Origin of the sequence: Pseudomonas fluorescens (assembly GCF_005938625.1) — a bacterium.
GTDB lineage: Bacteria > Pseudomonadota > Gammaproteobacteria > Pseudomonadales > Pseudomonadaceae > Aquipseudomonas > Aquipseudomonas fluorescens_BD.
Genome location: NZ_VCNJ01000019.1, coordinates 57,484 through 108,169, shown reverse-complemented (window position 1 = coordinate 108,169; position 50,686 = coordinate 57,484). Strand labels below are relative to the sequence as shown.

Genomic DNA, 50,686 nt, shown 5'->3' with positions numbered 1-50,686 from the left:
GTCAACACCTCTTTTTCAACTCCCTTTCGGCTTCGATGAACTGAAGCAACCTACTGTCGAAACCTACATAACTCATTGAATCTCAAGGAGTTTTCCGTTTCGACTGCGCCGGAAGTGGGGCGAATTATAGACATCTGAAATCTGCCGTCAACCGTTAATTTAGCTTTTCTATCGATCAGTTGAAAAAGGCCTCTTCTATATAGACGTAACTCGATCGAGTGCGCAGTATATTGCCCAACACCAACAATAAAGCTTTGCTCTCACTTTGGACGATGCCACGTAATGAATGACCAGCCACGCTCTCTTGCCTCAATGCTGTTCCCGGTTGGCCTGCTATTAATAGCCATGGCGTCGATCCAGTCCGGCGCCTCACTGGCCAAAAGCATGTTCCCTATCGTTGGCGCTCAGGGAACCACCACCCTGCGCCTGATCTTCGCCAGCGTTATCATGCTGTTGATACTGCGTCCATGGCGCGCCAGGTTAACCGCCAAGTCACTGCGCACGGTTATCGTCTATGGGATGGCACTGGGCGGTATGAATTTCCTCTTCTATATGTCGTTGCGCACCGTACCGCTGGGGATTGCCGTTGCCCTCGAATTCACCGGGCCACTGGCCGTGGCCATCTATGCCTCACGCCGTGCCATCGATTTTCTCTGGATCGCCTTGGCCGCCGCAGGCTTGATGTTGCTGATTCCAAGAGGCGCAACCAGTGCTGGAATCGATCTGGCAGGCGCCGGGTATGCACTGGGAGCGGGTGTCTGCTGGGCGCTGTACATTCTGTTCGGCCAGAAGGCTGGTGCCGATAATGGTGTAACGACCGCAGCATTAGGGGTAATGATCGCAGCACTGTTCGTCGCCCCTATCGGCATCGTGCATGCAGGTGCAGCCCTTTTGACCCCTTCGCTGATCCCGATTGCCATTGGCGTCGCCATCCTGTCCACCGCCCTGCCCTACACACTGGAGATGGTCGCCCTCACCCGCCTGCCGGCACGCACATTTGGCACATTGATGAGTATCGAACCAGCCTTCGGAGCGTTATCGGGCCTTCTGTTTCTGCATGAATTCCTCACACTGTCACAATGGATGGCGATCCTCTGCATTATTCTGGCGTCCGTCGGCGCCACCATGACCATGGGTAGTGCTGCGAAACCCGCCATCGCGGCTGATTGAGAGAGGTTTTTACGAAGGTCTGGCAATTAGCGCGCATTTAGGCCATGTTTAGACCCGTAACCCAATGCCAGACATGGATTTTTTCGGACAGGGACTTCAAAACGCTTAAAGCGCAAGCGAACACAGGCAAACCCGAGCGTCAGACTCGTGGCCGCTATAAGGACGGTAATGAAACGAATTTTGATACTGATCGCCATACTGGCTGTTGCGGGTTGTGCGGCGACTTCGGAAACTCAGGTAAAACGCGGGAAAAAAGGGCTGCACATCAACTGCTCCGGGCTATCGTCCTCCTGGGACAAGTGCTACGCCAGTGCCGCCAGTGCCTGCTTGCCGAAAGGCTACAAGGTCATCGCCAAATCCGGTGACGCCGTGGAAGAACCCGGCGATTACCCGTTCGGTCTCAATCCTGCGGGCTACACCAGTCGCAGTATGATCGTTATCTGTAAATAGATCAGCGCTGCCCGGCAATCTGCCGGCCGATCTCTTCATGGCTGGACTTCAGCACCGCTTGCTGAACGTCCGGCGTAGCCAACATGCGCGCCACCACCAATGCGCCGACGCATTGCGACAACACCGACCACGCCAGCGTCTCGCTTTCCAGTATCTGCGCCCAACGCGCGTGGAGCCGACAAATCCACAGCTCGGCCTGTTCGCGCACCTGCACATCCGATCGGGCAATTTCTGCCCCCAGCGCCGGCAACGCGCAACCGGCCTCAGGTTGTTCTACGTGGGCCATGCTCAGATAGTGTTTGAGACAGCGCGCCAGTCGCTCACGATCCTGCGTGCCCTCGCCTCCCAGTCGCTCAAGGCTTTGCCCCAACTCTCGCTCGACGATGGCGGTGAACAACGCATCCTTTGACGAAAAGTGACTGTAGAACGCCGCACCACTCAATCCAATAGCCTTCATCAAACCATCGACGCCCACCGTGGAAAACCCGGAGCGCTTCGCTGACAGCGCGCTGCTCTGCAGTAGCTTTTCCCGTGTTTCCAGCTTGTGACTGGCGGAGTAACGCATGTGTTTGCCCTCGAATCGACTGCCTTGACGTTGCCTGGATCCTAGCATAACGTTCGTTCACTTAACGATCGTTTAATAAAGGGATTCACCCATGAATAAGAAGAAGGTCGTATTGGTTGTCGGCGCCGGCGATGCCACGGGCGGAGCGATTGCCAAGCGTTTTGCCAGAGAAGGATTCGTCGCCTGCGTTACCCGACGCAGCGCCGACAAACTGCAACCGCTGGTGGACGCGATCATGGCTGAAGGCGGCGAAGCCCATGGCTTTGCTTGCGATGCGCGCAAGGAGGAAGACGTCATCGCCCTGATTGAAGACATCGAAACCCGCCTCGGGCCGATCGAAGCCTTTGTGTTCAATATCGGCGCCAATGTGCCGTGCAGCATTCTTGAGGAAACCGCGCGCAAGTATTTCAAGATCTGGGAGATGGCCTGTTTCTCAGGATTCCTCAATGCCCGTGAAGTGGCCAAACGCATGGTCACGCGCAATCGCGGCACGATTCTTTTCACCGGCGCCACCGCGGGACTTCGCGGCGCTTCCGGATTCGCCGCCTTCGCCGGTGCCAAACACGGCATCCGCGCACTGGCGCAAAGCATGGCGCGGGAACTGGGGCCAATGAACATCCACGTCGCCCATGTGGTGGTCGATGGTGCGATCGACACCGATTTCATTCGCAACAGTTTCCCCGAGAAGTACGCCACCAAAGATCAGGACGGCATCCTCAATCCCGAGCACATCGCCGAGAACTACTGGTATCTGCACAGTCAGCCACGGGATGCCTGGACGTTTGAGCTGGATCTGCGCCCTTGGAACGAACGCTGGTAAGACCCTGCCATAACAATAACGACAGAGACGCGAAAATGACGAAAATCGTGGAGTTCTATTTCGACCTCGGCAGCCCTGCCACCTATCTGGCCTACACCCAACTGCCGAAGATTTGCGCTGAGACGCACAGCGAGCTGATCTACATCCCGATGCTGCTGGGTGGCGTCTTCAAGGCAACCGGTAACGCATCACCGGCAATGATCCCGGCGAAGGGTCGGTATATGTTTCAGGATCTGGACCGCTACGCGAAACGCTATGGGGTGCCGCTGACATTCAATCCGCATTTCCCGATCAACACACTGATGTTGATGCGTGCCGTCACTGGCATCCAGTTGCGTCAGCCAGAACGCTTTGAGGCGTTTATCGATTGTCTGTTCACGGCGCTATGGGTTGAAGGACGCAGCCTGGACGAACCGGCGACGGTCGCCGCTGTGCTGAGCGAACACGGTTTCGATCCGCTTGAAGTGCTGGCACTGACTAACGACGAGTCCGTCAAAGCCGTACTCAAGGACAACACCGAGACCGCGGTTAAACGCGGGGTGTTCGGGGCACCCAGTATGTTTATCGGCAATCAGCTGTTCTTCGGCCAGGATCGGCTCGACTTTGTTGAGGAAGCCTTGCGCCAAGGCTAAGCGACCATTCAGGCGCTGATAACAGCGCCTGAATGGCAACCGGTCAGATGGCAGCCGTGCGGGTGTTCAGCCATTCCAGCGCAGCACCTTCAAGCAACGGGCTCAGGCGCTCACGCACTTGCGCGTGATAGTCGTTGAACCACTGCTTCTCTTCCTCCGTCAGCAGCGCTGGCAGCAGGCAACGCGTGTCAATCGGGCACAGCGTCAAGGTTTCAAACTTGAGGAACTCACCGAATTCGCTGCTGCCCGCCTCGCGGTTCATCGCCAGGTTCTCGATGCGCACACCCCAACGGCCCGGACGGTAAGTGCCCGGCTCGATCGAGGTGATCATCCCCGGCTGCATGGCCGTTTGCGGTGCAGGCGCGGCCTGATAGGCAATCACCTGTGGGCCTTCATGGACGTTGAGGAAATAGCCAACGCCATGACCAGTGCCGTGACCGTAATCCACGCTGTCGGCCCAGATCGGCGCGCGGGCAATGGCGTCGAGCAGCGGCGAGAGAATGCCTTTCGGGAACTGTGCACGCGACAGCGCAATCACGCCTTTCAACACGCGCGTGCAATCGCGCTTCTGCTCTTCGGTCGGTGTGCCCACCGGCACCATCCGCGTAATGTCCGTGGTGCCGCCCAAATATTGGCCACCCGAGTCGATCAGCAGCAAGCCGTCACCCTCGATCACCGCGTGTTCTTCTTCGGTCGCGTGGTAATGCGGCATCGCGCCATTGGCGTTGAACGCGGCAATGGTGTTGAAACTCAGTGAGACATAATCCGGACGACGCTCACGGGCAGCGGTGAGCTTTTCGTCGATGGTCAATTCGGTAATGCGTTCGCGACCCCAAGCCGATTCCAGCCAAGCGAAGAATTCGCACAGCGCCGCACCGTCCTGCTCCATGGCTTGGCGAATGTGCCGAGCATCGGCTTCACTTTTCTGCGACTTGGCCAGCGTAGTCGGGTTCAAGCCTTCGACCAGCTTCACGCCGCTGTCGAGGTTATCCAGCAAACCGCTGGTCACTCGCGCCGGGTCCACCAGCAGACTCGCACCACTCGGCACCGCGCGCAGGGCATCGGCGACTTCGCTGTAATCACGCAGCGTCACGCCATCCTGTTCCAGTACCGCGCGTAAATCCGCGTCGACCTTGATCAGCGCCACGAACAATGTGGCCTGCTGTTGATCGATCAACGCAAATGAAACAAACACCGGGTTGAACGACACATCGCCACCGCGCAGGTTGAACAGCCAGGCGATGTCGTCGAGGGTGGCAATGAAATGCCAGTCAGCCCCCCGCTCTTGCAAGGTTTCGCGCAGCTTGGCGAGTTTCTCGCCACGGCTGACGGTCGCTTGCGGCGGCAGATGCTGATAAATCGGTGCGTTCGGCAGGCTCGGGCGATCGCTCCAGACTTCCTGCAGCAGATCGATGTCGGTACGCAGTCGTGCACCACGTGCTTCCAGTTTGCTGCTCAGCGTACGCGCCGACGCCACGGCCATCACCGCACCGTCAACCGCAACCACGCCACCTTCCGGTGTCTGCTCGGCGAGCCAGTCCAGCGGGCTCGGTTGACCCGGTTGCAACTTGACCAGCTCGATGCCGCTGCCGTTGAGTTCCTTGCTCGCCTGTTCCCAGTAACGACTGTCGGCCCAGACACCGGCGAAATCAGCGGTGACAATCAACGTCCCGACCGAACCATGGAAGCCCGACAACCACTGCCGGCCCTGCCAGTAACCCGGAAGATACTCCGACAAATGCGGGTCGGCGGACGGCACCAGCAGTGCGTGAATGCCTTCGCGGCGCATCAGTTCACGGGTGTGCGCCAGGCGCTGGGGCACCGATCCTTCGGTCGAGGTCTGGGTACTCATCATGTCTCCTGCTAATCACTTCATCGTTATTGTTCGTAGCCGTTAGGTCGGCTCGTTTAAAGCCCTGTCGCCCAGAATGCCGGAGCACTGGTGCAGGCGGTCTTGATCAGCTGAACGGCCTTGTCGATATCTTCGGCGGTGGTGAAACGGCCGAGGCTCAAGCGAATGGTGCGACCGGCCAGATACGCGTCATGCCCCAACGCCAATAGCACGTGGGACGGCGCGTTACTCGCCGAATTGCAGGCCGAGGTCGCGGAAAAGGCGATCGAATGGCTCAACGCCGCGCTGTTGAATTCGCCTTCGCTGAAGGTCAGGCTCAAGGTGTGCGGTATGCGCTGAGTCGCGCAGCCATTGAGGCGCACGCCCGGCAGGCCGAGCAGTTGTTCGAGCAGTTGTTCACGCAATGCGACGATGGTTTTTTTCTCGGCATCGAACGCCTCGGCGGCCAAGGCAAACGCGGCGCCCATTCCGGCAATCTGGTGCGTCGCCAACGTTCCGGAGCGCAAACCGCCCTCGTGACCACCGCCATGAATCTGCGCGTGTAAACGCTGCTGCGCTCGCGGGCCGACGTACAACGCGCCGATGCCTTTGGGGCCGTAAAGTTTGTGCGCGGAAAACGACATCAGATCCACCGGCCATTGCCCCAGATCGATGGCCACTTTGCCGGCACCCTGCGCCGCATCGACATGGAACAACGCTTCTCGACTGCGCACCACTTCGCCAATCGCTTGAACATCATTGACGGTGCCCAACTCGTTGTTGACCAGCATCAGCGACACCAGAAAGGTGTCTTCACGCATGGCTTCACTGACCGCTTGCGGCGTGATCAGGCCATCGGCGTCCGGCACCAGATAGGTCACGGCGATGCCGGCGTCCTGCAATTGGCGGGCGGTATCGAGGATGGCTTTGTGTTCGATCTGGCTGGTGATGATGTGGCCGCCGGACACGCCGCGCGCCTGGGCCACACCTTTAAGGGCAAGGTTATTGGACTCGGTGGCACCGGAGGTCCAGACGATCTGTTCGGCCTGAGCGCCGACCAGTTCGGCGACCTGTCGGCGGGCCTGCTCGACCGTGTGTCGGGCCTGCTGGCCGAACGCGTGGGAGCTGGAAGCCGGGTTGCCAAAGTTACCGTGAAACCCCAGACACTCGATCATCACCTGGATGACCCGCTCGTCGACCGGGGTGGTGGCGGCGTAATCGAAATACAACGGACGTGTGTTCATAAAAGACTCGCAGAGCGTGTTCCGGGATCAGGAGGCTCGTGTCTGCAAACGGTACGGCGCAGCCTTGTGAGCTGCGCGTCGGTTCGAGAGCGTCATCAATACCTGATCGGATGCCGTTAAAGAAGAACAACTTCATTCAAAGTGCGTAGGAACGCTCCTGAAGTCGAGCTTAACAGGCATCCGGCCTGCGGTTGAAGCGATGCGTCAGCTAAAGCTTTCGAGAAGTAACGGGTACAGCGAAATCACCAACAGTGCCGCCATGCCCCAGTTGAACACGCGCAACCAGCGCGGATCCTTCAGCACATTGCGCAACAACGTACCGCAGGCCGCCCAGACGCCGACACTCGGCAGGTTGATGATGGCGAACACCGCCGCAATCACCACGACATTGGTGAAATAACCCTGCATCGGCGTATAGGTGCTGATGGCACCGATGGCCATGATCCACGCCTTGGGATTGACCCACTGAAACGCGGCCGCGCCGAGGTAGCTGATCGGCTTCGCCTTGCCTTCGGCACTGTCGCCGACAGGTCCCGAGTGCGCAATTTTCCATGCCAGATACAACAGATACGCCGCGCCGACGTAGCGCAGAACCGTATAAAGAATCGGATAGCTCTGAAACACCGCGCCGAGGCCAAAGCCCACAGCCACGACCAGAACAAAGAAGCCGCAAGTAATCCCGAGCATGTGCGGGATGGTGCGGTTGAAGCCGAAGTTCACCCCCGAAGCCAGCAACATGGTGTTGTTCGGTCCAGGTGTAATCGAGGTGACAAGGGCAAACAGGGCAAAGCCCAACAGCAGGTCAAGCGAGAGGTTCATGGCAGGCAATCCATCAGGGTCATTCAGGTGTTGACCCTATCCCACGCCGCCGGGCAAGCCCACGGACAGTTGGGTAAAACTTCCACCAGTACAGTTTGTTTTCAGCTAGGACGACCGTGCAGCTGTACGGCACGTTCGGCACTCATTTCCGCTTTTTTGTCGAACTGGGTCTGACCGAGCAATTGGGCTTTTTTCGCGTGGTATTCGTCGAAGGACAAGCCGCTGCGATTGAGTGTTTCCATCGCCAATTCGCGGGATTCTTCATCGGTGTAAGGGCGCAGTTCCGGTGAAACGTGTCCGGCACAACCGGCGAGTACGGAGACAGCGAGTAACAGGGAAACAGTCAGTAAACGATTCATGGGAGCGTCCTGGCGAGCAATGGGAGTCGATGGACAAAGGCTACGCCCGGGCATGCTCGCGCAGAAATCAACGCTCTCAATAGTGGCTATCAGGAAATCGACACGCGTAGGCGTATATCTCCTAACGATCTATAAATATCGATTAACGTTCTTTTACGGAATAACAAACAGCCTTTATAACTTCATCCATGCGCTGACCACTGTTGCTCCAGCAACTGTTGCTCAGCCAACACCGATTCAACAAAGCGCCTCGTTACTCACAGGGGCGACCGCCACACTAACGCTCAACGCCTTGTAAACCGGGGCTTGCAGGAATTGGTACAGCGCTTGCTCAGACCCGGTGACTTACTCACTTCTCGCTGAGCAACTGTTGAAAAAAGGAACTGATCATGTCGCGTCCCCTGAAAGTCGTCGCCCTCTCCGGCGGCACCTGGCGTCCGTCCCGTACTTTGGTGCTGACCCAAGCCTTGCTCGCCGAACTGGCCGGGCACTTGACCATCGAAAGCCATTTGATCGAACTCGGTGATATCGCTCGCCCGCTCGGCGGCGCGCTTTCGCGTCAGGAACTCAGTGCCGAGGTTGAAGCCGAGTTGCGGGCCATTGAACAGGCCGATCTGTTGATTGTTGCCGCGCCGGTTTATCGCGGTTCTTATCCGGGCCTGCTCAAGCATCTGTTCGACCTGATCGACCTCAACGCACTGATCGACACGCCGGTGCTGCTCGCCGCTACCGGCGGCAGCGAACGCCATGCGCTGGTGCTCGATCACCAATTGCGGCCGCTGTTCAGCTTCTTCCAGGCCATGACTTTGCCGATCGGCGTGTACGCCACCGAAGCCGACTTCGCCGATTACCAGATCACCAGCGAACTGTTGAAGGCGCGTATCCGCCTGGCCGCCGAACGCGCCGCGCCGCTGTTCGCCACGCAAATCAAACCCTTGCTGAAAATCGCCTGAGGAGCCGTTCATGGATGTTTTCTGGTTCCTGCCGACCCACGGTGATGGCCACTATCTGGGCACCACCCAAGGCGCGCGCCCGGTCACGCTCAACTATTTGAAACAAGTGGCGCAGGCCGCCGACAGCCTTGGTTACCACGGCGTGCTGATTCCCACCGGGCGCTCCTGCGAGGACTCGTGGGTGATCGCCTCGGCGCTGGTGCCGCTGACCGAACGCCTGCGGTATCTGGTGGCGATCCGACCGGGGATCATTTCGCCGACGGTCTCGGCGCGCATGGCGGCAACTCTGGATCGCTTATCCAACGGCCGCTTGTTGATCAACGTGGTGACCGGCGGCGATCCGGACGAAAACCGTGGCGACGGCAGTTTCCTCAGTCACGCCGAGCGCTATGAAGTTACCGATGAATTCCTGAGGATCTGGAGGCGCGTGTTGCAAGGCGAGGCGGTGGATTTCGACGGCAAGCATTTGAAGGTGCAGAACGCCAAAGCACTGTATCCGCCGGTGCAGAAACCCTATCCGCCGCTGTACTTCGGCGGTTCCTCCGATGCCGCGCATGATCTGGCCGCCGAACAGGTCGACGTCTATCTGACCTGGGGCGAGCCTCCGGCCGCCGTCGCGGAAAAACTCGCCGATGTACGCGAACGCGCGGCGCGGCATGGACGCAAGGTGAAGTTCGGCATCCGCTTGCATGTGATCGTGCGCGAGACCGCCGAAGAGGCCTGGAAAGCCGCAGACAAACTGATCGAACACATCAGCGACGAGACCATCGAGGCTGCACAGAAGTCCTTCTCGCGGTTCGACTCCGAGGGTCAGCGGCGCATGGCGGCATTGCACGATGGCCGTCGCGATAACCTCGAAATTGCCCCTAACCTGTGGGCCGGCGTCGGTCTGGTGCGCGGCGGTGCGGGTACGGCATTGGTCGGCGATCCGCAGCAAGTGGCGGCGCGGATCAAGGAATACGCGGACCTGGGCATCGAAAGCTTCATCTTCTCCGGTTATCCGCATCTGGAAGAGGCTTACCGCTTTGCAGAGCTGGTGTTCCCGCTGCTGCCCGAGCCTTACGCGAGTCTGGCCGGACGTGGCGTAACCAACCTGACCGGGCCGTTTGGCGAAATGATTGCCAATGATGTGTTGCCCACAAAAGCCTCGGCGTAAACCGGATCCCCTGTGTAGGAGCTACCGCAGGCTCGGGCCTGCGTCAGCTCCTACACAGGCTGAGTGAATTCAGGAGTGTTGGTGTGACCGCCAAACCGCAAAGTACTTTGTTATCCCCGTTGCAAACCGCCCGCCAACTGGCCGCCGAGTTTGCCCTGACTGCCGTCGAGCGTGACGAACGTGGTGGCACGCCGAAGGCCGAGCGTGATGCCCTGCGCGACAGTGGCCTGCTGGCTCTGAGCATTCCCACCCGCTACGGCGGCCTCGGCGCGAGCTGGAGCGAAACCCTGCAAGTCGTTCGCGAATTCGCCAAGGTCGACAGTTCGATCGCCCACGTGTTCGGCTTTCATCACTTGATGCTCGCCACCGTGCGTCTGTTTTCCCGGCCAGAACAATGGCAGCCGTGGTTCGAACAGACCGCGCGGCAGAACTGGTTCTGGGGCAACGCGCTGAACCCGCTCGACACCCGCACCGTGGTCAAGGATCTCGGTGGTTGGCGCGAGTTTTCCGGGAAGAAAAGCTTCTGTTCCGGCGCCAGCGACTCACAGATGTTGATCGCTTCGGCGGTCGATGAAAGCGCGGGCGGCAAGTTGCTGATCGCGGCGATTCCCAGCGGACGCAGTGGCATCACCCTGCACAACGACTGGAACAACATCGGCCAGCGTCAGACCGACAGCGGCAGCGCCACGTTTGAACGAGTACGCGTCGAAGAGTCGGAACTGCTCCTCGATCCAGGTCCGCTGAGTACGCCGTTCGCTTGTTTACGGCCATTGATCGCGCAACTGACTTTCACGCATATGTTTCTCGGGATTGCCGAAGGCGCTTTCGAAGAGGCCCGGCAATACACCCTTAGTGAAACCCGGCTTTGGCATAAATCCACGGCGCGCGATGTGCGTGAAGACCCGTACGTGCTCGCGCATTACGGCGAGTTCTGGGTGGCGCTGGAAGGCATTCGCCTGTTGGTCGAACGCGCAGCGGCGCTGCTCGATGAGGCCTGGGCCAAAGGCGCAAATCTCAGTGCCGAAGAGCGTGGTCGTGTCGCCACCGCGATTGCCACCGCCAAAGTCGCCGCCAGCCGTCAGGGCCTGGAGATTTGCAGCCGTTTGTTCGAAGTGACCGGAGCGCGCTCCACTCATGCCTCCCTGCGTCTCGACCGCCACTGGCGCAACCTGCGCACGCAAACCCTGCACGACCCGCTGGACTACAAACTCCATGAGTTGGGCGACTGGGCGCTGAATCAATCGCTGCCGGTGCCGACCTTCTATTCCTGACCTGCCTGCATTTGAACTAAAAAGAAGGACGAGTCCATGCAACTGCTGACCCTACCGCCCTCCCCCGCGCTCGCCACGTCGATCCGCGCCACCGCGCAGGTCTTCGAAGATCCGAAATCCCAGGCCCTGCTCGAGCATTTGCAACAGGTCGCGCCGAGTGAAGCGAGCGTGCTGATCATCGGCGAGACCGGTACTGGCAAAGAGCTGGTGGCGCGGCATATTCATAACCTCAGCAACCGCCGTCACCGGCCGTTTATCGCAGTCAATTGCGGGGCGTTTTCCGAATCGCTGGTGGAAGCGGAATTGTTCGGTCATGAAAAAGGCGCGTTCACCGGTGCGCTGAGCGCCAAGGCCGGATGGTTCGAGGAAGCGGACGGCGGCACCTTGTTTCTCGATGAGATCGGCGATCTGCCGATGGCGATTCAGGTGAAGTTGTTGCGGGTTTTGCAGGAGCGCGAAGTGGTGCGACTGGGCTCGCGTAAAAGTATCCCCATCGATGTAAGGGTGCTGGCAGCGACCAACGTGCAGCTGGAAAAAGCCATCAATGCCGGCCATTTCCGCGAGGATCTGTATTACCGCCTCAACGTGGTCAATCTGGAACTGAGCCCGCTGCGCGACCGTCCAGGCGACATACTGCCGCTCACGCGCCATTTCATTGAGGCTTACAGCCAACGTCTCGGTTACGGGCGTGTCAGCATCAGCCCCGGCGCTGAGCACAAACTGCGTGCTTACAGTTGGCCGGGCAATATTCGTGAGCTGGAAAACGTCATCCACCACACCCTGCTGATCTGCCGCAACGGTGTGATCGAGCGCGATGACTTGCGCCTGTCGAATCTGCGCATCGATCGCCCGGACGATCATCACAGCAGTGCCGATGATTCACCGGAGGCGTTGCTGGAACAGGCCTTCCAAAAACTGTTCGCGCAACAGGCCGGCGCGTTACACGAGAAAGTCGAAGACGCCTTGTTACGCGCGGCGTATCGCTTTTGCCATTACAACCAGGTGCACACCGCGGCATTGCTCGGTTTGAGCCGCAACGTCACGCGTACACGGCTGATCAAGATCGGTGAACTGGCGGTGAACAAGCGGCGACTCACGGAAAACCTGCAGGGCGAGCGCTTGATCCAGCTGTCGATCTAGCCGACCAGGTTGCAGTGCAGCGCATCGTCGTGACTGCGGGCGATGCTGCTCAGCACCTGGAACGAATTGAAGGTGACGGTTTTCGCCTGATGGGTGTGAATCAGTTGCCAGAAATCCTGCTCGCCACTCTCGAAGCTGCGAAATGCTGCCTCCCCCGCCTCGCGGGACTGCCATTGCAGAAAACTCAGCACACGCCGGCCGTCATCGCTGGCCTGCACACTGGCGCTGACGAAACCGTCGTAACGCTGAGCCAGACGCTCGGTCTGCAGCGATAGTGCAGTGACCAATGCGGGTTGCTGGCGTGGTTCAATTTCGAATTCGATCAACTGGGTGAAACTGCGGTTGTTCATGGAATGCCCCCACTCAACGTAAGACGAGCCTTGCGACTCGAAGACCTGCAGGGTAAAACCTCCAGTTAAGTCAAGGTCAAGAGCTGTCTTCAAATGATCAGCAAAGAAAATGTGCACAAACAGTTAACGGTTGGCGAAGTCGCGGCGCGCAGCGGCGTCGCAGTAACCGCCCTGCACTTTTATGAAGCCAAGGGGTTGATCAAGAGTCAGCGCAATGCCGGCAACCAACGACGTTATCCGCGCGAAGTGCTGCGTCGGGTGGCGTTGATCAAAGTCGCGCAGCGGCTGGGGATTCCATTGGCGGAAATTGGCGAAGCGCTGAAGATTCTTCCGGACGATCGTGCGCCTACCGCGGCGGACTGGAAATTCCTCTCGCAGCAATGGCGCCGGGAGCTGGATGAGCGAATCGAGCAATTGACGCTACTGCGCGATCGGCTCAATGGCTGCATTGGTTGCGGCTGCTTGTCGATGGAGGCCTGCCCGCTGCGCAATCAGGGGGATGTGCTGGGTGAACAGGGACCGGGGCCGCACTTTCCCAAAGACTGACGCTCGTCGGGCAAAAATTTGCACGGCGAGGACAGTTCTATAGTGAATCTTCCACAAATCCGGTGGAGCCACATCTCATAGAACAAAAATCAGGGAGAACGTCATGAGCGTCAAACCCATTCCCGAGGGGTATCACAGCATTACCCCGTATCTCGGCATCCACAAAGCCGCCGAGGCCATCGATTTCTATAAAAAAGCCTTCGGTGCCACCGAAGTCATGCGCCTGACCATGCCCGACGGCGGCATCGGCCACGCCGAACTGCGCATTGGTGACAGCGCGATCATGCTCGGTTCGCCGTGTGATCAGGGGCCGTTGAGCAGTCCTGATAAAGCCGTGTCAGTCGGTTTGCATCTGTATGTGACCGATGTCGACAAATCGTTCCAACGGGCGCTGGAGGCCGGCGCGACGGCGGTGGCCGAGGTCAAGGATCAGTTCTACGGGGATCGCAGCGGGACGTTGAAGGATCCGTATGGGCATCTGTGGTTTCTGGCCTCGCGCAAGGAGGATCTGACTGAAGAGCAGATCAAGCAGCGGGCGATGGAGATGTTCAGCCAAGGCTAGCTTCTTGGTTGTCTGGGCTGGCCCTTTCGCGAGCAAGCTCGCTCCCACAGGGTTTCGTTGGGTGGCATGGATAGTGGTCACACCGAAAATTCCTGTGGGAGCGAGCTTGCTCGCGAAGGGGCCGGCACAGGCAACACAAAACTCCACGAACACACTTCATGAACCGGCCCACCACGCTTTGCCCCTTGCCGCGAACGCCGGACGATTTCAGGATGCAGCCAACAAGAACCCTGAAAAAGGATCAGCCCGATGTTTGCCGGATTCCGCAAAGACCAGCGCCACGTCAACGGCGTCGACATCGCCTACCGCCTCGGCGGCAGCGGCCCGGGCCTGCTGCTGTTGCACGGGCACCCGCAGACCCACGTGATCTGGCACAAGATTGCCGAACAACTGGCCGAACACTTCACCGTGGTCGCCGCTGACCTGCGTGGTTACGGTGACAGCAGTCGCCCGGCGGCCGATGAGTTGCACGTTAATTACTCGAAACGCGAAATGGCCCGCGACAATGTCGAGTTGATGCAGTCGCTGGGCTTCGAGCAGTTTTCGATCCTCGCTCACGACCGTGGCGCGCGGGTCGCCCACCGCCTGGCGCTCGACCACCCCGACGCCGTGCAGCGCATGATGCTGCTCGACATCGCCCCGACCCTATCGATGTACGCGCAAACCAACGAAGCCTTCGCCCGCGCGTATTGGCACTGGTTCTTCCTGATCCGCCCGGCGCCACTGCCGGAAACCTTGCTCGAAGCCGATCCCGAAGCGTATTTGCGCAGCGTCATGGGCAGTCGCAGCGCCGGGCTCAAGCCATTTACCGATGCAGCCTTCGGCGAATACCTGCGCTGCCTGCAGCAACCGGGCAGCGCTCGCGGCATCTGCGAAGACTATCGCGCCAGCGCCGGCATTGATCTTGAACACGACCGCGCCGACATCGCTGCCGGGCGTCACCTGAGTCTGCCACTGCGCGTGTTGTGGGGCGCCGAAGGCACGGTCGGACGCTGCTTCGATCCGCTCAAGGAGTGGCAGCAAGTGGCGACCAACGTCAGCGGCCAGGCCTTGCCCGCCGGCCATTACATTGCCGAAGAAATCCCCGAACCGTTGCTCGCCGAAGCACTGGCCTTTTTGCGCTGAGTCGAGCCGTCGGATCTCGGTGCTATGCTGGCGGCTTCTGCCGCCAGTGTTCGTTTTGACATGTCCCAGAAGAAAGACACCGTGCCCCTGCCCGAAGACCTGCGTGTGCTGCTCACCGTGATCCGCAAGAATGGCTTTGCCGCCGCTGCGGATGAACTGGGCCTGTCGCCGGCCTATGTCAGCAAGCGCATCCAGATTCTTGAAACCACCCTTGGCACTCGCCTGCTGCACCGCACCAGCCGTCGCGTCTCGCTGACCGAGGACGGTGAACGGGTGCAGCGCTGGGCGTTGCGCATTCTCGATGATTTCCAGCAACTACACGACGAATTGTCCGACGCCCACGACAGCCCGCGTGGGCGTTTGCACATTTGTAGCAGCTTCGGTTTCGGTCGCAATCACGTGGCCCCGGCGGTGTCGTTGCTGGCCGAACGTTATCCAGAACTGGAGATTCGCCTCGACCTGTTTGACCGGGTGGTGGACATCATCAATGAAGGCTTCGATCTGGAGATCCGCGTTGGTGACGACATTCCCGGCCAGCACATCGGCCGATGTCTGGCCAGCAACCGGCGCGTGCTGTGCGCCGCCCCGGGTTATCTGCAACGTCGCGGCACGCCGCAGACGCTGGACGAACTGCAGCAGCACGATTGCCTGGTGATCAAGGAGCGCGACAACGCCTTCGGTATCTGGAATCTGGATCGTGATAGCGGACAAGAGAGCGTGCGCGTCAGCGGGCCGTTGTCGTCAAACAATGGCGAGATTGTTTTGCAGTGGGCACTGGACGGGCGCGGGGTGTTGTTGCGCTCGTTGTGGGATGTGAAGCCGCTGTTGGAGCAAGGACGCTTGGTGCAGGTGCTGGAGGATTACAGCCAGAGTGCCAATGTCTGGGCAGTGTACCCGACGCGCCTGGCGCATTCGGGGAAGTTGCGCGCGTGTGTGGAGTTTTTGCAGGCGCATTTCAAAAGCCTGTCGCTATAGCTCAAAACACCACAAAAACCATGTAGGAGTGAGCCTGCTCGCGATAGCGGTGTGTCAGATACAACAATTCTGACTGATCCACCGCTATCGCGAGCAGGCTCACTCCTACAAGGGGATTAGTGTGGGTCAGGAGAGCCAAGGGTTGTTGGCCAGATGTTCGCGTTCGAAGGTTTTGATCTGCTCGCGCCGTTGCAAGGTACTGCCGATAGCATCCAGACCGAGGATCAACGCAGTCTTGCGCAGGGTGTCGATCTGAAAGTCGATTACGCTGCCATCCGCCAGGCCAATCTGCTGCGTCTCTAAATCAATACTGATCCGCGCCGTTTCAGCCTGACCGACAAGCTGTCCGATGCGTTGCACCTGCGCTTCATCCAGGGTGATCAACAACACCCCGTTACGCTGGCAATTGTCGTAGAAGATCCCGGCGAAACTGCTGCCGATCAAGGCGCGAATACCCATTTGCTGCAAGCCCCAGACCGCGTGTTCGCGGCTGGAACCGCAGCCAAAATTCGGCCCGACCAGCAGAAAACTCGCGCCCTGCCACGCCGGTCTGTTCAACACGAAATCGGGGTTGGGGCTGCCATCGCGCAGAAACCTCAAATCGAAAAACAAGCCGCGATCGAGTCCCTGACGATCAATGCCTTTGAGGAACTGCTTGGGCATGATCACGTCAGTGTCGACATTGGCCGCCAATAACGGCGCGGCCTGACCGCTGACCAGAGTGAAAGGTTGCAGGCTCATGGGCGTACTCCAAAGTGGCGGATATCGGTGAGTCGACCGCTGATCGCAGCGGCGGCAACCATGGCCGGGCTCATCAGATGAGTGCGCGCGCCGGCGCCCTGACGACCTTCAAAGTTGCGGTTGGTGCTGGATGCGCAGCGGTCGCCGGGCGCGAGGACATCGTCGTTCATCGCTAGACACATCGAGCAGCCGGACTGGCGCCATTCGAATCCGGCGTCGATAAAGATCTGCGCCAGCCCCTCGGCCTCGGCCTGCGCGCGAACTTCGCTGGAGCCGGGGACAATCATCGCGCGCACATGCCCGGCCACCTGCTGACCGCGCACGACGCTGGCGGCATCCCGAAGATCTTCGATTCGCGCGTTGGTGCACGAACCGATAAAGGCGTGGCTGATAACGATGTCGCTGAGCGCCATGCCCGCTTCCAGGCCCATATAGTTGAGGGCGCGGCGCATGTCCTGGCGCAGGATCGGATCGCTGATTGCTTGCGGATCCGGCACCCGCGCACCGATCGCGGCAGCCTGATCGGGGCTGGTGCCCCAGGTGACCATCGGTTCCAGCACACTGGCATCAAGGTGAATCTCACGATCAAACAGCGCACCGGGATCACTGCGCAGTTCACGCCACTTCTTCACGCCTTGTTCCCACAGCGCCCCTTGCGGCGCGCGCGGCTTGCCCTTGAGATAGGCGAAGACCTTGTCATCCGGCGCCATGAATGCCCCGCGCGCGCCAGCCTCGACGGCCATGTTGCAGATGGTCATGCGCGCCTCAACGCTGAGGGCGTCGATGGTCGAGCCGCAGAACTCGATCGCGTAACCGCTGGCCCCGGACGCGCCGATGCGACCGATCAGCGCCATGATCACGTCTTTTGACGTCAAGCCCGGAGCCAGGTCGCCGTCGACGGTGACGCGCATACTTTTCAGGCGTTTGTAGACCAGCGTCTGCGAGGCCAGCAGGTGTTCGATCTCGGAGGTGCCGATGCCGAAACCGAAGGCGCCAAGTGCGCCATAGGTGGTGGTATGGCTGTCACCGGCGGCGATGACCATGCCGGGCAGAATGAAACCCTGCTCGGGCGCGATCACGTGTTCGATGCCCTGACGTTTGTCGAGGATGTCCAGCAACTCGATGCCAAAGTCCCGGCAGTTTTCCGCCAGATAGGATACTTGCCGGGCGCCGCCGGCATCGGGCATTGCCGCGATGCGCACAGGCGTGGTCGGGTTGACGTGATCGACCACCGCCAGCGCCGTGCCCGGCCGCCAGACCTCGCGCCCGGCGGCACGCAATCCGCTGAAGGCCTGCGGGCTGGTGTATTCGTTGATCACCTGACGATCGATATACAACAGGACATGGCCCTGATCGTCGAGGCGGCAGACCGTGTGCGAATCGATGTGTTTGTCGTAGAGGGTTCTGGCGGTCATCAAGGCGCTCACTCAGGGAAATCAGGTGATTCCCATCATAGGCAGCGCGGATCGGCCATCAATTGGCAGACAGTGATGGCGTGGATCATGAATCGTGTTTGATCCCATGCACGCAGCAAAACCCTGTAGGAGCTGTCGAGTGCAACGAGGCTGCGATCTTTTGATCTTGTTTTTAAAGATCAAGATCAAAAGATCGCAGCGTGCCGCAGCTCCTACTGTGGGATCTCGTCACACCCTGCGAATTGGGAAACATTTGCTTTCATATCGCCTTTCGGGATTTTCCGCGCTCATCCGTCCTATATAGATGCAGGCCGTTCGCGTAGGCAAAAGCCACGTCCGGTCTTTCGGGGTCCCCGTGCTGCGAAGCCCGTAGCCACGCGCCCTTTCACCGCTATCAAGACGCGCAATCATGTCGAAGAAATCCCGCTCCAAACTGTGGTTCCTCGTTCATAGCTGGCTGGCGTTACCGATCTGGTTCTTTGTCCTGATCGTCTGTGTCACCGGCACACTGGCGGTGGTCAGTCAGGAAATCGTCTGGCTGGCCAACCCGCAGATGCGCGCCAGCCAGCCTGCGGACGATGCGCCGCTGCTCAGCTATGACCAGATCATGGCGGCGATCAAAAAAGCCGAACCGCAGACCCTCGTTGAAAGCATCAGTCGCCCCGACGAATCACACTTCGCGCTCGACGTTGCGGTCAGCTATCCGGACGGCCGCTCACAGACGGTCTACGTCAATCCTTACACTGGGGTGATTCAGGGCCCCGCGCCAACCTTCGATTTCAAAGCCTTCACCCGCGCCCTGCACGGCTGGTGGCTGGTGCCGTTCACCAACGGATTCAGTTGGGGCTGGTATCTGGTGTCGTTCCTCGGCGTGCCGATGCTGGTCTCGCTGATCACCGGGCTGGTGGTCTACAAGCGCTTCTGGAAAGGTTTTCTGCGTCCGACCCTGCGCGTGCGTCATGGCGCACGAATCTTCTGGGGTGACTTCCATCGCTTGTGCGGTATCTGGTCGATCTGGTTCATTGCGGTGATTTCCATCACCGGGATCTGGTTTCTGATTCGGGCGATTCTGTTCGACAACCAGATCGCCATCTCCAGCGAGCCGATCATTCCGGCCATGTCCCGCGAAAGCGTGCCGATCTCTGCCGCCGGCACGCCACCGCCACGGATCAGCCTGGACCGTGCCGTCGAGCTCGCGCAAGAGAAGATTCCCGGGCTGGAAGCCAGTTTCGTCAGTCTGCCGGGCAATGCCTACAGCCACATGAGCGTCGGCGGTCGCGGCTGGTATCCGCTGATGTTCCAGACCGCCACGCTCAATCCGTACAACGGCGATATCGCCGCTTCGCGTCTGCTGTCCGATCGCTCGTCGCTGGAGTTCGTCACCGAGTCCATGCGGCCGCTGCACACCGGCGACTTCGGTGGCATCTGGATCAAGCTGATCTGGTTCTTCTTCGGTTTGATCCTGAGCCTGATGATTCTCAGTGGTTTGTTGATCTGGACCAAACGCACCGCCCTGGCCACCGCCAATGCGCTGAAGCGCGAAGACAGGAACAACCGCATCAAGGCACAACCGGCCATGAGCCGTGAAACCTCGGAGGCCAGCCTGTGAGCAAGTCCACCACCAAGGCACAGCCTTCTCGCCTCGCACACTTCTGGCACAAATGGCGCTTCCACATCAATGTCCTGCTGCTGTTGATCCCGCTTGGGTTCATGCCCAAGTACTTCGCCGACGCCTCGCTGTTTCGCGGTGACAGCGGCCTGGGCCAACATGAAATCGGCAATATTCAGGTCGGCCCATGGAGCCTGCGCCTGGCCGAATTGCGCAACGAAGCGCCGGTGCTCACCGGCCCGGCCGGTTACATGAAAGATTTCAGCGCCGCCCTGTGCGATGCCTGTGTCGAGCAGGTCAAGGCTACTTACCTGCGCATCGGCAAGCCACGCAGCCTGCGCGCCGCCGGTACGATTTTCTTCGGCACGCCTTACCGCATGGGCACGCAAATGCCGATCCCGGAGAAGACCAGACCCGACGCTGAACTGTGGATCACCATGGAAGGCTGGGACGGCAGCATGCATCAGGCTTCGATTCCCCTGAGTCAGGCCTCCCCCGCCACCTTCGCCTGGCTGAACAAACAAGGAGTCAAACCATGACTTGCTCGCAACGCCCTTTTCGCCTGCGGCTGAGCGCCGTGCTGCTGGTGCTCGGCGCCGGATTCAGTGCCAGCGCTCTGGCGCATAACCCGATGTGCGAATGCACAGCCATCGACGCCGAGCAGATCAAATGCACTGGCGGTTTCTCCGACGGCAGCGGCGCGCCGGGGGTGACCCTTGATGTGATTGGTTATGACGAAACCATTCTGGTGCCGGGCAAGCTCGGCGCAGATTCCACGCTGACCTTCAAGAAGCCTGGCGCCGAGTTTTACGTGCTGTTCGACGCAGGCCCGGGCCATGTGGTGGAAATCGACCAGGCGGACATTGAAACCCCATGAGTACGCCAACCACACAAGTCGTACGCCCGGCCGGTGCCGGTCATGAAACCCTCAATGTGCTGCTGTTGTGCCTGTTGATTCTGGCAGTCGCAGGTTCTGTGGTCGCGTGGCGCGGGGTTTCTCATGAGCCTGAGCCGGTTGCGTCCAATCAACTCGACGCGCGCCGCGACCTCAGTGCATCGGAACAAGGCATCTACACCGACCTGCGGGTGACCCTCGATGAAATCCGCTTGTTGCGCGAAGAACAGCAAGCCCTGCCGACACCGCAAAGTCTGGCCGACGACGGCTTTGCGCCGTTTGCCCAGGATGCGAGTTCGGTCAGCCGTGGCGGTCATGCCTGGCAGTTGCTGGCGAACAGCGCTTATTTCGGCCACAGCCAGAACCCGGCCGTCGCCGGTTCATTCGTCATGCTGCTGAGCAGCGATGACAAGGCTGCTCCGGACATCTGGCTCAACCGTGATGCCCGTCTGCCAGTGCCGACCGAATTGACCGACGCGGCGCTGTCCGCTGCCGGCTGGAAACAGATCGTCGCGCAATACGATGCCGGGGTTACCCGCGAACATCGCCATTGATTCCTCGCCCTCCTCCGAGAGAAGACCGCTTGCCCATGTCTATTTCATCGCCTCGCCGTCCGTTGTTACGTTTGTTTCTGGCAGGTCTTTGTGCCTGTCTGCTGAGCCCGCTGGTCAGCGCCGATCCGGCCAAACGCCTGCGCATCGGCATTACCCTGCACCCTTATTACAGCTATGTGGCGAACATCGTCGGCGACAAGGCCGAGGTGGTGCCGCTGATCCCCGCCGGCTTCAACCCGCACGCCTACGAACCACGGGCCGAGGACATCAAGCGCATCAGCGGGCTGGATGTAATCGTGCTCAACGGCGTTGGCCATGACGACTTCGCCGACCGCATGATCGCCGCCAGCGAAACGCCGAACATCAAAACCATCGAAGCCAACGAGAACGTGCCGCTGCTGGCTGCCACCGGCGTTGCCGCACGCGGCGCCGGCAAAGTGGTGAATCCGCACACGTTCCTGTCGATCAGCGCTTCCATCGCTCAGGTCAACAACATCGCCCGCGAACTGGGCAAACTTGATCCGGACAACGCCAAGACCTACACCCAGAACGCCCGCGCCTACGGCAAACGCCTGCGCCAGATGCGCGCCGACGCGCTGGCAAAACTGACCCAGGCACCGAACGCCGAACTGCGCGTGGCCACAGTGCACGCCGCTTACGACTATCTGCTGCGTGAGTTCGGCCTGGAAGTGACCGCCGTGGTTGAACCGGCGCACGGCATCGAGCCAAGCCCAAGCCAGTTGAAGAAGACCATCGACCAGCTGCGTGAACTGGACGTGAAAGTGATCTTCTCGGAGATGGATTTCCCCTCCACTTACGTCGAGACGATCCAGCGTGAGTCCGGGGTGAAGCTGTATCCGCTGTCGCACATTTCCTACGGCGAATACACCGCCGACAAATACGAAAAGGAAATGACCGGCAACCTTAACACCGTGGTGCGGGCGATTCAGGAGTCTGGCGCATGACTTCCAGAGAAACCCTCTCCCCCGAAAACACCGAGTCCCCTGTGGGAGCGAGCTTGCTCGCGAAGGCGTCGGGTCAGCCAACATCCTTATCGAATGACACACCGCATTCGCGAGCAAGTCGAATCGTCGCACCGTCGCTCCCAAAGGTCTGTGGGCCGACTCTGGATTTTGCGGAAGTCTCTCTGACCCTGGGTCGCACGACGATTCTCGACAAGGTTACCTTCCAGGTACAGCCCGGCAGCGTACACGCGCTGGTCGGTCCCAACGGTGGCGGCAAGAGTTCGCTGATCAAGACCCTGCTCGGGCAAATGCCCCATCAGGGCCAGCTCAGCCTGCAATGGCCCGGTGAACCTGGAACCATCGGTTATGTGCCGCAAGCGTTGGAGTTCGATCGCGGTTTGCCTTTGACCGTTGACGATTTCATGGCCGCGATGTGTCAGCGACGCCCGGCGTTTCTCGGTTTGAGCAAGCGTTACGCCGGCGCCATTGGCGATGCGCTGGAACGCGTCGGCATGCAGGACAAACGCAAGCGGCGCATGGGTGCGCTGTCCGGCGGGGAACGGCAGCGGGTGCTGCTCGCACAAGGTTTGATTCCGGCGCCGCAATTGCTGGTGCTGGATGAACCGATGTCGGCACTCGATGAAGCCGGGATTCAGGTGTTCGAGCGTCTGCTCAATGACTGGCGCGCGGCGGGCATCACCGTGCTGTGGATCGAGCACGATCTGGAAGCGGTCGGACGCCTGGCCGATCGGGTCACTGGCCTGAACCGTCGTGTACTGTTCGACGCCACGCCACAACAGGCGCTGACCCCGGAACGACTGCTGACGCTGTTCTCGACCCATCCACGGAGCGCTGCCTGATGAGTTACGAAGCCTTTCGTTTGATGGTGCAAGGCTGGGCCTCGTCCGGTTATCTGCCGGAAGCGCTGGCCTACGGTTTCGTGGTCAATGCGTTGCTTGCCGGGCTGCTGATCGGCCCGGTGCTCGGCGGCCTCGGCACACTGGTGGTGGTCAAGCGCTTCGCGTTTTTCTCCGAAGCGGTGGGCCACGCGGCGCTGACCGGTGTGGCCATCGGCATCCTGCTCGGCGAGCCCTACACCGGTCCCTACGGCAGCCTGTTCGGTTACTGCCTGCTGTTCGGCATCCTGCTCAATTACCTGCGCAACCGCACCGGTCTGGCGCCCGATACCTTGATCGGCGTGTTTCTGTCGGTGTCGCTGGCACTCGGCGCGAGCCTGCTGTTGATTCTGGCGGGCAAGATCAACGTGCACATTCTCGAAAACGTATTGTTCGGCTCAGTGCTGACGGTCAACGGTAACGATCTGGCGGTACTGGCCATTGTCGGCTCGCTGGTCATGGCGTTGGCCCTGCCGCTGTACAACCGCATCATGCTCGCCAGCTTCAATCCGCAACTGGCAGCGGTGCGTGGAGTGGCGGTGAAGACCCTGGATTATCTGTTCGTGATTCTGGTGACGCTGATCACCGTGGCGGCAGTGAAAGTCATCGGCGCGATTCTGGTCGGTGCACTGCTGGTGATTCCAGCGGCAGCGGCGCGGTTGCTCAGCCAGTCACTCAAAGGGTTCTTCTGGTGCTCGGTGCTGATCGCCACGGTCAGCACGTTGTGCGGGATTCTTGCGCCCATCGTGTTCGATCTGCCGATTCCATCCGGCGCCGCGATCATTCTGGTCGCCGGCATTGCCTTCGCCCTCGCCGCCATTGCGCGCGGGGTTGTCCCGAGTCTGAAAGGGAATCTTGGATAAATGACTTTTTCACTGCGAAAACTGACCTTGGCCATGACCCTGTGCGGTGTGGTCTGCTCGCCGTTGATGGCCGCCGACAAAGCTAAACCGCTGCAGGTACTGGCCTCGTTGCCCATCACCTTTGGCTTGGCAGAAGCGCTGCTCAAGGGCACTGATGTCAATCTCGAACGGGCGGCACCAGCAAACCTGCCGGGCAGTCGTCAGAGTGCCTACTTCACCGGGCGCGGCGCTCCGGCCCTGAGCAAACTGGCAACCGGTGCCGATGCCGTGATTGGTGTGCGCTCGCTGTGGCCGGATGATCAGTTGTACCCGATCGCCCGCCGCAGCAATATACGCATCGTCGAAGTTGATGCGGCCCGCCCTGTCGACGGCGCCCTGCCGGGCATTGCCGTGCAACCGGATCTGAAGGTCGACGGCTTGAACAGCCAGCCATGGCTGGCCAGCAACAACATGGGACGCATGGCGGACGTGATGGCTGCGGATCTGGTGCGCCTGGCACCTAGCGCAAAGCCTGCAATCGAGGCGAATCTGGCGACGTTGAAGCAGCGTCTGTTGAAGCTCAGCGCGGATAGCGAAGCGCGTCTGGCCAGTGCGGACAATCTGAGTGTGATGAGTTTGAGCGATCATTTCGGCTATTTGATCGGCAGCCTCAATCTGGAGCTGATCGGCGAGGATCCACGACCTGATACCGAGTGGACGGCTGAGGGTCTTAAAAAGCTGACGGCAACGCTCAAGGACAATGATGTCGCGGTGGTGCTGCATCATCGGCAGCCATCGGAGCCGGTGAAAGCGGCGATCGCCGAGTCGGGGAGTCGTCTGGTGGTGTTGAGTACGGATGCGGCGGATCCGGTGGCGGAGCTGGAAGGCAATGTTGATTTGCTGCTAAAGGGATTGAGCGGGGCGTAATTTCAGCCGGAACCGCGTTATCGTTCTTCGCTGGCAAGCCAGCGATGGGGCCCTGAAAGGCAACACAAATCCAAGGCAATAAAAAAACCCGCTGACTGTTTCCAGTCCAGCGGGTTTCTTTTTGCCCGGGCGCTTATTGCGCGGCGGCCTGCCCTTCCATCTTCTGGCGCAGGCTCAGCGGACGCATGTCAGTCCAGACTTCTTCGATGTAGGCCAGGCACTCTTTTTTCAGGCCGCTCTTGCCCACGGTGCGCCAGCCTTCCGGCACGGCTTTGTAGTCCGGCCAGATCGAGTATTGCTCTTCGTGGTTGACCACGACCTGAAAGAGGATGTCCTCGCGGTCGAATACTGACGTCATGCTGGTTCTCCATCGTTGTAAGGGTGGGCTGCACGAGGGGTGCAGCCGGGTATGTAGAAAGAACGTTCGGCGCGGCGAAAAATTTACAGCGACGCGGTGGCGGCGGCCAAAGCGCGACCAAAGATCTCCGCGACGCGGTCGATTTCGGCGGCAGTGATCACCAGCGGTGGGAGGAAACGCACCACCGCGCCATGCCGACCGCCCAGTTCCAGAATCAGCCCACGCTTGAGGCATTCGCGCTGTACCAGCGGCGCCAGTCGCGCAAACGCCGGCGGATGACCGAGCGCATCCAGCGGGCCGTTCGGCTCGACAAGCTCTACCCCGAGCATCAGCCCACGACCACGAATGTCGCCCAGTTGCGGGAAGTCGCGTTGCAGGAGTTGCAGGTGTTCGCTAAGGCGCTCGCCCATGGCAGCAGCGTGTTCGCAGACCTTGTGCTCAACCAGGTAACGCATCACCGCGGAGCCTGCCGCCATGGCCATCTGATTGCCACGGAACGTGCCGGCGTGCGCGCCCGGCTGCCAGGTGTCGAGCCAGTCGCGATAGACCACGACGGCCAACGGCAGGCTGCCGCCGATGGCTTTGGACAACACCACCACATCCGGGGTGATGCCAGCGTGTTCGAAAGCAAACATCTTGCCGGTGCGGGCGAAACCGCTCTGGATCTCGTCGACGATCAGCGCCACACCGGCCTTCTCGGTGATCCGCCGCAAGCCGCGCAGCCACTCGATGTCCGCCGGAATCACGCCGCCCTCGCCCTGCACCGCCTCGACGATTACCGCAGCGGGCAGTTGCACGCCGGCTTCCGGGTCGTTGAGCAGGTTTTCCAGGTAACTCAGGTTGGCCTTTACGCCCGCCGCGCCACCAAGGCCGAACGGGCAACGGTAGTCATACGGAAACGGCATGAACTGCACGCCACTGCTGAGCAGCGCGCCAAGCGGCTTTTTCGGCCCAAGGCTGCCCATCAGGCTCAACGCACCCTGGCTCATGCCGTGGTAACCACCGGAGAAAGACAGCACGGTGCTGCGCCCGGTCGCCGTGCGTACCAGCTTCAATGCCGCTTCCACGGCATCGGTCCCGGTCGGGCCGCAGAACTGGATTTTCGCTTCAGCCGCAAGGGCCGAAGGCAGCAAACCGAACAGATCCTGGACAAACTGATCCTTGACCGGCGTGGTCAGGTCGAGGGTGTGCAGCGGCAACTCATCGGCCAGCACCTGCTGGATCGCTTCGATCACCACCGGGTGATTATGCCCCAGCGCCAGCGTGCCGGCGCCAGCGAGGCAGTCGATGAAAGTGCGCCCTTCAACGTCTTCGACATACAGACCTTTGGCGCGCTTCAGTGCCAAAGGAATACGTCGTGGATAGCTGCGGGCGTTGGATTCCTGCCGGGCCTGACGGGCCAGCAATGGCGATTCGTTGAACTGGTACAGCGTTTCGGTCGGCGCCGAAGTAACCCGGGCCGACGACTCTTCGATAAGGCTGGTGGCGACTGACATCTCTCGACCCCTCAATTGGCTATGGATAGTGACCAAAACAGCACACCGGACAGGTGCGCATTCCGATCGCGGGGCGCACTTGCTGGTTTTCCTGTTCTGGAAACGCTTAAGGGGCCTGAGGATTTAGCCCGTGATCGAGTTGTCAGCCATGCGTTGCCAGCAACTTGTGCATGGGCAGGGTATGCAAGCCGTGGTATTCGAGGGACGACGCTGACTCGTGATAGCCCAGACGCCGATAAAATGCACGGCCGGTGCGCGTGCTGTTGAGATCAGCGTGAAAAACACCGCGAACCCGTAACCAGCCTTCCAGATCCCGCATCAGCGCCCGCCCGACGCCGCGACGAAATGACTCTGGCTGGACGTAACACAGCAAAATGTCGCCGCTGGCCCGAGCCATGCCGACACCGACCGGTTTGTCCGCCAACAACGCAATGCAGAGATAGAAGTGCGGATCGGCCAGTCGAGCAGTGATAAAATCGGCGGATTGCAGGCCGATCCATTGGCGGACGAGTGATGAATCGTTACGGTGATCGAGCGCACATCCGATGCGGATCGAACGTTCGATGATGCGGCTGATGATACCGGCGTCGGCCAGTGTGGCCGGTCGGATACAGATGGGTGCTTCCATGGCGCAGTTCCCTCAATCCATTGAGTCAAAGCTGCGCTGACCTTACCCCCACCCGGGCCGGATAGCGAACGCCGAGAAGTTACATTTAATGTGTCTGGCGCGATTTCCTGTAGGAGCTGCCGAAGGCTGCGATCTTTTGATCTTGATCTTGAAAAACAAAATCAAAAGATCGCAGCGTTCGGCAGCTCCTACACAGGCTCTACTGGAATCAGAAAGGTTGCAACGGCATGGTCAGTTCGACGCGCAGGCCATCCGGGCGGCTGTCGAAATGCAGGGCGCAGTCACAACGCTGGACGATCGCCTGGACAATCGCCAGGCCGAGACCACATCCGGTGCTCTGGCCGTTGCGCCAGAAGCGCTGGGTCAGATGTTGCAGGTCATCCGGCGCAATCCCCGGCCCATGGTCGCGCACGACAAAACGTACGCGGTTGCCAATGGTTTCCAGACTCAGCTCAACCGCACAGTCCTCGGGCGTATGGCGCAGGGCGTTGTCGAGCAGATTGCGCAGCGCGGCAATCGACAACACGGCCGGCATCTGTAGCGGTGCAGCAGAAAGCTCAGCCGGTAGTTGCAGTTTGATGCGCAGGCGCTCACCACCCGTGGCGTCCTGAATCGCCAGGCGTGCCACTTGCTCGGCACTGCATTGCGAGCCGTCATCGAACGACAGACTGCCCTCGACCCGCGCCAGCAACAGCAGTTGCTCAAGGGTACGATGCAAGCGATCGGCACCCTCCTCGGCTCGCGCCAGCGACTGATCGCGGGCGCTGCCATCGGTCATGCGCGCAACTTGCAGGTGCGTCTTGATCGCCGTCAGCGGACTGCGCAGTTCATGCGCCGCGTCACCGGTCAGGCGGCGTTCACGCTCGATGGTTTTGCCAATGCGCTGGAACAACTGGTTTTGCGTTTCGAGCAGCGGCTTCAGTTCACTGGGGAAGGTCTGGATCTGCAACGGCTCAAGCGAGTCGGCATTGCGCCGCATCAGCGCTTCACGCAGGCGATTGAGCGGCGCCAGCCCTTGGCCGATGCCCAGCCACAACAGGCACAGGCAGCCCAGCAACGCCACGCCTACCGGCACCGATGCCGCCAGCAGGATCGACATGTTCAGGGCTTCGCGCTCGATCTGCCGGTCGGCGGTGGTAATGCGCACATCGCCCCGGGCGAGGGTGAAACTGCGCCACGGCGCACCGTCGATCATCTGGTCATGGAAGCCCATCTTCTCGGCTTCCAGCGCCTGTTCGGGATTGTTGTGGCTGCGCGCAAGAATTTCCCCACGCAAGGAACTGACCTGACAGGCCATGCCACCGGGGATATTCAGTTGTTCGGCACTGAAATGCGTGCCCTCGCCTTTGCTCGGCAGTGTCGGCAACTGTTCCAGCAGCCCGGCAACCATGCGCGCCGACGCCACCAGACGCTGGTCGAGGGAAAACATCATCTGATTGCGCAGGTCACTGAGCATCCAGGCCGCCGCCAGCGCCCAGATCAGCGCAAACGCAGCGCCGAGGGTCAGACTCAGGCGCAGTCGCAGACTCATCACTTGCCTTGATCTCCACCGTCGGCCGGGCCGAGGCGATAGCCCAGACCGCGCACGGTTTCGACGATGCCCTTGCCCAGTTTGCTGCGCAGGTGATGGATGTGCACGTTCAGCGCGTTGCTTTCCAGCTCATCGTTGAAACCGTAAACACTGTCTTTCAACTGTTCGGTAGACAGCACCCGGCCACGATTGTGCAGCAGCGCCTGCAACAGCGATTGCTCACGGCGCGACAGGTCCACCGGTTGCCCGGCCAGGGTGGTTTCGCGACTGCTCGGATCGTACGTCAGCGCGCCGTGCTCGATCAGGTTGACACTACGTCCGGCGACTCGGCGCAACAAGGTTTGCAGGCGGGCGAACAGTTCCCGCAGATCGAAGGGTTTGAGCAGGTAATCGTCAGCCCCGGCCTGCAAACCGTCAACGCGGTCGGTGACCGAGTCGCGCGCGGTCAGAATCAGCACCGGAATTTCCAGGCCGCTCTGACGCAGTTGTTGCAGCAATTTGAGGCCATCTTCGTCTGGCAGGCCGAGATCGAGCACCATCACGTCGAATTCAGCCACCTTGAGCATCGCCCGCGCCTTCGACGCAGTGTTGACGTGCTCAACGGTCAAACCCTGAGCCGTGAGACCGGCAACGATGCCGCTGGCGATCAGCTCATCGTCTTCGCAAACCAGTACGTGCATGGGTGCTCCGTGGATAAAAAAGGCGAGTGAAGCAGGCGAGGATTAAGCGGCAATTATGGCTGTCACCGGCGCTTACGGAAAGCCGGGCAAAAACATCGAGGCGCCACCTGACGCAGGACTCACCCGGCGCTGAAACTTTCCCACTAATAAAGAAACAGTTTCTCCCTATGTAATAACCCTTCGATCATTTAGTTTTCGACTGGCAACCACCGACAACTTTAAAGGGACTTAATAAACATGCCTCAACTAAAAGACTTCGTCGCGATCGATTGGCGCTCCGGCCCCGACCGAATTTATTTCTTCTTCAAGGACAGTGACACCTATTCCCGATTCGATCTCGGTGACAATGGGGTATCCGCCAACTATCCCGCATCGGTCGGCGGTAGCTGGGACAGCTTTGACCCCTATGCCAAAGACTTGCGTTTCGGACTGACAACCACTTCATTCGGCTGGAACACCCCGTCCGATGAAGATATTGCCTGGTTGTTCTTCTATCAGGGAACAATACCCATGGTGTGTAAATACAACCAGGACAAGGACAAGGTCGATGCCTTCTATAAAGTTTCCGATTCGATCTGGAAGCCGATATTGCCCTACTTCGACAAGATCATCGCCGGCACCTGGTTCCAACTGACCGGTCACCCGTTTCTGTTCAGGTTCATCCTGAACGACGGACACTATCTATCGTTTAACTTCAAGGCAAAGACCTTGACTTACAAATCCTTCGGAGACAATCAACTTGGCGCGCTGAAACCGTACAAGGACCGCATTATCACGGCAGCGCAAAATGACCGGACTTTCGCCGACAGCTACTGGTACATCTTCCTGACCGACAACCAATACCTGACTTACAACATTCAGTCCGACCGCCTGGTCTCCGGCCCGCAAACCATCAATGACACGAACTGGCCCGGACTGCTGCGAGGCTGATTGGCCGAAGCCCGGAGGGCCTTGTAGGATACGGTTAATTATCGGTTAATCGCCGCCGCCCATTCTGCACCCCACTTGCACAGGGACAAGGCTCCTCCATGCGTCATTTTTTACTTTTGTTTGCTCTACTGATTTCCAGCCTGGCCCAGGCTGGAAACAATCCGTTTGAGACAAAACCGGAGTTTCTGCCGGTCGACCAGGCATTCGTGCTCACCTCGGAACGCCTGGAATCCGGTGAAACCCAGCTGTTCTGGCAAATCACCGACGGCTATTACCTGTATCAGAAACGCCTGAAATTCGATGGTTTGAGCGCCGAACAGCAGCCCGCACTGCCTGAAGGCGAATCCCACAGCGACGAGTTTTTCGGAGAGCAACCGGTCTATCGCCAAGGGCTGGAAGTGAAAATCCCGGCGGCAGCCACAGGGCAGATCAAGGTCAGCTATCAGGGCTGTGCCGATGCCGGCCTGTGCTATCCGCCGCAAACCCGGGTCATCGATCTGGGTGGTAAAGCGGCGGTTGCGGCAAGCACTGAAGCGCCGGATCAGGCTTTGGCCAGCAGCCTGCAACAACGGGCGCTGGGCTGGAGCCTGTTGGTTTTTTTCGGCCTCGGACTGTTGCTGGCATTCACGCCTTGCACATTGCCAATGCTGCCGATTCTCGCCGGCATGGTGGTCGGCAGTGGCGCCACCCCGCGTCGCGGTTTTGCGCTGGCCGGCAGTTATGTGATCTGCATGGCCCTGGTGTATGCGGCGATGGGCGTGATCGCCGCGCTGCTCGGCGCAAACCTGCAGGCGTGGTTGCAGAATCCGTGGCTGCTCGGCACGTTCGCCGCGATCTTTGTGGTGCTGGCCTTGCCGATGTTCGGTTTCTTTGAACTGCAATTGCCGGTAGCCCTGCGCGATCGTCTGGAACACGCCTCGCGCAGTCGCAGCGGTGGCAGTCTGATTGGCGCCGGGGTCCTCGGTGCCTTGTCCGGTCTGCTGGTCGGCCCGTGCATGACCGCGCCGCTGGCAGGTGCCTTGCTTTACATCGCGCAGAGCGGCAACGCGCTGCACGGTGGCTTGATCCTGTTCTCGCTGGGCATCGGCATCGGTGTGCCGTTGTTGTTGCTGGTGACCGTGGGCAATCGCTTCCTGCCCAAACCCGGTGCCTGGATGAACCTGCTCAAAGGTGTGTTCGGTTTCCTCTTCCTCGCCACGGCGCTGTTGATGTTGCGTCCTGTCCTGGATGCATCGTTGTGGTTGGGTCTGTGCGGTGCATTGCTGTTGATCGCCGCGTTCTGTGCCTGGAAACAGTCCGAAGGTTTTGGCCGAGTGGCCCAGTTGTTCGGCGCCAGTTCGCTGTTGCTCGGGTTGTGGGGCAGTTTGCTGGTGATTGGCGCGGCGGGCGGCAGCGATGATCCGTATCAGCCGTTGCAGGTCTACAGTGCCGGGCGCACCGGCGCGGCGGCGCCATCGGCGCATGACGCGTTCACCACGATCAAGGAGCCGGCGGCGCTGCAACGCGAACTCGACGCTGCCAAGGCTCAAGGCCAGTGGGTATTGCTCGATTACTACGCCGACTGGTGCGTGTCGTGCAAAGTCATGGAGAAACAGGTGTTCGGCAAGGACAAGGTCATGCAGGCGTTGAATGACGTACGTCTAATACGCCTCGATGTGACTGCCGACAACGCCGCCAGCCGTGAACTGCTCAGCCGCTACAAAGTGCCGGGGCCTCCGAGCTTTGTCTGGATCGGTAGTGATGGCGAAGAACGCCGCAGCCAGCGCATCACCGGCGAAGTCGATGCCGAGACGTTCCTGCAACGCTGGGCCACCACCCGGGACGCCAATTAATGCTGACTTTAACCCTCGGCACCTTTGCCATCGCACTTAACCACCTGCTGCTGATCAGTGCCCTGGCGCTGGCGACCTTTGTCGGCTGGCGGGTGGCCAAGCGTGGCGGCGATAACCCCGAGTCGGCATTGTTCAGCCTGTTTCTGTTGGGCATGCTCGCGGCGCGGGTGGCCTTTGTGCTGCTGTACTGGTCGCACTATCGCAACGACCCGTGGCAAATCATCGATTTGCGTGACGGTGGTTTCCTCGCCTGGCCGGGTGTAATTGTGTTGCTGCTGGCGGCGCTGTATCGCGGCTGGCGTCGTCCTGGGCTGCGTCGTCCACTGGGCTTTGGCGTGGCCAGCGGTGTGGCGTTCTGGCTGTTGGCGACGTTGTCGTTAAACATCTATGAACAAGGCACGCGACTGCCGGACATCTCCCTGCGCAACGCAGCCGGGGAAACCATCCAGCTCAGCGATTATCAGGGCGGCCCGCTGGTGATCAATCTGTGGGCAACCTGGTGCCCGCCGTGCCGGCGCGAGATGCCGGTGCTGGAAAGCGCTCAGCAACAACGCCCGGACCTGACTTTCCTGTTCGTCAATCAGGCAGAAAGCATGCAGAGCGTGGCGACGTTTCTTGAGACCCAGGGCCTGAGCCTTAACAACGTGCTGTTCGACCGTAGTGGGCGGCTGGGTCAGGCCGTCGGTTCGATGGCATTGCCGACTACGCTGTTCTATAGCCCCGACGGTCGGCTGCTGAGCAGTCACCTGGGCGAGTTATCCAACGCCAGCCTGGCGCGCGCCCTGGAAAATTTTGCCACCCCGACCCCGAATTCGAACCCGGCCACTGCACCGGCCACCTCTGCAAGGAAACTGCCATGCCCCGCCTCCGCCACCTGCTGACGCTGACTCTGGGCACCGCCCTGCTGCACTTGCCGTCGGTGCAGGCCGCTGAAGAATTGCCTGCGGCGATCAAACAGATCGAAGCCAAAGGCGCGAAAATCGTCGGCCAGTTCGATGCGCCCGATGGCCTGCGCGGCTATGCGGCGCAATATCAGAACCGTGGCATGGCGCTGTACCTGACTCCGGATGGCAAACACGTTTTACTGGGTAATCTGTACGACGCCGACGGCAAGGATCTGAGCAGCGAACCGTTACAAAAACTGGTCTACGCGCCGATGGCCAAGGAAGTCTGGGCCAAGTTCGAGGCGAGCAACTGGATTCAGGACGGCAACAAGGATGCACCGCGCACCGTGTACCTGTTCAGCGATCCGAACTGTCCTTACTGCAACATGTTCTGGGAACAGGCGCGGCCGTGGGTCAAGGCTGGCAAGGTGCAGTTGCGGCACATCATGGTCGGCATCATTCGCGAGGACAGCCCGGGTAAATCGGCGGCGCTGCTGGCGGCGAAAGATCCGGCCAAGGCCCTGGAAGATCATGAAAAGGCTGGCAAGGGCAGCTCGCTTAAAGCCTTGAAGGATATTCCGGTGGCCGTGCAGACCAAACTGGCGGCGAACATGCAGTTGATGGAAGACCTGGACTTACAGGCCACACCGGCGATTTTCTATATGGATGACAAGGGCGAGCTACAACAGCAGCAAGGTGCGCCTTCGCCGGACAAGTTGGCGAAAATTCTCGGGCCCAAGTAACCATTGTTGGCTTGCGCACACGTGCGCAAGCTTTCAAAAATCGCAGCGGCCGAGGATGTCTTCCAAGTGTTCTGTTGCGCCCTGCGCGCCCAAAAACGTCGCTACCTCAGTGCTCCACTGTTGATCCGACGCAATGCCCGCCCAGGCATGCGTACCCGCCCAATGGTACGGACGATCATCAAAAGTGTGGATCAGCGCCTGATTCAATGTTCGTACATCAAACTCGGGGTTTTTCGCGCTTTGCATCATCAGTGAGCTGAACACTCGCTGTTGGGTGTCTTCACACAACTTGACCTGTCGCGCCTCAGTGAAGCTCAAGACAATAAAGTCGGGTTTTACGTGCTCGTCGAGCGCTGCCTGCAATCGGTAATGGCCATCGATAATCACGTAGGAGCACAACCCGCCCACGTACCAGAGCAGGATGGGCGGCAAGCTGCCCTCTCGGGCTTTTTTACGCCACCACTTCATCCGGCCTGACAATGGGTCCACGGTGTGCAAGCCGATCAGATGACCCAAATCCCAGTCGAGCCAATGCACGGTCTGCGGATTTACATTGTCGAGAATGCCCTCACCGCGCGCGTACCATCTCGGCAAATGGCTGGACGCCTCTGTGGGTGTGGAGAAATACCAGCCGCGTACGCCTTCGCCATATGTGTAGCGTGCCGCAGTGGGCAACAGCGGACGCGCCACCCAATGGCCGGGGTAGAGAAAGTCCGCCTGATGTTCCATCAACTTGCTGATGAAGTAGCGACACCAGTTGCGGATACGCTCATCGGGCGGCAAATCAAAATGTTCCTGGACGTCAGCAGAATCGATGGCAGGTACCGGTGATGATTCCAGTTGAATGGATTGCGGTTTGCGAACCAGCCACGCACCGTAGTACGAGGTGGCGATGGTGCCCCAAAACAACGTGATGTCGTTGAGCATCAACTTCATCCGCCCGTTGTTCCCGCTCTGTAGATGAAGCGGCGGCTTGTTTGACGTGGTTCGTTTGACCTCAACGCTCAAGCCCGCCCACTTATCCTCGAGATCCTTGAGATCGCGCCAGTAAAATTGTTCCACATCAGTCCCTTAATGAGTGTCATCGCGGGCGCGAGTATCGCAGATTTTGGCTTTTCGTTGCCTGGACTGGCCCCTACGGCGGAGCGCCGACCGGAAGCCGGCTCCGGGCGGCGTTCCGACAATTGGGTTTACTCGGTGTATCGGTTGCGCTCGCTGAGGAACGTAAACAACACCTCGGTGACAAACTCGGGATTCTCCAGATTGGAGATATGCCCCGCGTCCGGCACCAGCACCCACGGGCAACCGATCAGCTCGGCCATTTCCTGCGCTTCCGACGGTGGTCGCGGCTTGTCCTGATCGCCGCACATGACCAGCGTGGTTGCCGCATTCAACTCGCCCAGACGTGGCAACAAATCATCGCGACCAAAGGTAATACGCCCCATCGGCACGATACTTTCGCGTAGCCGATCCGAGGAGTACGCCGCCAGTTTCGCGCGAAATTCCTGATACAGCGCCGACTGTGGATCGATGCCCGGGCGGAAGAAGATCGGCACGACGATATCGAGCAGTTGTTCGGAAATCTCGCCGGTGTCTTCTATCTGCTTGAACAGTGAGAAATAGTACTGACGAGTAGGCTCCGGTTCGACGCCAACATACGTGTCCATCAGCACCAGACCGTTGATCCGCTGCGGTGCCGACAGTGCGAGACGCACGCCCCACATGCCACCGACCGACAGCCCGACGAGGGTGACCTGATCGATGTCGAGATGGTCGAGCAAGGCCTGCGCCTGACGAGCGATGTCGTCCAGCGACGCCGTGCCTTCAGGCAGCCGCCCCGACTCGCCATGGCCCCACAGATCCAGCGCAATCACCCGATAGTGCGGCGACAAAGCGGCAATCTGCGGCGACCACATGGCCTGATCCCACAGGTAGCTGCCAGCCAGCAACACCGCCGGGCCTGTGCCTTGATCAATGTAATGCAGCGCTTGTCCGTCAACCGTGAAAAAAGGCATCGACCACCCTCGCGAAAAAAAAGAGAACCGGCAGACTGAGCTGCCGGTTACTGGTCGTCAACCCTGGAAATGATGCGGTTTGTGTGATGCTGATGCCGCCTTCGCGAGCAAGCTCGCTCCCACATTGGTTCTGCGTGCACAGTACTAAGTGTGGGAGCGAGCTTGCTCGCGAAAGGGCCAGTACAGACGCTAAAAATTACAAACCTTCCAGCTCCGCCATCAGATCATTCAACCGATCGACCTTCTCCTCGGTGATATCACTCGCCGCCAGCCCATCGATGTACTCAGCCAGTTCCTCCACCGTGCTGCACTCGAACATCGCTCGCAGCGGCACGTCACGTTGCAGGGTTTTCTGCACGCGCGAGGCGATCTGCGTGGCCAGCAACGAGTGCCCGCCCAGCTCGAAGAAGTTGTCGCGTACACCGACATTTTCGACCTTCAGCACCTCGGCCCAAATATCAGCCAGCGTCTGTTCAAGATCATTGCGCGGGGCCAGATAGTCCTGGCTCTGCAACTGGCCGATCTCCAGCGCCGGCAGGGCTTTGCGATCGAGTTTGCCGTTGGCATTGAGCGGCAGCTGATCGAGCCACAACCAGTGCAACGGCACCATGTATTCCGGCAGCTCGGCGCGCAGGCGCTGTTTGATCCGCTCCAGGCGTTCACTTGGATTCAGCGCGCTATCAGCAGCCACCAGATACCCGACCAGGTGCTTGCCGTTGACGCCTTCCTGTACACCGACCGCGCCATCGCGCACTTCCGGCTGTTCATGCAGGCGTGCTTCGATCTCACCCAGCTCGATACGGTAACCGCGAATCTTCACCTGATGGTCGACGCGACCGACGTACTCCAGCACACCGTCGCTGCGGCGCCGCGCCAGGTCACCGGTGCGATACAAGCGCTCGCCCGGCGCACCGAACGGGTTCGGCACAAACACTGGCGCGGTGCGCAGCGGATCGCTGACATAACCACGACCGACGCCCGTGCCTGCCACGCACAACTCGCCCACCGCACCCAACGGCACCAGCTCCAGCGCGCCGTCGACCAGGTACAACAAGTTGTTGTCGGTCGGCGTGCCGATCGGCAAGTAACTGCCGCGGGTCGAGGCCATGTCGACACGGAAGAACGCCACGTCATCCGAGCATTCCGCCGGGCCGTAAGCATTGACCAGACCGATGTGCGGGTAACGCAGCAGCCACTGGTGCGCCAGTTCCGGCGGCATCGCCTCACCGGTCGGCAACATCCAGCGCAAGCCATCGAGGCTCAGGCGCTCCGAGGCGAGCATGCCCTGAATCAGCGATGGCACGCTCTCCAGCACGGTGATGCCCTGCGCCTGCACATGCACCAACAAACCTTGCGGATCGTGGGCAATCGTATTCGGCACGATGTCCACGCGCGCACCGAACAACGGTGCGGCAAGGAACTGCCAGACCGAAATGTCGAAGCTTTGCGAAGCGGTCTGGGCGATCACGTCGGCGGCGCTCAGGTTCAGGTACGGCACCTTGCTCAATTGGTTGTTGAGCATGCCGCGCTGCTCGACCATCACGCCTTTCGGCAGGCCGGTCGAACCCGAGGTGTAGATCACGTAAGCGAGGTTATCCGGGCCGCTGTAAATGCCCAGGTTCTGCGCCGACGTTGCCGCCGCTTGAATCTCTTCCCAGACCAGCAAGCGCGGGCGATTGGCGCAGCTGAATTCATCCAGCAATGTCTGCGCCTGTTCAAAGCATGCTTTAGAACAGACCAGCACCGGCGTGCGGCTCAGCTCGATGATGCGTTGCAGACGCTGACTCGGCAGGCCCGGATCCAGCGGCAGATAACCCGCGCCAGCCTTGAAGCTGCCGATGATCATGCCGAGCAGATCGAGATTACGTTCACCGAGCAACGCCACCGGTTGATCCATCTGCACACCCGCGGCGACCAGTGCATGGCCGAGACGGTTGGCGTTGTGGTTCAGCTCGGCGTAGCTCTGTTGCAGATCAAGGCACGTGGCGGCGATGCGTTGTGGATGCGCGGCGACCTGCGCTTCGAACAGCGCCACATAGCTCTGCTCCAGCGGGTAGCCATGCGCACTCTGGTTGCAACCGTGCAGCAGGAAGTCCTGCTCCTCGGCACCCAGCAGCGGCAGATCGGCCATGTCGCCATGGAAGCCATCAACCAGTGCCAGCAGTAAGCGTTTGAACTCGCCGAGCATGCGCTCGATGGTTGATTCGTCGAAATAACGCTGGTCATACGACAGGTGCAGACCGAGGTCATCGCCGGGGTAGCACACCGCCGTCAGCGGGAAGTTGGTGTGGGTACGGCCCGAGTCCGAGGTCGCATTGAGGCTCTGCGCACGATCGAGTACCGAGACTTCCACCGGGGCGTTTTCGAAGACGAACAGGCTGTCGAACAGCGGCTGGCCTTTCGGCAATTCGCTTTGTTCCTGGATGTTCACCAGCGGCAGGTATTCGTATTCGCGCAGCTGCATGTTGCTGTCGAGCAAACCACTGAGCCACTGACGCACGCTGCTGCGCTGATCGTCCTCAGGCATTTTCACCCGCAGGGCGATGCTGTTGATGAACAGGCCGACGGTGCGTTGCATTTCCGGCATTTCCACCGGACGCCCGGCCACGGTCACGCCGAACAGCACGTCACGATCGCCGCTCATACGGCGCAGCACTAGCGCCCATGCCGCTTGAGCGAAGGTGTTGATGGTCAGTTGATGGGCCTGCGCCAGTTCACGCAGACGCGCACCGTCCTCGACATTGAGGCGGGTATAGCGGTCGCCGACGATCATGCCGCCGCTTTCACCGGCGTGTTCACGCAGGAACGGACGGTCGCTCGGGATCGGTGTAGTGCGCTCGAACCCTTGCAGGTTCTGCTGCCACCACTGCCGCGCTTCGGCCAGGTTCTGGCGTTGCAGCCAGCCGATGTAATCGCGATAACGCGGTGGCGCGCTCAACTGCGCGTCGCGACCTTCACCGAGAGCTGTGTAGATTTCGAAGAAGTCGTTCATCAGCAACGAACGGCACCAGGCATCGATGAGGATGTGGTGGTTGCTCATCATGAACCAGTAACGCGCCGCGCCGACCTTGATCAGGCGCAGGTGGAACGGCGCCTGATTGAGCAGATCGAAACCGGCCTCGCGCTCGTTTTTCAAGAGTGCTTGCAGCTTCGGTTCCTGCTCGGTTTCGGCAATGGCGCTCCAGTCCAGGTACTCGATCGGCGTGCGACCCGGGGTGTGGATCACTTGCAGCATGTCTTCGCCGACGTTCCAGCAAAACGAGGCGCGCAACGCTTCGTGACGGGCGATCACCGCTTGCCAGGCCTGAGCGAAACGCTCGGCGTCGAGTTCGCTGTTGATGCGGTAGCGATCCTGCATGTAGTACAGACCGGTGCCCGGTTCGAGCAAAGTGTGCAGCAGCATGCCTTCTTGCATCGGCGTCAGCGGATAGACGTCTTCGATGTGTGCGGCTGGCACCGGCAAGGCATCGAGTTGCGACTGAGTCAGCTTGGCCAGTGGGAAGTCCGACGGCGTCAGGCCACTGGCCTCGTCTTGCAGGCAATGGGCGATCAGGCTTTGCAGCTCGCCGAGGTAGGCATCGGCCAGATCGTTGATGGTCTGCGTGTCGTAACGCTCGGCGCTGAAGGTCCAGCGCAGCAGCAACTCACCGCCGTAAACCTGGCTGTCAATGCTCAGCTCGTTCGGCAATGGCGCCTGCGGATCGTGGGCAGCACCGACCGCTTCATCGAGCGGGCGGAACAGCGCATCGCTGCCGAAACTTTGATCGAACTGGCCGAGGTAGTTGAACGTGACCGGCGCGTGCGGCAGCGCGGCCATGCTGCGCTGGCTGAGGTCATCGGCGAGATATCGCAGCACGCCATAGCCGAGGCCTTTGTGCGGCACGGAGCGCAGTTGTTCCTTGATCGCCTTGATCGAAGCGCCCTGCCCGGCAACTGCTTCGATGTTGTGCGGAGTCAGGCGCAATGAATAGGCGCTGGTGAACCAGCCGACGGTGCGGGTCAGGTCGATCTCGTCGAACAGGGTTTCGCGGCCGTGGCCTTCCAGTTGAATCAGCGCCGACGGCTGACCGCTCCAGCGGCACAGCACGCGGGCCAGCGCGGTCAGCAGCAGGTCGTTGACCTGCGTGCGATAGGCAGCCGGCGCCTGCTGCAGCAATTGTTTGGTGTACTCGGCATCGAGACGCACGCTGACGGTTTGTGCGTGACGATTCTGCTGACCGCCCTGCGGGTTTTCACAAGGCAGATCAGCGCTCGGGCCGGCCAGTTGGGTCTGCCACCAGTCGAGTTCTTCGCGCAGGGATTCGCTGCCGGCGTAGGCCTGCAAACGTGCCGTCCAGTCCTTGAAGGCACTGGTTTTCGCCGGCAGTTTGACCGCTTGTTCGGCGTCGAGCTGGCGATAAACCGTTTGCACATCGTCAAGCAAAACACGCCAAGACACGCCGTCGACCACCAAGTGATGAATCGCGATAAACAGGCGTTGCTGACCTTCAGGGCCATCGACCAGTACGGCGCGCACCAACGGTCCTTGCTCAAGGTCGAGGCTGCGCTGGGCATCGGCGAACAGCGCTTCGCACTTGTCCATCGAGGTCACGCGTACTTGCCAGAGAACAGTGGCATCGGACACCGGTTGGTGGGTCGCTTGCCACTGGCCGTCGACCTTGGTGAGGCGCAGACGCAAGGCGTCATGCTGCTCGATTACCGCCAGCAGCGCCTGCTCCAGACGATGCGGTTCCAACTGCACGGTCGGCTCCAGCAACAACGCCTGGTTCCAGTGCTGACGCTCGGGGATTTCAGTGTCGAAGAACCAGTGCTGAATCGGCGTCAGGGCCGATTCGCCAACCACCAGACCTTGCTCGGCCGTCACCAGCTCGGTGCGGCTGGCCACGGCGGCGAGGGTCTGCACCGTCTGATGCTGGAACAGATCACGCGGGCTGAAATGAATGCCTTGCTGCCGTGCGCGACTGACCACTTGAATCGACAGAATCGAGTCGCCGCCGAGTTCGAAGAAGTTGTCGTTGAGGCCGACCTGTTCGACGTTGAGCACCTCGCACCAGATCTGCGCCAGGGTCTGCTCCAGTTCGTTGCTCGGCGCGACGTAGTCCTGACGATTCAACTCAGGATCCGGTGCCGGCAAGGCGCGACGGTCGAGTTTGCCGTTGGCGGTCAGCGGCATGCTCGCCAGCAGAATCAGGTGCGTCGGCACCATGTAATCCGGCAGTTGTGCCTTGAGGTGCGACTTCAGCGCGTCGCGCAGTTCAGCCTGCTTGGCTTCGCTTTGTTCAGCGATTTCGGTGACCAGATAGCCCACCAGTTGTTTGCCGCTTGGCGCATCCAGGGCGAGCACCACGGCTTCGCGGATCGAGTCGTGATCGAGCAGGCGCGTTTCGATTTCGCCCAGTTCGATACGGAAACCACGAATCTTTACCTGATGGTCGATCCGCCCCAGGTATTCCACCAAACCATCGGCACGCTGGCGCACCAGGTCGCCGGTGCGGTACATGCGTCCGCCATCGGTGGCGAACGGGTCAGCGACAAAACGTTCGGCAGTGATGCCCGGACGGTCGTGATAAGCCTGCGCCAGACCGGCGCCGCCGACGAACAATTCACCTGTCGCACCTTGCGGCACCAGCGCTAGATCGGCGTCGAGAATATAGGCGACACGCGCGCCAATCACGCTGCCGATCGGCACACTGCCGGCGCCCTCTTCCAGCACTTCCGGCGCCAGACTGGCCAGTGGCATGACTACGGTTTCGGTCGGGCCATAGGCATTGAAGAACATCGCCGGTTTGAACGCTGCGCGAATCCGTTGCAGGTGTTCGCCGGTCAACGCTTCGCCGCCGGTGATGATCATACGCACCGGGAGGATTTCGTTTTGCGTCGAGAGGAACTGCGCCAACTGGCTGCCGTAGCTCGGGGTGAAACCGAGCACGTTGATTTTATGCGTGCGGATCAGACCGCAGATTTCTTCCGCGTCCCACTGACCTTGCGCACGCAGCACCACCTGTGCACCACTGAGCAGCGGCACCAACAGACGCTCGGTCGCCGCGTCGAAGTTGATTGAGTAGAAGTGCAGCTCGCAGTCGTCCGGGCGCATGCCGAAACGCTCGATCACGGCTTGGCAGTGCATGGCTATTTCGCCGTGGGAGACCACCACGCCTTTCGGCTTGCCGGTCGAACCCGAGGTGTAAATCAGATAAGCCTGATGCTGCGGCAGGCTGATAAATGGCAGCTCAGTGGCCGGATAAGCGGCGAGAGCTGCGCTGTCATCTTCCAGGCACCAGCGCGCCACATTTGGCGGCAGATCGCCGAGGGCTTTGAACATCACGCGATCACTGAGCAGCAGGCCGATACGGCTGTCTTCGATCATGTAGTGCAGACGGTCTAGCGGGTATTCCGGGTCCAGCGGCACATAGGCGCCGCCAGCCTTGAGAATCGCCAGCAGGCCGATGACCATTTCCAGCGAACGCTCCAGCGCCAGGCCTACGCGCACTTGCGGGCCGACGCCACGCTCACGTAAGGCCCAGGCCAAGCGATTGGCGCGGGCGTCGAGTTCAGCGTAGCTCAGGGTCTGCCCGGCGAAGGTCAGGGCCGGCGCGTCTTTGCGCGCCAGCGCTTGTTCGGCGAACAGGTGATGGATGCACTGGTCGAGACGATGCTCACCCGGTTCGACGCCGAGGCTGTCGAGCAGTTGCTGTTGCTCCGGAGCGTCCAGCAGCGGCAATTCGCTTAGACGCTGTTGCGGATCGGCGATCAACGCTTCGAGCAGATTGCGCCAATGCTTGGCCATGCGCGCGATGGTCTGTTCGTCGAACAGATCGGTGCTGTAAGTCAGGCAGCAACCGAGGCGATGGTCGAGGTCGGTGACTTCCAGGTTGAGGTCGAACTTGGTCGCCCGCGCATCGTTGGCCAGGTACTCGACGGTCATGCCGGCGAGCATGCGGCTCTGCTGGAATTCCCAGCGCTGCACGTTGCACATCACCTGGAACAGCGGGTTGTACGCGGCGCTGCGTGGCGGCTGCAAGGCTTCAACCAGATGATCGAACGGCAGGTCCTGATGCGACTGGCCTTCGATCACGGTGTGACGCACCTGCTCGAACAGTTCACCGACCGACATCATGCCGTCGAGCTGGCAACGCAACACTTGGGTATTGAGGAAGGCACCAATCAGCCCTTCGCTTTCCGGACGGATGCGGTTGGCCACTGGCGCGCCGATGCGCAGATCGTTCTGCCCGCTGTAGCGGTACAGCAACGTGGCCAGTGCGGCGGTCATGGTCATGAACAGGGTCAGACCGTTTTGCGCATTGAACGCACGAACCCGCGCGGCGAGGTCGTCGCTCAGGTCGAAACGGAACAGCTCGCCCTGGTGGCTTTGCACCGGCGGACGCGGGCGGTCGCCGGGCAATTCCAGCAGCGGATGTTCACGGCCGAGTTGCGCGGTCCAGTAGTCGAGTTGGCGCTGACGCTCGCCGGATTCCAGCCAGTTGCGCTGCCAGACGCTGTAGTCGAGGTACTGCACCGGCAGCGCCTCCAGCGGCGAATCGCGATCATCGACAAACGCTTCGTACAGCGCACTGAGTTCGCGGGCGAAGATGTCCATCGCCCAGCCTTCGGTGACGATGTGGTGCAGGGTCAGAACGAAGTAATGCTCCTGCTCGGCGGTCTTCACCAGACAGGCGCGCAGCAGCGGGCCGGTTTCCAGGTCGAACGGCAAATGCGCTTCTTCATCGGCCAGTTGTTGAACCTTTTGCTCGCGCACGTCGGCGGCGAATTTGGAGAAATCCTTCCAGCCCATGCGCACGCCGGTTTCGGCATGCACCTGCTGACGCGCAACGCCGTCGACACTCGGGAACGTGGTGCGCAGGGTTTCGTGACGCAAGATCAGCGCTTGCAACGCCGACTCGAAACGCTCGACATGCAACACGCCACGCAGACGCGCCATGCCGCCGACGTTGTACGCCGGGCTGTCCGGCTCCATTTGCCAAAGAAACCACATGCGCTGTTGCGAGTACGACAACGGCACCGGTTGGCTGCGGTCGACCTTGTCGATCGGCGGCTGTTTGTTGGTGCGACCGCTGGCCTGGATCAGGCGGATCTGTTCGGCGAAATCACCGAGTTCGCTGTGCTCGAACAAGGCCCGCAACGGCAGTTCGACGTCACAAGCCTGACGGGTACGCGAGATGATTTGTGTGGCCAGCAGCGAGTGGCCGCCGAGGGCGAAGAAGTCGTCGCGCAGACCGACCTGGCTCAGGCCAAGGACTTCGCGCCAGATCGCGGCGATCTGTTGTTCCAGCTCAGACACCGGTTCGACGTGTTCACGCACTTGCCATTGGGGTTCAGGCAAGGCGCGGCGGTCGAGTTTGCCGCTCGGACTGAGGGGCATTGCGTCCAGACGCATCAGTTGCGCCGGGACCATGTATTCCGGCAGCTCAGCGGCCAGTGCGGCTTTCAGGCGAGCAATTTGCTCATCCTGATCTTCGCTGGCGTCAAGGGCGGTGAAGTAGCCGATCAGTTGTGCGCCAGCGGCGGTTTCGCGCACCAGCACCACGGCTTGGGCGACGCCGTCCTGGGCGAGCAAACGTGCTTCGATTTCTTCCGGTTCGACGCGGAAACCACGCAGTTTGACCTGCTGATCGAGACGGCCGAGGTATTCGATCACGCCATCGCAGGTCCAGCGCGCACGGTCGCCGGTGCGGTACAAACGTGCGCCCTGCTCGCCCAGCGGATCGACGACAAAACGCTCGGCGGTCAACGATGGCCGACCGAGGTAACCGCGAGCGAGACCGATGCCGCTGATGCACAGTTCACCCGGCACACCGGCCGGCACTGGATTGAGATCGGCATCGAGTACGCGGCAAATCACATTGCCCAGCGGACGGCCAATCGGCGAACGGTCGCTATCGGCAGTGGTGCAATGCCAGTGGGTGACGTTGATCGCGGTTTCGGTCGGGCCGTAACGGTTGTGCAATTGCACCGCCGGTAGTTGCGCCAACACGCGATTGCGCAATTCGGCAGGCAGCGCTTCACCGCCGGAGAATACCCGGCGCAGGCTGGTGCATTCGGCGCTCAGCGGTTCGTCGATAAACAGCGAAAGCAGCGGCGGCACAAAGTGCAGCGTGGTCACGCCATATTCTTTAACGAGCTGGGCAATGCGATGCGGATCGCGGTGTTCACCGGGGCCGGCGATCAACAGACGCGCACCGGTGATCAGCGGCCAGAAGCACTCCCACACCGACACGTCGAAACTGATCGGGGCCTTTTGCATCAGCACGTCCGTTTCATTGAGGGCGTAAGCGTTCTGCATCCATTGCAGACGTTCGGCCAATGCCGCGTGGGTGTTGCCGACACCTTTCGGTTGGCCTGTGGAACCCGAGGTGTAAATCACATAAGCGAGGTTGTCGCCGTGCAGGTGCAGGCCTGGCGCCTGGCTCGGCCAGTTCTCCAGATGCAACGCATCCATGGCGATCACGCTGACGCCATCGCTGGCCGGCAAGAGCTCGAGTAATCCGGTCTGGGTCAGCAGCAGTTCAACACAGCTGTCGCTGAGCATGTAGGCCAGACGATCGGCCGGGTAATCCGGGTCCAGCGGCACATAAGCGCCACCGGCCTTGATGATCGCCAGCAGACCGATCAGCAGTTGTGGCGAACGCTCGGCGGCGATGGCCACGCAAACATCCGGACCGACGCCTTTGTCGCGCAGGTAATGCGCAAGACGATTGGACTGGCTGTGCAATTCGGCGAAATCGAGGCTGCCGCCGTCCCACACCAGCGCGGTGCGTTCCGGCGTTTGGCGCGCCTGTTCGTTGAGCAGTTCCGGCAACCACTGTTGCGCCGGAGTGCATGGCGCAACGCCCCAGTGTTTTTGCTGATCGTATTCAGTGGCGGTCAGCAGCTGCAGATCACCGATGGCTTGCTCCGGACGTTCGCAGACTTCGCGCAACAGGTTGCTGAAGTGCTCGGCCAGACGCTCGATGGTGGCCGCGTCGAACAGTTCGCTGGCGTAGTCGAACGACAGCGTCAAGCGCCCGTTGCGGTCTTCTTCACTGTGCAATTGCAGGTCGAACTTGGCTTCGCGACTATGCCACGGCAGTTCTTCGGCAAGCAGACCCGGCAGACGTTTGAGCGCACTCAGATCGCGCTGCTGGTGGTTGAACATGATCTGGAACAGGCCTTGTTCGCGGGCCTGCGGGAACGCTTCGAGGAGTTGTTCGAACGGCAGATCCTGATTTGCTTGTGCACCCAGTGCGGCTTCGCGGGTCTGAGCCAGCAGCTCAACGAATGACAGGCGCAAATCGATTTCAGCGCGAAGTACTTGGGTGTTGATGAAGAAGCCGATCAGGCCCTGGGTCTCCAGGCGCGGACGGTTGGCGTTCGGAACGCCGATGCGGATGTCGCGCTGACCGCTGTAGCGATGCAGCAGGCTCTGGAATGCCGAGAGCAGCAGCATGAACGGCGTCGATTGATGCGCTTGCGCCGTGTTGCGGATCGCATCGCTGAGGCTGGCGCCAAGACGCACGCTATGGCGCGCGGCGCTGTGAGTTTGCTTGGCCGACCGTGGGTAATCGCTGGCCAGTTCCAGCGCCGGATGTTCATCGCCCAACTGTGCTTTCCAGTACGCCAGTTGCCGCTCGCCCTCGCCTTGCGCCAGCCATTGACGCTGCCAGCTGCCGTAGTCGGCGTATTGGGTCGGCAGCGGTGCAAGGGTCGCGGTCGCACCTTGCGAAGCGGCGGCGTACAGGCGCGAGAATTCGTCGATCAACACGTTCAGCGACCAGCCGTCGGCGATGATGTGGTGCATCGTCACCAGCAATTGATGATCTTCGTCGTCGAGACGCACCAGCGTCACCCACAGCAGCGGGCCTTTTTCCAGGTCGAACTGAGTACGCGCTTCGTCTTCGCGGATCTGCACGGCGCGGGCTTCGCGCTCATGCGCCGGCAGGTCGCTGATGTCGATCAGTTGCAGGTTGAATTCGGCGGCGGCATCGACGTGTTGCAGGGCCACGCCGTCGCGTTCGAAAAAGCGTGTGCGCAGCGACTCGTGGCGCTCGATCAGTTGCTGGAAACTGGCGCGCAACGCGTCTTCGTCCAGTTCGCCGCGCAAACGCAGGGCACCGGGAATGTTGTAGGCGCTGCTCTGCGGGTCGAGTTGCCAGGTGATCCACAAACGGTTTTGCGCCAGCGATTGCGGCATTGGCTCGCTGCGCGACAACGCGGTGATTGCGCCTTGGGCGCTGCCGCCGTCCTGTTGCTGTTGGGCCACGGCAGCGGCGAATGCCGACAGTGTTGGTGCTTCGAAGAGCAGACGCAAGTTCAGCTCAAGGCTGAGTTCTTCGCGAACCCGGGCGATGACTTGCGTGGCAGCGATCGAGTTGCCGCCGAGCAGGAAGAAGTGATCGTCGGCGTTGACCTGTTTGACGTTGAGTTGCTCGGCCCAGATGTTGGCGATCTGCGCTTCGAGTTCGCAGGCGCTGCTGGTCGACTCTTGGCTTTCGGATGCCGTTGACGGGAATACTGCGTAGCTGTCGAGGCTGCCATCGGCCAGACGATTGCGGCATGCCGAGCGCTGCAATTTGCCGCTGGAGGTTTTCGGCAGCGCGCCCGGATTGAGCAGCACCACGACGCTTGGGGCTTCCTGATAAGCCTCGGCCACCGCCTGGCGAATGGCTTTGATCAAGGCTTCCGGCGGCAGGATTTTCTGCACGCTGCGGCTGATTTCCGCAGCGATACCGATGCCCTCTTCACCGTCCTGAGTGACGGCGAACGCCGCGACACGGCCCTTGCGCACGACCTCCACTTCGTTCTCGACGGTCTTCTCGATGTCCTGCGGATAGAGGTTGTGGCCGCGCACGATGAGCATGTCTTTCAGGCGACCGGTGATGAACAACTCACCGTCGCGCATAAAGCCCAAGTCACCGGTGCGCAGCCAGGTACGACCGGCGTGCTGGACGAAGGTCTTGGCACTGGCTTCGGGGTTGCGCCAGTAGCCGTGGGCGATGCTCGGGCCGGCGGCCCAGACTTCGCCAACCGCGTTGTCGGCCACTTCTACGAGCGCGTTCGGCTCGACGATCAGTACGGCGTGTTCCGGCTGGCTGATGCCGCAACTCATGATCGGACTGCCCTCACCTGGCTCGGCGCGGTTTTGCGCCAGCGCCTGATCGTCCACGCGCAGTGCCGGGATGCCAGTGCCGCGCGGAGTGCCGGCAACGAATAGCGTCGCTTCGGCCAGACCGTACGAGGCCATGAAACTGTCCTCACTGAAACCACACGCAGTGAACTTCTCGGCGAAGCGTTCGAGGGTGTCGAGACGGATCGGTTCGGAACCGGAATACGCCACGCGCCAGCGGCTCAGATCGAGCCGTTCGAGTGCCGATTCACTCACTCGCTCGCTGCACAATCGGTAAGCAAAGTCCGGCCCGCCGCTGATGGTGCCGCCGTACTCGCTGATCGCTTCCAGCCAGCGCAATGGCCGGCCGAGGAAGTACGCTGGCGACATCAGGATGCACGGCACGCCACTGAAGATCGGTTGCAGCAGACCGCCGATCAAACCCATGTCGTGGTACAGCGGCAACCAACTGACGATCACGTCGTCAGGGTTCACATCGATGCCGAAACCATGGCGGATCAGCAATTCGTTGGCGACCAGATTGCCGTGGCTGACCTGCACGCCTTTGGGCAGTGCGGTGGAACCGGAGGTGTATTGCAAGAAGGCGATGTGGTCTGGTGGCAGATTCGGCTCAGCCCAGTTTTGCGCCAGTGCGCTGTCGAGGCTGTCAACACACAACAGCGGCGGCGCGCCTTCGATCTGCTGCAAGGCGTCGCGCAGGTCGGCGCTGGTTAGCAGCAGACGCGGTTCGGCGTCGGCAATGATCGACAGCAAACGCTCCTGATGGTGACGACGCGCGGATTCCGGAGGATAGGCCGGCACCGCGATCACGCCGGCGTACAGGCAACCAAAAAACGCCGCGACGTAATCCGGGCCACTGGGAAACAGCAGCACCGCGCGATCACCGAATTCAGTGTCAGCCTGCAACGCGGCGGCAATCATGCGTGCGCGTTGATCCAGCTCGCGATAACTGAGCACCACAGCCTGCTCCGGGTTTTCAGCGAGAAAACGCAAGGCCAGTCGATCCGGCGTCAGGGCCGCGCGGCGCTGGAGGGCTTGGACCAGGGTGCTGGGGAGTTCGAACGCGTCGGTCATGAGGTTTCCTGCCTGAATTCGGCTTGCTAATGGAATCGGGTTGCTGCGTCACGCCCCTCAAAGGGCATGCAGGGCGCGGTCTGTGCCGACCGCGCAAGGCATCGGAATGCTGTCTGGCCGGGACTGTGCGCCCGGATCCATTCACCAATGAGAACGGATGACGTCTTGAAATAATTAGTCGGCAGGCTGGATCGCCAATGGGGCCGGGGTGTGGCGGCGTGTCGCAGTTCTCAGAACGCACCTTTGTGGCGCATTACTTCTCTTTCTCAATTGACAATCATTATCATTCAACATAATTTGTCGCTCGATGTGTAGGGCGGCCCCGTCCCCAGGCGTCCCACTAACCTATTTGGCAGCAAGGTGATTTCCATGACGGAACAAGTATCCACAAGCAAGTGCGATTCACCGCTACTTCAGGCATTCGTCGACAATCGACTGATTCTGGTCAAGATTGCAGCCCGTATTACCGGCTGTCGGTCGCGCGCCGAAGATGTGGTGCAGGATGCGTTTTTCCGACTGCAATCGGCGCCACCGATCACGTCGTCGATCAAGGCGCAACTGAGCTATCTGTTCCAGATCGTGCGCAACCTCGCCATCGATCACTACCGCAAGCAGGCGCTTGAGCAGAAGTACTCCGGCCCTGAAGAGGAAGGGCTGAACGTGGTTATTCAAGGTGCTTCGCCGGAAACCTCGCACATCAACTTCTCAACTCTGGAGAACATCGCCGACGCGCTGACCGAACTGCCCAGCCGCACTCGCTACGCATTCGAGATGTACCGCCTGCACGGCGTGCCGCAAAAGGACATCGCCAAGGAACTCGGCGTTTCGCCAACCCTGGTCAACTTCATGATTCGTGATGCGCTGGTGCACTGCCGCAAGGTCTCGGGCAGCCGCCGCGATGCGGTGATTGCGGGTCGTCGCTAAGACCGCGTCGCCAGTTAAAAAAGATCGCAGCCTTCGGCAGCTCCTACATGGAAATGCATTCCTCTGCAGGAGCTGCCGAAGGCTGCGATCTTTTGCTTTTAAATCACCTCAGGCCAGTTTGCACCGATCAAAAAACCGCTCACGCCCCAGAATCATCAGCGCCGCGCGCTTGTGCGGGAAGTCGAACTCCTTCTCGCAGTGGAAGCACTGATTGTGCATATGGCCGATCATCTTCGCGTTGTCGGCCCGAGGTTCAGCGACCACACGCTGAGTGCGCGGATCATCCAGAAACAGGTAATGCACCAGCGCCGATAACCAGCTCGCCACTTTGTGCGGACCGCGATGATCCTCCTCGCCGACCAGCATGTGGATGCCACGGTCGTAATCGTCGGCATCATAGAACGGCGCGATGCGATCTTCCTTGGCCCAGTAGGCTTCGAAATAGGCAAACGGCTGATCATCGAAGCAGCCGATCAAGGTCAGCGTGTGCGGGTCGGCGTCGAGCTTGCTCAAATACTCGCGGTGCTTCTCGATGCTGCCCTCTTCCTGCCAGAAACTGGCGACGCGCGGGCTGTTCTGCCAGAGGTTGAAACGCGGCAAGTCTTCTTCGATCTCTACAGTGCGCAGAGAAATCCACGCACCCAGACGCGCATCGAAA

42 protein-coding genes (1 of these 42 cut by a window edge) are annotated in these 50,686 nt (G+C 60.5%); 25 read left to right on the top strand and 17 right to left on the bottom strand.

The features are described from left to right. Positions 1–282: 282 nt before the first annotated feature. Both rhtA and FGA82_RS13395 read left to right on the top strand, forming a co-directional pair. A complete protein-coding gene (rhtA, locus tag FGA82_RS13400) occupies positions 283–1,170 on the top strand; it encodes a threonine/homoserine exporter RhtA (protein WP_141127437.1) in 888 nt (295 codons plus the stop codon). Between the two features lie 168 nt (positions 1,171–1,338). Then, positions 1,339–1,620: a hypothetical protein gene (locus FGA82_RS13395; protein WP_095120409.1), complete on the top strand. Its 282-nt coding sequence runs from the start codon at positions 1,339–1,341 to the stop codon at positions 1,618–1,620. A 1-nt stretch (position 1,621) separates the two neighbouring features. Here FGA82_RS13395 and FGA82_RS13390 read toward each other — a convergent pair whose 3' ends face one another. After that, positions 1,622–2,185, bottom strand: coding sequence for a TetR/AcrR family transcriptional regulator (locus tag FGA82_RS13390; RefSeq protein ID WP_141127436.1), 564 nt, complete (start codon positions 2,183–2,185; stop codon positions 1,622–1,624). A 91-nt stretch (positions 2,186–2,276) separates the two neighbouring features. Between FGA82_RS13390 and FGA82_RS13385 the strand changes: the two genes are divergently transcribed. Beyond that, positions 2,277–3,005, top strand: coding sequence for an SDR family oxidoreductase (locus FGA82_RS13385; protein WP_141127435.1), 729 nt, complete (start codon positions 2,277–2,279; stop codon positions 3,003–3,005). A 35-nt stretch (positions 3,006–3,040) separates the two neighbouring features. Then, positions 3,041–3,637 (top strand): 2-hydroxychromene-2-carboxylate isomerase, encoded by a 597-nt coding sequence (locus FGA82_RS13380; protein WP_141127434.1) that lies wholly within the window; start codon positions 3,041–3,043, stop codon positions 3,635–3,637. Positions 3,638–3,680: 43 nt separating this feature from the next. On the opposite strand, the gene FGA82_RS13375 is transcribed toward FGA82_RS13380, so the two are convergent. From FGA82_RS13375 to FGA82_RS13360, 4 genes are all read right to left on the bottom strand, one after another. Continuing rightward, positions 3,681–5,489, bottom strand: a complete 1,809-nt coding sequence (locus tag FGA82_RS13375) for an aminopeptidase P family protein (protein ID WP_141127433.1) — start codon at positions 5,487–5,489, stop codon at positions 3,681–3,683. Between the two features lie 56 nt (positions 5,490–5,545). Then, positions 5,546–6,712 (bottom strand): aminotransferase class V-fold PLP-dependent enzyme, encoded by a 1,167-nt coding sequence (locus tag FGA82_RS13370; protein ID WP_141127432.1) that lies wholly within the window; start codon positions 6,710–6,712, stop codon positions 5,546–5,548. A 204-nt stretch (positions 6,713–6,916) separates the two neighbouring features. Beyond that, entirely contained in the window at positions 6,917–7,531 is a 615-nt protein-coding gene (locus tag FGA82_RS13365) for a LysE family translocator (protein WP_141127431.1), read from the bottom strand. Between the two features lie 101 nt (positions 7,532–7,632). Then, positions 7,633–7,890 carry a hypothetical protein gene (locus FGA82_RS13360; RefSeq protein WP_141127430.1) on the bottom strand — a complete coding sequence of 86 codons (258 nt, stop codon included), beginning with the start codon at positions 7,888–7,890 and terminating at the stop codon, positions 7,633–7,635. Positions 7,891–8,279: 389 nt separating this feature from the next. On the opposite strand from FGA82_RS13360, the gene msuE reads away from it, so the two are divergent. The 4 genes from msuE to FGA82_RS13340 all read left to right on the top strand — a co-directional run bounded on the left by msuE (position 8,280) and on the right by FGA82_RS13340 (position 12,410). Further along, on the top strand, positions 8,280–8,843 hold the full coding sequence (msuE, locus tag FGA82_RS13355) for an FMN reductase (protein WP_141127429.1): 564 nt from the start codon (positions 8,280–8,282) through the stop codon (positions 8,841–8,843). Between the two features lie 10 nt (positions 8,844–8,853). Beyond that, on the top strand, positions 8,854–9,999 hold the full coding sequence (gene ssuD, locus FGA82_RS13350; protein WP_141127428.1) for an FMNH2-dependent alkanesulfonate monooxygenase: 1,146 nt from the start codon (positions 8,854–8,856) through the stop codon (positions 9,997–9,999). A gap of 83 nt (positions 10,000–10,082) precedes the next feature. Then, positions 10,083–11,270 carry an acyl-CoA dehydrogenase family protein gene (locus tag FGA82_RS13345; RefSeq protein WP_141127427.1) on the top strand — a complete coding sequence of 396 codons (1,188 nt, stop codon included), beginning with the start codon at positions 10,083–10,085 and terminating at the stop codon, positions 11,268–11,270. A gap of 36 nt (positions 11,271–11,306) precedes the next feature. Continuing rightward, complete coding sequence (locus FGA82_RS13340) at positions 11,307–12,410, top strand: sigma-54 interaction domain-containing protein (protein WP_141127426.1); 1,104 nt, start codon at positions 11,307–11,309, stop codon at positions 12,408–12,410. On the opposite strand, the gene FGA82_RS13335 is transcribed toward FGA82_RS13340, so the two are convergent. After that, positions 12,407–12,760 carry an antibiotic biosynthesis monooxygenase gene (locus FGA82_RS13335; RefSeq protein WP_141127425.1) on the bottom strand — a complete coding sequence of 118 codons (354 nt, stop codon included), beginning with the start codon at positions 12,758–12,760 and terminating at the stop codon, positions 12,407–12,409. The genes FGA82_RS13340 and FGA82_RS13335 overlap by 4 nt on opposite strands. A gap of 93 nt (positions 12,761–12,853) precedes the next feature. On the opposite strand from FGA82_RS13335, the gene soxR reads away from it, so the two are divergent. From soxR to ttdR, 4 genes are all read left to right on the top strand, one after another. Then, entirely contained in the window at positions 12,854–13,306 is a 453-nt protein-coding gene (gene soxR / locus FGA82_RS13330; RefSeq protein ID WP_141127424.1) for a redox-sensitive transcriptional activator SoxR, read from the top strand. 103 nt (positions 13,307–13,409) lie between these two features. Further along, complete coding sequence (locus FGA82_RS13325) at positions 13,410–13,868, top strand: VOC family protein (RefSeq protein ID WP_141127423.1); 459 nt, start codon at positions 13,410–13,412, stop codon at positions 13,866–13,868. 249 nt (positions 13,869–14,117) lie between these two features. After that, positions 14,118–14,993 carry an alpha/beta fold hydrolase gene (locus FGA82_RS13320; protein ID WP_141127422.1) on the top strand — a complete coding sequence of 292 codons (876 nt, stop codon included), beginning with the start codon at positions 14,118–14,120 and terminating at the stop codon, positions 14,991–14,993. 24 nt (positions 14,994–15,017) lie between these two features. Continuing rightward, positions 15,018–15,968, top strand: a complete 951-nt coding sequence (ttdR, locus tag FGA82_RS13315; protein WP_141127421.1) for an L-tartrate utilization transcriptional activator TtdR — start codon at positions 15,018–15,020, stop codon at positions 15,966–15,968. A gap of 126 nt (positions 15,969–16,094) precedes the next feature. Here ttdR and leuD read toward each other — a convergent pair whose 3' ends face one another. Both leuD and leuC read right to left on the bottom strand, forming a co-directional pair. Then, positions 16,095–16,709, bottom strand: a complete 615-nt coding sequence (gene leuD, locus FGA82_RS13305; RefSeq protein ID WP_141127420.1) for a 3-isopropylmalate dehydratase small subunit — start codon at positions 16,707–16,709, stop codon at positions 16,095–16,097. Beyond that, positions 16,706–18,124 carry a 3-isopropylmalate dehydratase large subunit gene (gene leuC / locus FGA82_RS13300; RefSeq protein ID WP_141127419.1) on the bottom strand — a complete coding sequence of 473 codons (1,419 nt, stop codon included), beginning with the start codon at positions 18,122–18,124 and terminating at the stop codon, positions 16,706–16,708. The genes leuD and leuC overlap by 4 nt, the downstream gene beginning before the upstream one ends. 409 nt (positions 18,125–18,533) lie before the next feature. On the opposite strand from leuC, the gene FGA82_RS13295 reads away from it, so the two are divergent. Genes FGA82_RS13295 through FGA82_RS13260 form a run of 8 tightly spaced genes read left to right on the top strand, consistent with a single transcriptional unit; the run spans position 18,534 to position 24,812 of the window. Beyond that, positions 18,534–19,733 (top strand): PepSY-associated TM helix domain-containing protein, encoded by a 1,200-nt coding sequence (locus FGA82_RS13295; RefSeq protein ID WP_141127418.1) that lies wholly within the window; start codon positions 18,534–18,536, stop codon positions 19,731–19,733. Beyond that, positions 19,730–20,272 carry a thiamine pyrophosphate-binding protein gene (locus tag FGA82_RS13290; protein ID WP_141127417.1) on the top strand — a complete coding sequence of 181 codons (543 nt, stop codon included), beginning with the start codon at positions 19,730–19,732 and terminating at the stop codon, positions 20,270–20,272. The genes FGA82_RS13295 and FGA82_RS13290 overlap by 4 nt, the downstream gene beginning before the upstream one ends. Continuing rightward, the gene (locus FGA82_RS13285) at positions 20,269–20,610 is read left to right on the top strand and encodes a hypothetical protein (RefSeq protein WP_141127416.1); all 342 of its coding nucleotides are present in this window, start codon (positions 20,269–20,271) and stop codon (positions 20,608–20,610) included. The genes FGA82_RS13290 and FGA82_RS13285 overlap by 4 nt, the downstream gene beginning before the upstream one ends. Further along, positions 20,607–21,182: a DUF6162 family protein gene (locus tag FGA82_RS13280; RefSeq protein ID WP_141127415.1), complete on the top strand. Its 576-nt coding sequence runs from the start codon at positions 20,607–20,609 to the stop codon at positions 21,180–21,182. Before FGA82_RS13285 ends, FGA82_RS13280 begins: the two co-directional genes overlap by 4 nt. Positions 21,183–21,217: 35 nt before the next feature. After that, positions 21,218–22,147, top strand: coding sequence for a metal ABC transporter substrate-binding protein (locus FGA82_RS13275; protein ID WP_141127414.1), 930 nt, complete (start codon positions 21,218–21,220; stop codon positions 22,145–22,147). Beyond that, the gene (locus FGA82_RS13270; RefSeq protein WP_141127413.1) at positions 22,144–23,007 is read left to right on the top strand and encodes a metal ABC transporter ATP-binding protein; all 864 of its coding nucleotides are present in this window, start codon (positions 22,144–22,146) and stop codon (positions 23,005–23,007) included. Before FGA82_RS13275 ends, FGA82_RS13270 begins: the two co-directional genes overlap by 4 nt. Next, positions 23,007–23,906 carry a metal ABC transporter permease gene (locus FGA82_RS13265; RefSeq protein ID WP_007917717.1) on the top strand — a complete coding sequence of 300 codons (900 nt, stop codon included), beginning with the start codon at positions 23,007–23,009 and terminating at the stop codon, positions 23,904–23,906. Before FGA82_RS13270 ends, FGA82_RS13265 begins: the two co-directional genes overlap by 1 nt. Further along, positions 23,907–24,812 carry a metal ABC transporter substrate-binding protein gene (locus tag FGA82_RS13260; protein ID WP_141127412.1) on the top strand — a complete coding sequence of 302 codons (906 nt, stop codon included), beginning with the start codon at positions 23,907–23,909 and terminating at the stop codon, positions 24,810–24,812. Positions 24,813–24,945: 133 nt separating this feature from the next. On the opposite strand, the gene FGA82_RS13255 is transcribed toward FGA82_RS13260, so the two are convergent. From FGA82_RS13255 to FGA82_RS13235, 5 genes are all read right to left on the bottom strand, one after another. Next, complete coding sequence (locus FGA82_RS13255; RefSeq protein ID WP_003226665.1) at positions 24,946–25,170, bottom strand: MbtH family protein; 225 nt, start codon at positions 25,168–25,170, stop codon at positions 24,946–24,948. 83 nt (positions 25,171–25,253) lie between these two features. Next, positions 25,254–26,666: an aspartate aminotransferase family protein gene (locus FGA82_RS13250; protein ID WP_141127411.1), complete on the bottom strand. Its 1,413-nt coding sequence runs from the start codon at positions 26,664–26,666 to the stop codon at positions 25,254–25,256. Positions 26,667–26,808: 142 nt separating this feature from the next. Next, complete coding sequence (locus tag FGA82_RS13245) at positions 26,809–27,294, bottom strand: GNAT family N-acetyltransferase (RefSeq protein ID WP_141127410.1); 486 nt, start codon at positions 27,292–27,294, stop codon at positions 26,809–26,811. A 208-nt stretch (positions 27,295–27,502) separates the two neighbouring features. Then, positions 27,503–28,825, bottom strand: coding sequence for an ATP-binding protein (locus FGA82_RS13240; protein WP_141127409.1), 1,323 nt, complete (start codon positions 28,823–28,825; stop codon positions 27,503–27,505). After that, complete coding sequence (locus FGA82_RS13235) at positions 28,825–29,505, bottom strand: response regulator (RefSeq protein WP_007908710.1); 681 nt, start codon at positions 29,503–29,505, stop codon at positions 28,825–28,827. Before FGA82_RS13235 ends, FGA82_RS13240 begins: the two co-directional genes overlap by 1 nt. 237 nt (positions 29,506–29,742) lie before the next feature. Between FGA82_RS13235 and FGA82_RS13230 the strand changes: the two genes are divergently transcribed. The 4 genes from FGA82_RS13230 (at position 29,743) to dsbG (ending at position 33,894) form a co-directional block, all read left to right on the top strand. Continuing rightward, the gene (locus FGA82_RS13230) at positions 29,743–30,435 is read left to right on the top strand and encodes a hypothetical protein (protein WP_141127408.1); all 693 of its coding nucleotides are present in this window, start codon (positions 29,743–29,745) and stop codon (positions 30,433–30,435) included. Positions 30,436–30,533: 98 nt separating this feature from the next. Next, positions 30,534–32,267, top strand: coding sequence for a protein-disulfide reductase DsbD (gene dsbD, locus FGA82_RS13225; RefSeq protein WP_141127407.1), 1,734 nt, complete (start codon positions 30,534–30,536; stop codon positions 32,265–32,267). Then, entirely contained in the window at positions 32,267–33,148 is an 882-nt protein-coding gene (locus FGA82_RS13220) for a TlpA disulfide reductase family protein (RefSeq protein WP_141127406.1), read from the top strand. The genes dsbD and FGA82_RS13220 overlap by 1 nt, the downstream gene beginning before the upstream one ends. Then, complete coding sequence (gene dsbG / locus FGA82_RS13215) at positions 33,124–33,894, top strand: thiol:disulfide interchange protein DsbG (RefSeq protein WP_141127405.1); 771 nt, start codon at positions 33,124–33,126, stop codon at positions 33,892–33,894. The genes FGA82_RS13220 and dsbG overlap by 25 nt, the downstream gene beginning before the upstream one ends. A 33-nt stretch (positions 33,895–33,927) precedes the next feature. Here dsbG and FGA82_RS13210 read toward each other — a convergent pair whose 3' ends face one another. The 3 genes from FGA82_RS13210 to FGA82_RS13200 all read right to left on the bottom strand — a co-directional run bounded on the left by FGA82_RS13210 (position 33,928) and on the right by FGA82_RS13200 (position 49,104). Next, positions 33,928–34,956: a ParB/Srx family N-terminal domain-containing protein gene (locus FGA82_RS13210; protein ID WP_141127404.1), complete on the bottom strand. Its 1,029-nt coding sequence runs from the start codon at positions 34,954–34,956 to the stop codon at positions 33,928–33,930. A gap of 128 nt (positions 34,957–35,084) precedes the next feature. Next, positions 35,085–35,909 carry an alpha/beta fold hydrolase gene (locus tag FGA82_RS13205; protein WP_141127403.1) on the bottom strand — a complete coding sequence of 275 codons (825 nt, stop codon included), beginning with the start codon at positions 35,907–35,909 and terminating at the stop codon, positions 35,085–35,087. Positions 35,910–36,105: 196 nt separating this feature from the next. Next, the gene (locus FGA82_RS13200) at positions 36,106–49,104 is read right to left on the bottom strand and encodes a non-ribosomal peptide synthetase (RefSeq protein WP_141127402.1); all 12,999 of its coding nucleotides are present in this window, start codon (positions 49,102–49,104) and stop codon (positions 36,106–36,108) included. A 369-nt stretch (positions 49,105–49,473) separates the two neighbouring features. Here FGA82_RS13200 and FGA82_RS13195 point away from each other — a divergent pair, with 369 nt between their 5' ends. Then, entirely contained in the window at positions 49,474–50,028 is a 555-nt protein-coding gene (locus FGA82_RS13195; protein ID WP_141127401.1) for an RNA polymerase factor sigma-70, read from the top strand. 108 nt (positions 50,029–50,136) lie between these two features. On the opposite strand, the gene FGA82_RS13190 is transcribed toward FGA82_RS13195, so the two are convergent. After that, positions 50,137–50,686, bottom strand: partial view of a GNAT family N-acetyltransferase gene (locus FGA82_RS13190; RefSeq protein WP_141127400.1) — the 3' portion only. 464 nt of this gene lie beyond the right edge of the window; only the last 550 of its 1,014 coding nucleotides appear in the window; the start codon falls outside the window, past its right edge; its stop codon occupies positions 50,137–50,139.

Coding starts and splice junctions, on each gene's coding strand:
- rhtA (WP_141127437.1), top strand. CDS start 283: ATGAATGACCAGCCACGCTCTCTTGCCTCAATGCTGTTCCCGGTTGGC.
- FGA82_RS13395 (WP_095120409.1), top strand. CDS start 1,339: ATGAAACGAATTTTGATACTGATCGCCATACTGGCTGTTGCGGGTTGT.
- FGA82_RS13390 (WP_141127436.1), bottom strand. CDS start 2,185: ATGCGTTACTCCGCCAGTCACAAGCTGGAAACACGGGAAAAGCTACTG.
- FGA82_RS13385 (WP_141127435.1), top strand. CDS start 2,277: ATGAATAAGAAGAAGGTCGTATTGGTTGTCGGCGCCGGCGATGCCACG.
- FGA82_RS13380 (WP_141127434.1), top strand. CDS start 3,041: ATGACGAAAATCGTGGAGTTCTATTTCGACCTCGGCAGCCCTGCCACC.
- FGA82_RS13375 (WP_141127433.1), bottom strand. CDS start 5,489: ATGAGTACCCAGACCTCGACCGAAGGATCGGTGCCCCAGCGCCTGGCG.
- FGA82_RS13370 (WP_141127432.1), bottom strand. CDS start 6,712: ATGAACACACGTCCGTTGTATTTCGATTACGCCGCCACCACCCCGGTC.
- FGA82_RS13365 (WP_141127431.1), bottom strand. CDS start 7,531: ATGAACCTCTCGCTTGACCTGCTGTTGGGCTTTGCCCTGTTTGCCCTT.
- FGA82_RS13360 (WP_141127430.1), bottom strand. CDS start 7,890: ATGAATCGTTTACTGACTGTTTCCCTGTTACTCGCTGTCTCCGTACTC.
- msuE (WP_141127429.1), top strand. CDS start 8,280: ATGTCGCGTCCCCTGAAAGTCGTCGCCCTCTCCGGCGGCACCTGGCGT.
- ssuD (WP_141127428.1), top strand. CDS start 8,854: ATGGATGTTTTCTGGTTCCTGCCGACCCACGGTGATGGCCACTATCTG.
- FGA82_RS13340 (WP_141127426.1), top strand. CDS start 11,307: ATGCAACTGCTGACCCTACCGCCCTCCCCCGCGCTCGCCACGTCGATC.
- FGA82_RS13335 (WP_141127425.1), bottom strand. CDS start 12,760: ATGAACAACCGCAGTTTCACCCAGTTGATCGAATTCGAAATTGAACCA.
- soxR (WP_141127424.1), top strand. CDS start 12,854: ATGATCAGCAAAGAAAATGTGCACAAACAGTTAACGGTTGGCGAAGTC.
- FGA82_RS13325 (WP_141127423.1), top strand. CDS start 13,410: ATGAGCGTCAAACCCATTCCCGAGGGGTATCACAGCATTACCCCGTAT.
- FGA82_RS13320 (WP_141127422.1), top strand. CDS start 14,118: ATGTTTGCCGGATTCCGCAAAGACCAGCGCCACGTCAACGGCGTCGAC.
- ttdR (WP_141127421.1), top strand. CDS start 15,018: ATGCTGGCGGCTTCTGCCGCCAGTGTTCGTTTTGACATGTCCCAGAAG.
- leuD (WP_141127420.1), bottom strand. CDS start 16,709: ATGAGCCTGCAACCTTTCACTCTGGTCAGCGGTCAGGCCGCGCCGTTA.
- leuC (WP_141127419.1), bottom strand. CDS start 18,124: ATGACCGCCAGAACCCTCTACGACAAACACATCGATTCGCACACGGTC.
- FGA82_RS13295 (WP_141127418.1), top strand. CDS start 18,534: ATGTCGAAGAAATCCCGCTCCAAACTGTGGTTCCTCGTTCATAGCTGG.
- FGA82_RS13285 (WP_141127416.1), top strand. CDS start 20,269: ATGACTTGCTCGCAACGCCCTTTTCGCCTGCGGCTGAGCGCCGTGCTG.
- FGA82_RS13280 (WP_141127415.1), top strand. CDS start 20,607: ATGAGTACGCCAACCACACAAGTCGTACGCCCGGCCGGTGCCGGTCAT.
- FGA82_RS13275 (WP_141127414.1), top strand. CDS start 21,218: ATGTCTATTTCATCGCCTCGCCGTCCGTTGTTACGTTTGTTTCTGGCA.
- FGA82_RS13270 (WP_141127413.1), top strand. CDS start 22,144: ATGACTTCCAGAGAAACCCTCTCCCCCGAAAACACCGAGTCCCCTGTG.
- FGA82_RS13265 (WP_007917717.1), top strand. CDS start 23,007: ATGAGTTACGAAGCCTTTCGTTTGATGGTGCAAGGCTGGGCCTCGTCC.
- FGA82_RS13260 (WP_141127412.1), top strand. CDS start 23,907: ATGACTTTTTCACTGCGAAAACTGACCTTGGCCATGACCCTGTGCGGT.
- FGA82_RS13255 (WP_003226665.1), bottom strand. CDS start 25,170: ATGACGTCAGTATTCGACCGCGAGGACATCCTCTTTCAGGTCGTGGTC.
- FGA82_RS13250 (WP_141127411.1), bottom strand. CDS start 26,666: ATGTCAGTCGCCACCAGCCTTATCGAAGAGTCGTCGGCCCGGGTTACT.
- FGA82_RS13245 (WP_141127410.1), bottom strand. CDS start 27,294: ATGGAAGCACCCATCTGTATCCGACCGGCCACACTGGCCGACGCCGGT.
- FGA82_RS13240 (WP_141127409.1), bottom strand. CDS start 28,825: ATGAGTCTGCGACTGCGCCTGAGTCTGACCCTCGGCGCTGCGTTTGCG.
- FGA82_RS13235 (WP_007908710.1), bottom strand. CDS start 29,505: ATGCACGTACTGGTTTGCGAAGACGATGAGCTGATCGCCAGCGGCATC.
- FGA82_RS13230 (WP_141127408.1), top strand. CDS start 29,743: ATGCCTCAACTAAAAGACTTCGTCGCGATCGATTGGCGCTCCGGCCCC.
- dsbD (WP_141127407.1), top strand. CDS start 30,534: ATGCGTCATTTTTTACTTTTGTTTGCTCTACTGATTTCCAGCCTGGCC.
- FGA82_RS13220 (WP_141127406.1), top strand. CDS start 32,267: ATGCTGACTTTAACCCTCGGCACCTTTGCCATCGCACTTAACCACCTG.
- dsbG (WP_141127405.1), top strand. CDS start 33,124: ATGCCCCGCCTCCGCCACCTGCTGACGCTGACTCTGGGCACCGCCCTG.
- FGA82_RS13205 (WP_141127403.1), bottom strand. CDS start 35,909: ATGCCTTTTTTCACGGTTGACGGACAAGCGCTGCATTACATTGATCAA.
- FGA82_RS13200 (WP_141127402.1), bottom strand. CDS start 49,104: ATGACCGACGCGTTCGAACTCCCCAGCACCCTGGTCCAAGCCCTCCAG.
- FGA82_RS13195 (WP_141127401.1), top strand. CDS start 49,474: ATGACGGAACAAGTATCCACAAGCAAGTGCGATTCACCGCTACTTCAG.